The 57,280-nt window shown below is 49.2% G+C and carries 56 protein-coding genes, 3 tRNA genes and 1 pseudogene (1 of these 60 only partly in view); 39 read left to right on the top strand and 21 right to left on the bottom strand.

The features are described 5' to 3' along the window. Positions 1–860, top strand: partial view of a CgeB family protein gene (locus TX85_RS20925; RefSeq protein WP_233500816.1) — the 3' portion only. It extends 313 nt beyond the left edge of the window; 860 of the gene's 1,173 nt are visible here — the last part of the coding sequence; its start codon lies off the left edge, out of view; its stop codon occupies positions 858–860. Positions 861–989: 129 nt separating this feature from the next. Then, positions 990–1,760, top strand: coding sequence for a glucose-1-phosphate cytidylyltransferase (gene rfbF / locus TX85_RS20920; RefSeq protein ID WP_044481823.1), 771 nt, complete (start codon positions 990–992; stop codon positions 1,758–1,760). Between the two features lie 107 nt (positions 1,761–1,867). Here rfbF and TX85_RS20915 read toward each other — a convergent pair whose 3' ends face one another. From TX85_RS20915 to rfbG, 5 genes are read right to left on the bottom strand one after another with little or no spacing between them, the layout of a single operon-like run. Beyond that, positions 1,868–3,001 (bottom strand): DegT/DnrJ/EryC1/StrS family aminotransferase, encoded by a 1,134-nt coding sequence (locus TX85_RS20915; protein ID WP_044481822.1) that lies wholly within the window; start codon positions 2,999–3,001, stop codon positions 1,868–1,870. A 14-nt stretch (positions 3,002–3,015) separates the two neighbouring features. After that, a complete protein-coding gene (locus tag TX85_RS20910) occupies positions 3,016–3,690 on the bottom strand; it encodes a GNAT family N-acetyltransferase (RefSeq protein WP_044481821.1) in 675 nt (224 codons plus the stop codon). A 37-nt stretch (positions 3,691–3,727) separates the two neighbouring features. Beyond that, positions 3,728–4,495 (bottom strand): glycosyltransferase family 2 protein, encoded by a 768-nt coding sequence (locus TX85_RS20905; protein WP_049895145.1) that lies wholly within the window; start codon positions 4,493–4,495, stop codon positions 3,728–3,730. Between the two features lie 2 nt (positions 4,496–4,497). Beyond that, positions 4,498–5,064 carry a dTDP-4-dehydrorhamnose 3,5-epimerase gene (gene rfbC / locus TX85_RS20900; protein ID WP_044481820.1) on the bottom strand — a complete coding sequence of 189 codons (567 nt, stop codon included), beginning with the start codon at positions 5,062–5,064 and terminating at the stop codon, positions 4,498–4,500. After that, positions 5,061–6,176 carry a CDP-glucose 4,6-dehydratase gene (gene rfbG / locus TX85_RS20895; protein WP_044481819.1) on the bottom strand — a complete coding sequence of 372 codons (1,116 nt, stop codon included), beginning with the start codon at positions 6,174–6,176 and terminating at the stop codon, positions 5,061–5,063. The genes rfbC and rfbG overlap by 4 nt, the downstream gene beginning before the upstream one ends. Before the next feature lie 190 nt (positions 6,177–6,366). Here rfbG and TX85_RS20890 point away from each other — a divergent pair, with 190 nt between their 5' ends. From TX85_RS20890 to TX85_RS20860, 7 genes are all read left to right on the top strand, one after another. Continuing rightward, positions 6,367–6,876, top strand: a complete 510-nt coding sequence (locus tag TX85_RS20890; RefSeq protein ID WP_044481818.1) for a hypothetical protein — start codon at positions 6,367–6,369, stop codon at positions 6,874–6,876. 223 nt (positions 6,877–7,099) lie between these two features. Continuing rightward, positions 7,100–8,107, top strand: coding sequence for a CgeB family protein (locus tag TX85_RS20885; RefSeq protein ID WP_044481817.1), 1,008 nt, complete (start codon positions 7,100–7,102; stop codon positions 8,105–8,107). Then, entirely contained in the window at positions 8,100–9,212 is a 1,113-nt protein-coding gene (locus TX85_RS20880; protein WP_044481816.1) for a DegT/DnrJ/EryC1/StrS family aminotransferase, read from the top strand. The genes TX85_RS20885 and TX85_RS20880 overlap by 8 nt, the downstream gene beginning before the upstream one ends. Continuing rightward, entirely contained in the window at positions 9,209–10,276 is a 1,068-nt protein-coding gene (locus TX85_RS20875; protein WP_044481815.1) for a Gfo/Idh/MocA family protein, read from the top strand. Before TX85_RS20880 ends, TX85_RS20875 begins: the two co-directional genes overlap by 4 nt. Beyond that, complete coding sequence (locus TX85_RS20870; RefSeq protein ID WP_044481814.1) at positions 10,273–11,232, top strand: NAD-dependent epimerase/dehydratase family protein; 960 nt, start codon at positions 10,273–10,275, stop codon at positions 11,230–11,232. The genes TX85_RS20875 and TX85_RS20870 overlap by 4 nt, the downstream gene beginning before the upstream one ends. Continuing rightward, a complete protein-coding gene (locus tag TX85_RS20865; protein ID WP_044481813.1) occupies positions 11,229–12,218 on the top strand; it encodes a glycosyltransferase family 4 protein in 990 nt (329 codons plus the stop codon). Before TX85_RS20870 ends, TX85_RS20865 begins: the two co-directional genes overlap by 4 nt. Before the next feature lie 22 nt (positions 12,219–12,240). Next, entirely contained in the window at positions 12,241–12,651 is a 411-nt protein-coding gene (locus tag TX85_RS20860; protein WP_044481812.1) for a hypothetical protein, read from the top strand. Between the two features lie 131 nt (positions 12,652–12,782). Here the strand turns inward: TX85_RS20860 and TX85_RS20855 are convergent, their stop codons facing one another. Further along, entirely contained in the window at positions 12,783–13,805 is a 1,023-nt protein-coding gene (locus TX85_RS20855) for a DUF4855 domain-containing protein (RefSeq protein ID WP_044481811.1), read from the bottom strand. A 177-nt stretch (positions 13,806–13,982) separates the two neighbouring features. Here TX85_RS20855 and TX85_RS20850 point away from each other — a divergent pair, with 177 nt between their 5' ends. The 5 genes from TX85_RS20850 (at position 13,983) to TX85_RS20830 (ending at position 18,773) form a co-directional block, all read left to right on the top strand. Beyond that, entirely contained in the window at positions 13,983–14,978 is a 996-nt protein-coding gene (locus TX85_RS20850) for a glycosyltransferase family protein (RefSeq protein ID WP_044481810.1), read from the top strand. Beyond that, the gene (locus TX85_RS20845; RefSeq protein ID WP_044481809.1) at positions 14,979–16,013 is read left to right on the top strand and encodes a glycosyltransferase family protein; all 1,035 of its coding nucleotides are present in this window, start codon (positions 14,979–14,981) and stop codon (positions 16,011–16,013) included. It begins immediately after the preceding gene. Then, the gene (locus TX85_RS20840) at positions 16,014–16,721 is read left to right on the top strand and encodes an N-acetyltransferase (protein WP_044481808.1); all 708 of its coding nucleotides are present in this window, start codon (positions 16,014–16,016) and stop codon (positions 16,719–16,721) included. A 36-nt stretch (positions 16,722–16,757) separates the two neighbouring features. Then, positions 16,758–18,077 carry a nucleotide sugar dehydrogenase gene (locus TX85_RS20835; protein ID WP_044481807.1) on the top strand — a complete coding sequence of 440 codons (1,320 nt, stop codon included), beginning with the start codon at positions 16,758–16,760 and terminating at the stop codon, positions 18,075–18,077. Between the two features lie 141 nt (positions 18,078–18,218). Continuing rightward, the gene (locus TX85_RS20830) at positions 18,219–18,773 is read left to right on the top strand and encodes a hypothetical protein (RefSeq protein WP_044481806.1); all 555 of its coding nucleotides are present in this window, start codon (positions 18,219–18,221) and stop codon (positions 18,771–18,773) included. 62 nt (positions 18,774–18,835) lie between these two features. On the opposite strand, the gene TX85_RS20825 is transcribed toward TX85_RS20830, so the two are convergent. After that, positions 18,836–19,816, bottom strand: a complete 981-nt coding sequence (locus TX85_RS20825; RefSeq protein WP_044481805.1) for a DUF4855 domain-containing protein — start codon at positions 19,814–19,816, stop codon at positions 18,836–18,838. 68 nt (positions 19,817–19,884) lie between these two features. Between TX85_RS20825 and TX85_RS20820 the strand changes: the two genes are divergently transcribed. Then, the gene (locus TX85_RS20820) at positions 19,885–20,868 is read left to right on the top strand and encodes a glycosyltransferase (RefSeq protein ID WP_044481804.1); all 984 of its coding nucleotides are present in this window, start codon (positions 19,885–19,887) and stop codon (positions 20,866–20,868) included. 120 nt (positions 20,869–20,988) lie between these two features. Next, complete coding sequence (locus TX85_RS20815) at positions 20,989–21,903, top strand: YhcN/YlaJ family sporulation lipoprotein (protein WP_158297363.1); 915 nt, start codon at positions 20,989–20,991, stop codon at positions 21,901–21,903. 77 nt (positions 21,904–21,980) lie between these two features. Here TX85_RS20815 and nagA read toward each other — a convergent pair whose 3' ends face one another. The 3 genes from nagA to TX85_RS20800 are packed head-to-tail and all read right to left on the bottom strand — an operon-like array spanning position 21,981 to position 24,749. Then, positions 21,981–23,168 carry an N-acetylglucosamine-6-phosphate deacetylase gene (gene nagA, locus TX85_RS20810; RefSeq protein ID WP_044481802.1) on the bottom strand — a complete coding sequence of 396 codons (1,188 nt, stop codon included), beginning with the start codon at positions 23,166–23,168 and terminating at the stop codon, positions 21,981–21,983. Beyond that, the gene (nagB, locus tag TX85_RS20805) at positions 23,168–23,887 is read right to left on the bottom strand and encodes a glucosamine-6-phosphate deaminase (RefSeq protein ID WP_081671829.1); all 720 of its coding nucleotides are present in this window, start codon (positions 23,885–23,887) and stop codon (positions 23,168–23,170) included. Before nagB ends, nagA begins: the two co-directional genes overlap by 1 nt. Continuing rightward, the gene (locus TX85_RS20800; protein WP_044482139.1) at positions 23,880–24,749 is read right to left on the bottom strand and encodes a MurR/RpiR family transcriptional regulator; all 870 of its coding nucleotides are present in this window, start codon (positions 24,747–24,749) and stop codon (positions 23,880–23,882) included. The genes nagB and TX85_RS20800 overlap by 8 nt, the downstream gene beginning before the upstream one ends. 192 nt (positions 24,750–24,941) lie before the next feature. Here TX85_RS20800 and TX85_RS20795 point away from each other — a divergent pair, with 192 nt between their 5' ends. The 4 genes from TX85_RS20795 (at position 24,942) to TX85_RS20780 (ending at position 27,822) form a co-directional block, all read left to right on the top strand. Further along, complete coding sequence (locus tag TX85_RS20795; RefSeq protein ID WP_044481801.1) at positions 24,942–25,391, top strand: MarR family winged helix-turn-helix transcriptional regulator; 450 nt, start codon at positions 24,942–24,944, stop codon at positions 25,389–25,391. Between the two features lie 116 nt (positions 25,392–25,507). Continuing rightward, complete coding sequence (locus TX85_RS20790) at positions 25,508–25,933, top strand: DUF1801 domain-containing protein (RefSeq protein WP_044481800.1); 426 nt, start codon at positions 25,508–25,510, stop codon at positions 25,931–25,933. A 57-nt stretch (positions 25,934–25,990) separates the two neighbouring features. Then, positions 25,991–27,481 carry a glycerol kinase GlpK gene (glpK, locus tag TX85_RS20785; RefSeq protein WP_044481799.1) on the top strand — a complete coding sequence of 497 codons (1,491 nt, stop codon included), beginning with the start codon at positions 25,991–25,993 and terminating at the stop codon, positions 27,479–27,481. A gap of 116 nt (positions 27,482–27,597) precedes the next feature. Beyond that, positions 27,598–27,822 carry a helix-turn-helix domain-containing protein gene (locus tag TX85_RS20780; protein WP_044481798.1) on the top strand — a complete coding sequence of 75 codons (225 nt, stop codon included), beginning with the start codon at positions 27,598–27,600 and terminating at the stop codon, positions 27,820–27,822. A gap of 173 nt (positions 27,823–27,995) precedes the next feature. Here the strand turns inward: TX85_RS20780 and TX85_RS20775 are convergent, their stop codons facing one another. Together TX85_RS20775 and TX85_RS20770 are read right to left on the bottom strand one after the other, a co-directional pair. Further along, positions 27,996–28,385, bottom strand: a complete 390-nt coding sequence (locus TX85_RS20775; RefSeq protein ID WP_044481797.1) for a pepsin/retropepsin-like aspartic protease family protein — start codon at positions 28,383–28,385, stop codon at positions 27,996–27,998. Further along, positions 28,382–28,642 carry a hypothetical protein gene (locus TX85_RS20770; protein WP_044481796.1) on the bottom strand — a complete coding sequence of 87 codons (261 nt, stop codon included), beginning with the start codon at positions 28,640–28,642 and terminating at the stop codon, positions 28,382–28,384. The genes TX85_RS20775 and TX85_RS20770 overlap by 4 nt, the downstream gene beginning before the upstream one ends. A gap of 106 nt (positions 28,643–28,748) precedes the next feature. Here TX85_RS20770 and TX85_RS20765 point away from each other — a divergent pair, with 106 nt between their 5' ends. Together TX85_RS20765 and TX85_RS20760 are read left to right on the top strand one after the other, a co-directional pair. After that, the gene (locus TX85_RS20765; RefSeq protein WP_044481795.1) at positions 28,749–29,630 is read left to right on the top strand and encodes a hypothetical protein; all 882 of its coding nucleotides are present in this window, start codon (positions 28,749–28,751) and stop codon (positions 29,628–29,630) included. Positions 29,631–29,644: 14 nt separating this feature from the next. Next, positions 29,645–29,977, top strand: coding sequence for a hypothetical protein (locus TX85_RS20760; RefSeq protein WP_044481794.1), 333 nt, complete (start codon positions 29,645–29,647; stop codon positions 29,975–29,977). Here the strand turns inward: TX85_RS20760 and TX85_RS20755 are convergent. From TX85_RS20755 to TX85_RS20735, 4 genes and pseudogenes are all read right to left on the bottom strand, one after another. Next, positions 29,974–30,288: pseudogene (locus TX85_RS20755) on the bottom strand (transposase); the annotation flags it as partial. The gene TX85_RS20760 and the pseudogene TX85_RS20755 overlap by 4 nt on opposite strands. A 538-nt stretch (positions 30,289–30,826) precedes the next feature. Beyond that, positions 30,827–32,104 (bottom strand): MFS transporter, encoded by a 1,278-nt coding sequence (locus tag TX85_RS20745; RefSeq protein WP_044481791.1) that lies wholly within the window; start codon positions 32,102–32,104, stop codon positions 30,827–30,829. Positions 32,105–32,117: 13 nt separating this feature from the next. After that, on the bottom strand, positions 32,118–33,071 hold the full coding sequence (locus TX85_RS25525; RefSeq protein WP_158297361.1) for an ArsR/SmtB family transcription factor: 954 nt from the start codon (positions 33,069–33,071) through the stop codon (positions 32,118–32,120). A gap of 270 nt (positions 33,072–33,341) precedes the next feature. After that, positions 33,342–34,697, bottom strand: a complete 1,356-nt coding sequence (locus TX85_RS20735) for a dipeptidase (protein WP_187375184.1) — start codon at positions 34,695–34,697, stop codon at positions 33,342–33,344. Between the two features lie 213 nt (positions 34,698–34,910). On the opposite strand from TX85_RS20735, the gene TX85_RS20730 reads away from it, so the two are divergent. From TX85_RS20730 to TX85_RS20720, 3 genes are all read left to right on the top strand, one after another. Further along, on the top strand, positions 34,911–36,092 hold the full coding sequence (locus TX85_RS20730) for a foldase protein PrsA (protein WP_044481789.1): 1,182 nt from the start codon (positions 34,911–34,913) through the stop codon (positions 36,090–36,092). 131 nt (positions 36,093–36,223) lie between these two features. Next, positions 36,224–36,976, top strand: coding sequence for a class I SAM-dependent methyltransferase (locus TX85_RS20725; protein ID WP_044481788.1), 753 nt, complete (start codon positions 36,224–36,226; stop codon positions 36,974–36,976). Further along, a complete protein-coding gene (locus tag TX85_RS20720; protein ID WP_044481787.1) occupies positions 36,973–37,977 on the top strand; it encodes an MBL fold metallo-hydrolase in 1,005 nt (334 codons plus the stop codon). The genes TX85_RS20725 and TX85_RS20720 overlap by 4 nt, the downstream gene beginning before the upstream one ends. 40 nt (positions 37,978–38,017) lie before the next feature. Here the strand turns inward: TX85_RS20720 and TX85_RS20715 are convergent, their stop codons facing one another. Next, on the bottom strand, positions 38,018–38,596 hold the full coding sequence (locus TX85_RS20715) for a phosphatidylglycerophosphatase A family protein (protein ID WP_044481786.1): 579 nt from the start codon (positions 38,594–38,596) through the stop codon (positions 38,018–38,020). A gap of 189 nt (positions 38,597–38,785) precedes the next feature. Between TX85_RS20715 and TX85_RS20710 the strand changes: the two genes are divergently transcribed. From TX85_RS20710 to TX85_RS20700, 3 genes are all read left to right on the top strand, one after another. Beyond that, entirely contained in the window at positions 38,786–39,847 is a 1,062-nt protein-coding gene (locus tag TX85_RS20710; RefSeq protein ID WP_044481785.1) for a GerMN domain-containing protein, read from the top strand. 184 nt (positions 39,848–40,031) lie between these two features. Then, positions 40,032–40,793 (top strand): ribonuclease PH, encoded by a 762-nt coding sequence (gene rph / locus TX85_RS20705; RefSeq protein ID WP_044481784.1) that lies wholly within the window; start codon positions 40,032–40,034, stop codon positions 40,791–40,793. Beyond that, positions 40,793–41,416, top strand: coding sequence for an XTP/dITP diphosphatase (locus tag TX85_RS20700; protein WP_044481783.1), 624 nt, complete (start codon positions 40,793–40,795; stop codon positions 41,414–41,416). The genes rph and TX85_RS20700 overlap by 1 nt, the downstream gene beginning before the upstream one ends. A 92-nt stretch (positions 41,417–41,508) precedes the next feature. Here TX85_RS20700 and asnB read toward each other — a convergent pair whose 3' ends face one another. Then, on the bottom strand, positions 41,509–43,353 hold the full coding sequence (asnB, locus tag TX85_RS20695; protein ID WP_044481782.1) for an asparagine synthase (glutamine-hydrolyzing): 1,845 nt from the start codon (positions 43,351–43,353) through the stop codon (positions 41,509–41,511). 150 nt (positions 43,354–43,503) lie between these two features. On the opposite strand from asnB, the gene TX85_RS20690 reads away from it, so the two are divergent. Both TX85_RS20690 and TX85_RS20685 read left to right on the top strand, forming a co-directional pair. Further along, on the top strand, positions 43,504–43,830 hold the full coding sequence (locus TX85_RS20690) for a hypothetical protein (RefSeq protein ID WP_044481781.1): 327 nt from the start codon (positions 43,504–43,506) through the stop codon (positions 43,828–43,830). Between the two features lie 4 nt (positions 43,831–43,834). Further along, positions 43,835–44,188: a hypothetical protein gene (locus TX85_RS20685; protein ID WP_044481780.1), complete on the top strand. Its 354-nt coding sequence runs from the start codon at positions 43,835–43,837 to the stop codon at positions 44,186–44,188. Between the two features lie 140 nt (positions 44,189–44,328). Here the strand turns inward: TX85_RS20685 and TX85_RS25520 are convergent, their stop codons facing one another. Next, positions 44,329–45,942 (bottom strand): hypothetical protein, encoded by a 1,614-nt coding sequence (locus tag TX85_RS25520; protein ID WP_049895138.1) that lies wholly within the window; start codon positions 45,940–45,942, stop codon positions 44,329–44,331. A gap of 283 nt (positions 45,943–46,225) precedes the next feature. Here TX85_RS25520 and TX85_RS20675 point away from each other — a divergent pair. After that, a tRNA-Arg gene (locus TX85_RS20675) sits at positions 46,226–46,299 on the top strand. A gap of 733 nt (positions 46,300–47,032) precedes the next feature. On the opposite strand, the gene TX85_RS20665 is transcribed toward TX85_RS20675, so the two are convergent. Then, a complete protein-coding gene (locus TX85_RS20665; RefSeq protein ID WP_044481778.1) occupies positions 47,033–47,992 on the bottom strand; it encodes an L-lactate dehydrogenase in 960 nt (319 codons plus the stop codon). 506 nt (positions 47,993–48,498) lie between these two features. Between TX85_RS20665 and TX85_RS20660 the strand changes: the two genes are divergently transcribed. Continuing rightward, complete coding sequence (locus TX85_RS20660; RefSeq protein ID WP_044481777.1) at positions 48,499–48,876, top strand: PilZ domain-containing protein; 378 nt, start codon at positions 48,499–48,501, stop codon at positions 48,874–48,876. Positions 48,877–48,914: 38 nt separating this feature from the next. Further along, positions 48,915–48,988, top strand: a tRNA-Gly gene (locus TX85_RS20655). A 924-nt stretch (positions 48,989–49,912) separates the two neighbouring features. On the opposite strand, the gene TX85_RS20650 is transcribed toward TX85_RS20655, so the two are convergent. Then, positions 49,913–49,986, bottom strand: a tRNA-Arg gene (locus TX85_RS20650). 218 nt (positions 49,987–50,204) lie between these two features. Between TX85_RS20650 and TX85_RS20645 the strand changes: the two genes are divergently transcribed. From TX85_RS20645 to TX85_RS20620, 6 genes are all read left to right on the top strand, one after another. Then, positions 50,205–51,035, top strand: a complete 831-nt coding sequence (locus TX85_RS20645) for a hypothetical protein (RefSeq protein WP_233500835.1) — start codon at positions 50,205–50,207, stop codon at positions 51,033–51,035. Between the two features lie 207 nt (positions 51,036–51,242). Continuing rightward, the gene (gene tig / locus TX85_RS20640; RefSeq protein WP_044481775.1) at positions 51,243–52,646 is read left to right on the top strand and encodes a trigger factor; all 1,404 of its coding nucleotides are present in this window, start codon (positions 51,243–51,245) and stop codon (positions 52,644–52,646) included. Positions 52,647–52,892: 246 nt separating this feature from the next. After that, positions 52,893–53,477, top strand: coding sequence for an ATP-dependent Clp endopeptidase proteolytic subunit ClpP (gene clpP, locus TX85_RS20635; protein WP_044481774.1), 585 nt, complete (start codon positions 52,893–52,895; stop codon positions 53,475–53,477). A 19-nt stretch (positions 53,478–53,496) separates the two neighbouring features. Beyond that, a complete protein-coding gene (gene clpX, locus TX85_RS20630; protein WP_044481773.1) occupies positions 53,497–54,759 on the top strand; it encodes an ATP-dependent protease ATP-binding subunit ClpX in 1,263 nt (420 codons plus the stop codon). A gap of 121 nt (positions 54,760–54,880) precedes the next feature. Further along, a complete protein-coding gene (gene ispG / locus TX85_RS20625) occupies positions 54,881–56,005 on the top strand; it encodes a flavodoxin-dependent (E)-4-hydroxy-3-methylbut-2-enyl-diphosphate synthase (protein ID WP_044481772.1) in 1,125 nt (374 codons plus the stop codon). Between the two features lie 133 nt (positions 56,006–56,138). Further along, on the top strand, positions 56,139–57,280 hold a 1,142-nt coding region (locus TX85_RS20620; protein ID WP_044481770.1), incomplete at its 3' end, for an AAA family ATPase.

Below are 57,280 nucleotides of genomic sequence, written 5' to 3'. Positions count from 1 at the left end.
CAAGTCCGTCCCAGGCCGTTGCCCAGCTGGCAGCCGAAATCAGACCGGATCTTGTATTGGCGCTGGATGGGTGGAATTTGCCTCTTGAGCAAGTCGACGAAATCCGTGGAATGGGGATCCGGACTGCGCTCTGGCTGACGGATGACCCTTATTATACGGATGTTACCTCAGGGCTCGTGATGCACTATGATTATATTTTTACGCTGGAACTGAACTGTGTTGATTTTTACCGGCAAAATGGTTGCGCTAATGTGCATTACCTTCCTTTCGCGGCTTATACAGGTTATTATCGGCCGCTTCGCGATCGTGCGGCTAACCGACGCAATTTATCCTTTGTGGGCAGCGCCTTTTGGAATCGGGTCGACTTCTTCAGACCAATCCTTAATGAGTTGATGGACCGCGGACTTTACATTAACGGTTTTTGGTGGGAGCGGTTGTTCGAGCCCGGCGCATACCCCGGCAGAGTAGAGATGGACAAATGGATGGGTCCACAGGAGACGGCGGAAGTCTATAGCAGCAGCAAAATTGCGATCAACCTGCATCGGGCGTTCAACGACATCTCGGTAAATAACAATACCGCGATGATCGAGGCGCTATCCCCGAATCCCCGCACCTTCGAAATTGCGGCCAGCGGTACCCTGCAAATCGTGGATGCCCGCAGCGATATCGCAAGATTCTATACGCCTGGCATAGAGATAGAGACATTCAGTTCACAAGAGGAGCTGCTCGGGAAGATTGATTTCTATTTGAACCATGAGAAGGAGCGCCGTGAAATCGTGATCCGTGCGCTGGACCGGACATTAAAGGAGCATACCTATACCCACAGGTTAAACGAACTTTTGACGGTCATCTTCGGTTAGTCCCTCCTGCAATCTATAAAGAGGAATATATGATAATGCCCGTACTATAGCTGTACCTGTCAAAGCGCTAGAAGACACATATAATATCTTATACTTCTTCCAAACCTCTTTATAGAATGGAGAATGCTCATGAAAGTTGTAATACTTGCAGGAGGGTTGGGTACCAGGATCAGCGAAGAGACCCAAACGAAGCCGAAGCCGATGGTCCAGATCGGCGATAAACCGATACTTTGGCATATTATGAAAATTTATAGCTATTTCGGATACAACGAATTTATCATCTGTCTCGGATACAAGGGGGAAGTGATTAAGGAATATTTTGCTAACTATGTTCGTAATCATTCCAATGTGACTTTTGAATATCCCAGCGGGCGCTCTCAATTTCACAATATACAGGTCGAACCTTGGAAGGTGACGCTTATCGACACAGGCAGCGAAACGATGACTGGGGGGAGAATCAAACGGATTCAGCCGTATGTTGGCGATGAACCTTTTATGCTGACTTACGGTGACGGATTGTGCGATGTATCTCTTAAGGATCTGGAAGCGTATCACAAATCCCATGGGAGACTCGCTACGGTAACCGCCGTCCAGCCTGCAGGCCGATTCGGCGCGCTCTCGATCGAGGAGGATGGAACCGTAAACCGGTTTAACGAGAAAATGAAAGGGGACGGCAAGTGGGTAAACGGCGGCTTTTTTGTATTGCAGCCGGAGGTTTTTGACTATCTGACAGACGATACAACGGTCTTTGAACAGGAACCGCTCGTCAATCTTGCTGCGGGAGGACAGCTTCGTGCTTACAGGCATGATGGCTTCTGGTATGCGATGGACACATTGCGGGATAAAAACCACCTGCAATCCCTTTGGAGCTCCAGGCAAGCTCCCTGGAAAGTGTGGTAACCTTCATTTCAATAGCTCAACTATATAGTTTAGGAAAGTATGCATGCATAAGAAAAAGCGCGGGCTCCAAGGGATAATGCCCTTCAGGAATCCGCGCTTTGCTGTATTTATTCGCCGTCGTAGGATCGGATGCTTTCCTTCACGTGTTCGATTTCTTCTGCTGTCAAATCAGGGAATAACGGCAGGGTGACCAGTTGTTTCCAGATTGACTCCGCCACCGGCGTTGCTCCAGCAAACTTCATGAACAAAGGCTGCATCGGAAGCGGCATATAATGGACGCCTGTCGACACGCCCCGAGCCTGCATGTGGGCGATGAATCGTTCCCTGTCCTGTACCCTTACGATAAATGCCCAATAAGAGGAGTCCTGCAAATGGTAGGGAATGGCTGGATGAATATAATCGAGGTCCTTAATGGCGTTCAAGTACTGCCCGATAATGCGTTCTCTTCTCCGATTCATGGCGTCAAGCTTTTGCAATTGAACGAGACCGATCGAGGCCATCAGATCATTCATATTGTATTTATAGCCGATGTCAGAGATTTCGTAATACCAGCCGTTCGTATCCGAGCTTCCCATTTCAGACTGTTCATAACGCACCCATGTATCCTTGTTGATGCCGATCCAGCGGACATGTCTGAGCGGATTCAGGAGCTCGGGGTCATCAAAGGAGATCATGCCTCCGTCGCCGGTCGTCATGCATTTTTTCTCTTCGAAACTGTAACAGCCGATATCCCCCCAGGTTCCCAGCGACTTGCCTTTATATTTGCCGCCGGCGGTGTGGGCACAATCTTCGATGACCTTGAGACCACGCGATTTTGCCCATGCGACTAGTTCGTCCATTGGCACCGGGTGACCGCCGAAATGAACCGGCATCACGGCGACGCAATCTTTGTCGCATTTTCTATCGAGGTCCTCGAGGCTGATTCCAAGTGTTGTTTCATCTACATCGACAAAGACGGGGATGAGCCGGTTATACAGGACCGCCATTGCGGTTGAAGCAAACGTTAAGGCGGGAACCAGCACTTTTTTTCCTTCGGGGAACCGATAAGCGGCAAGAGCCAGATGGAGTGCTGCTGTGCAGGAATTCACCCCCACTGACTCCTTAGAGCCGATATATTGACTCCACCGCTGTTCGAATTCCGTCACTTTCGGCCCTAAGCCGAGCCATGCGCTTTTGAACGAGTCCTGTATGCTTTCAAGCTCCTCTTTGCCGACGGAAGGTTTAAATAATCTGACTTTCATATCCATCCCGCCTTTCAAGTCGGTAAGTTGCTTTGATGAAGCTTCAGAAATACTTCTCTTTTGATTCGCATCGTGGCCAGCTCACGTTCGGGAGGGGGGCTTGATCCGGGCTGTCCTGGAACCCAGCGGGTCACGCCATTCTCCTCCAGCCGGATAAGCGAAGTTCTTTCGATTTCTTCCGCTCCAAGACTTTCATACATACGAATAGCCCGATAATTGTCCGCGACAACGCGGATGAAGCCTTCCATAACGTCAAGCTCTTCGATGGTCCAAATGCCAAGCGTAATCAGAGCATAAATCATGATGTTTCCGAACTTTCCTTTCCGTCCCCGAAGCAGGTTATCGAATTCGCACTGTTTCTTGAGCGGATCATAATGCAGGATTCCTACCTGGCCCACGGGGGTACATTCCTCGTCTTCCACAAAGAACAAAATCCGGTCGTCGGCGCGCCACACTTGCTCCAGCCACCGTGAGGTTCCGGCTTCAGACAAAGGAAACCGTGTGGTAAACCAATCCGCGGAGGCCTCCCTCCACTCGGCAATCAGTTTGATTTCAGCCGGATTTTGGAGCGTATCGCCTGTGATCGGCCTTAATCTGCCTCGAACAACGCCCTTGGCGGTAATCGGGATGCAGCGGGCAGCGATAGAGCTTGCTGGTGTTTGTTTATAGCTTCGCAGTATCTCTTTCATGCAGAACGATCCCTTCTGTTCTCACGTAGCCTAGGTTTTAGATAAAGCCCCGAAGCTTTGCAAATCTTTCAAACACTTTATAGTCCAACTCGGCAATTTTTTGTGCGTATTTACTTTGGGAGAGTTGTTCGGGATGGAACCGCAGATAGCTTAACGGCTGAACGAGATAGATAGCATGGCCCCGGGTCATGAGACTGAACCAGGAGGCCATATCGACGGCAAAAAGCACTTGTTTCCCGGCGAGTACCCCGAATGGTTCGGTAAGGTCTCTTCTGCGGAATAATGCCGTAGTCGGTTCTCCGATGTAGTTGGTTTTGTCCTGAAGCATATCCCGCGTTAAAACCCCGCCGTCAATGACCGTATCCACGGGACGAAGCACCTTGAACGTTCCGATCGGGGGAACAAAGATACGTTTTCCTTTACTATCAATGACTCTTCTTTGAGATGTGACGAGCACGACGTTCGTATGGCTGAGAATATGACGCATCATAATTTCGATTTTGCGGGGATGAAACAAATCATCATCATTCAGATAATTAATATACTCGCCGTTGGCGAGATTGAGGAGCTGCTGCTGGTTGGCAATCGGGCCGATATTTCCGGAATGATGATAATAACGAATCACCGAGCCGCGAGGGTGTGACCGGTGTTTCGCAACGATTTGCTCTGTCAAATTGTTCGTGCTGTTATCGCCGACGACAATCTCGATATTGGGATAAGTCTGCATCAATGCGCTAGCCAAAGCCTGTTCAAAGTATTCCGGGCGATTATGAGTCGGGATCAATATACTTACCAAGGGGTTCATCATCATCTCTCCTTTGTTTTTTGCTGCTGAATCCGTTTGAATTCATCAAGCGAAGGAAGGGAAAGGTCCCTTTCCGAAATGACCGGTTTCAGAATGGGCCAGGTGATACGCAGGCTTTCGTCGTTCCAGATCACGCCGCCTTCATGCTGGGGAGCGTAAGGCTGGTCGGTCTTGTACACGATCTCGCAATCATCCGTAAGCGTACAGAAGCCATGGGCAAAGCCTTTTCCAATATAGACCATTCGATGGTTGTTCTCCGTCAGCAAAATGGAATCCCACTGACCGTAGGTGGGAGAGCCGGGCCGCAAATCGACGAATACATCGAAAATGCCTCCTCTGGCTGCCCGGACCAGCTTTGTCTCCGCATAGATTCCGTGCTGTAAATGCAGCCCGCGGAGTGTTCCCTTTTTCGCTGAGAACGACCGGTTCTCCTGGATCCATTCCCCTGTTAACCCGTGTTCCTGAAAGATCTTTTGGTCATAGATGCGGGTAAAATGTCCGCGATGATCTTGCTTAGGTTGGAGGATGATTTCGTAAACCCCTTGCAATTTGCAAGGCTGAATGATCATCCTGTCTGTACTCCCTTCATATATTCGTTGATTTGCCGCAGGCTTAATGCCCGCATGTCTTCCTGCCGATGCCAGGCTTTATACCATTCAACGGTATGAGTCACGGCGGAGCCGAGGCCCCAGCGCGGCTGCCAGCCGAGTTCCTGTCTGGCCATGGAGCTGTCCAGACTGAGGTAGCGGGCTTCATGGGGGTGGTCGGCGCTAAGCTCACTGGCAAAGGAGGCGCCTTCTCCCCACTCCTTGCATAGGAGACCCGCAAGCTGTTCGACGGAAGCCGAGCTGGCGTGGTCAGGGCCGAAGTTCCACCCTTGGGCAAATATCGCTTTGGATGTTGCTAGATGCTGTGCCAGTAGCAGATATCCGGATAAGGGCTCAAGTACATGCTGCCAAGGACGAATCGCCTTCGGGTTGCGCAGCAGGATTGGCCGTTGTTCCAGAATGGCCCGAATACCGTCCGGAACCAGGCGGTCTTTGCTCCAGTCTCCACCGCCTATTACATTGCCGGCCCTTGCAGTAGCGACAGGGACAATTGGATCAGCGGAACCCGGGGGATGAAAGAAAGCGCGGCGGTAGCTGTCGGTAATGATTTCAGACCCGGCCTTGCTGCCGGAATAAGGATCGGCTCCGCCCAGAGCGTCGGTTTCGCGGTATCCATAGGCCCATTCCCTGTTGTCGTAACATTTATCAGTCGTGACATTAATGACGGCCGAGATCCTTGAGCCGTGACTGACGGCCTGCCTGACCGCTTCTAATAAATGAACGGTTCCCATCATGTTGACTTCGAATGTGGTAACCGGGTCATGATACGACTCCCTGACAAGGGGCTGGGCGGCCATATGAATAACGATATCCGGGCTGGTCTCGCAGAGTGCTGCCGATAAGGAAGCAAGATAGCGGATATCATTATAATAAGAAGGTATAATCTCATCCATTCGGCAAATCTCGTAAATGCTGGGCTTGGTGGCAGGTTCAAGAGAATAGCCGGTGACCTGTGCGCCCATCGAATGCAGCCACAGGCTTAGCCATGTCCCCTTAAACCCTGTATGACCGGTCAAAAACACCTTTTTTCCTTTCCAGAAGCCGGGGCACGGCTCCGGCTTGTCGAGCGCCATTTCACCATCTCCTCCTTTCCATAATTTAAATGAATGAAGATAGCAGATCGTTCAGAGGCATCATATGGTTTGGATAAGGACTCTGAAACTGGCAAGAAACTACTGGACTATTAAATTTTTAAAAATATGTATTCATCCAAGCACGAGATTCTTTTTGGCATAGAATAGCACGAGAAGGGAGGGATATTGGATGAATGAATTGGAAACTAGACTGCAGCAGGTTGCCACCATGTTGCAAGGATATGTTGGTGACGAAAATCATCCGCTTGGTAAATTGTTTAGAGTGCTAGGAGAACTCCAAACAAATACAGATGCTGCCCAAGGCAGTGGAGCCACTGAGCCGTCAATAGCTCAATTCCAGCAGCAAATGGCCGCGCTAAATCTGGATGACGAGCAGAGAAGCGAACTTCAAACCGCGCTTGCGTCAGCGGCACGCGAAGAGGCAGCCGGCACGGTTCCGGCTGCAGCGGGATTCAGCCCGCAAATTTTGAATGATCTTGTGGCTCAACTGAACAGCATTGATAAGCTGATCAGAGATCCGCAGGTGAATCCGCAAACGGCTCTTTCCTCGATTCGTCCATTCTACGATCAGCTAAATTCGGTGCTTACGAATGTTGCAGGATCCTTCAACCTGAATGGGAATGCGCTTCTTGGCAATTTGCAGACTTTGCTGAGAAATCAGACGCAGATTCGCTTATGATCGTTTGACGAAGGAGGCTCTCTCGAAAGGCGCATATGCCTTTAGAGAGCCTTTTTTTAGATTGTGGAGCTTATAAGTTTCATGAACATGGTATGCGCCCGAATATTAAGGCTTGTACCTGTGCGTTTGCCGTGCCATTACGCGGCTATTGTGCCATAAGGTAAGGTAGCAATAAATAAAGAATTTCGCTGGGTAAAGGGCTTAGCGAGAGGAGAGAACTCGTTTGGAACCGCGAAAAATCTTTTTTCTGAATCATCTGTCCTGTTATATTAACAGCCTGGGCGATGCTCTAAGCCAGCTCGGCCACAAATTGTATTATCAGTCATCCTGGAACCAGCAAGAAATCGAAGCTGCAATTGCTTACTTTCGGCCTGAGGTTCTGATCACTGTCGGTTACGACAAACCTATGGCCGAGTTTCCGTTGGAAGTCATTCCGGACTGGTGCGAGAAATATGGATTGCTTCAAATTTACTGGGCTACAGAAGACAAAATTCATTTTGAAAGGCTGTCTCAAAAAGCAGTGCAGCGTCTTAACCCCGACCTCGTCTGGACGATTCATCCGGATTGTGTCTCCATGTATCGCGAAAAAGGGATCATGTCGGAGTTTCTGAACTTTGCTTTTAACCCGCGTCTTTTTCCGGAAAAACGGGACGTCGGTCCCGAACAGTACGACATTGCTTTTGTCGGGACGACGCATCTGGAGACAAGAACATATCGCTATGAAAGCCTGAAGGAGCTGCTGTTCCCGCTGGTTGCCTCGCCTGAGAGCGTCCATGTTTGGGGGGGGAACTGGAAGGAGAACGCGGCGCTGCTCAAGCATGAATTCGGCATGGCCTTGCCGCCTTCATGCATTCATGGTTTCCTGCCTTACAAGAGGACGGTGAGAGTGTACCATGACAGCAAGGTTATGCTCGGTGTGCAGAACGCCAGGGATCAGGTTACCCAGCGCACGTTTGAAATTCTTGGCTGCGGCGCCTTCATGATCGCCAGCCGGACGGAAGAGCTGGAAAGATTATTTAAACATGGGAAAGAGATTGTCTATTCGTCGGAACCGGATGAAACATTGGAGTTGGCCCGGTACTACTTGAAGCATCCGGAGCAGCGGACGGCCATCGGCCGTATGGCAAGAACAAAGGTGTTGTCCAGGCATACGTTTTCCCGTGAACTGGAACGCCTTTGGCCTAACGTGGAACAATTACTAAAGGAAAAGAGGGTATCGTTCTATGATTGAATTAGTACCGTTGGCCCGCCAGTTTCAATCGATTCTGCCTGAAATGTTGGAGGCCATAACCGAAACTATTGAATCCGGCAAGTACGTGCTGGGGCCAAATGTTAAAAAGCTGGAGAGCGAGATTTCGGCCTATCTGCAGGCAGCGCATGCGATCGGCGTCGGTAACGGCACGGACGCCTTGGTTCTGGCACTGGACGCTCTAGGCATTGGCCCCGGAGATGAGGTCATCACGACTCCGTTTACTTTTTTTGCTTCGGCGGAAGCGATATCCAGGGTCGGCGCTGTTCCGGTCTTTGCCGACATTGATCCGCAAACTTATTGCATTGACCCGGCCCGTATTGAAGAAAAAATAACCCCGGCCACGAAAGCGATCATCCCGGTTCATTTATTCGGTCAATCCGCCGATATGGACGAAATCATGGATATTGCAGACCGATATGATCTGAAGGTCATTGAGGATGCGTGTCAGGCATTTGGTGCGGAGTATAAGGGACGCCGTGTCGGAAGCATCGGCCATGCGGCATGTTTTTCGTTCTTTCCGACCAAAAATTTGGGCACCGTCGGGGACGGCGGCTTGATCGTCACCTCAGACGATGAGCTTGCCCGGAGGGTCCGGCTCCTTCGTCAGCACGGAAGCGAGAAGAAATATCATCATACCATCCTTGGGTATAATAGCCGCCTGGATGAATTGCATGCAGCCATCCTTCGCATCTCCTTGACAAAGATTGATAGCTGGAATAAGAACCGGATGATTTTGGCCGCGCGCTACCGCGAAGCGCTGAAAGATTTGCCCGATCTGACGATTTCACCGGAAAGAGAGGACCGAAGTCACATTTATCATTTATTTTGCGTAGAGTCTAAACAGAGAGGAAAATTGCTGGAGCAGCTCAAACTTCACAATATACAAACAAGTGTATATTATCCTTGTCCTCTGCATTTACAGGAAGCCTATGCTCATCTTCATTATAGCCAGGGCGATTTCCCGGTGTCGGAACGGCTATCGGCTCAGTTGTTTGCCCTGCCTATGGGCGCTTTCCTTTACGAAGAAGAGCAGGATCAAGTCATCTCCGCTTTGCGTACCACGAAAGGGGAAGGCCTGTCATGATCAAGTTTGGTTTGGTCGGCTGCGGAAGAATAGCCGATCGGCACATCCGGTCGCTGGCCGAGTGTGAAGGCGCGGAGCTTACCGCATTGTTTGACGTTCAGCCGGAGCGCATGGCTGCAGTGGAAGCGGATTATGTGAAACTTTCGGGTTGTCAGGGAGAACTGGCTAAATATACGGAAATGGAGCAACTCCTGAAGGATCCGCAGGTTCAGGCGGTCATTATCGCTACTCCCTCGGCCCTGCACGCCAAGCTCGCCAGTGAGGCTATTCGAAGCGGCAAGCATGTCATGCTCGAGAAGCCGATGGCCCTATCCCTCCAAGATGCGGAGAATATGATCTCCCTTGCCCGCAAGCATGAAGTCATTGTGCAAGTATGCCACCAGTTAAGATATAGAAAAGTAATGACCCAGGTGAAGGAGTTAATCGAGTCGGGTTCGATGGGCAAGTTGTACCTTGGTGTTGTTTCGATGAGATTGCAGCGATCCGCCGTATATTACGAAGCAGCCCCTTGGAGAGGGACGTGGGAACAGGATGGGGGGATGCTGCTGAACCAAGGCATTCATCTCGTCGATCTGCTTCAATGGTTTCTGGGCGACGGCACTCGGGTATTCGGAAGCTTGCAGCGCGGTCTGCTTATGAAGGAAACCGAGGATGTAGCTGCCGGTATCGTGAATTTTAAAGACGGTGCGATCGGGATGATTGAGGCCAATACGGTAACTTATCCCGGCAACTATGATAACTGTATCACCTTGTTCGGAGAAAAAGGAACGGTAAGCATCGGAGGCATTCGTCTGGACGAAGTCCGTAAATGGTCATTTTCAGATCCAAATGTCCCCGACCCGGTGATAGAGCCTGCCGGAGAGGAGCATGTCAGAATGTACGAACGCTTTATAGCGGCGGCCAAGGACCGGGAGAAAGCCGTACTGATTGATGGGGAGGAAGGGAAACGGGCGCTCGAGTTGATCTTCGCTTTATATGATTCTGCGCTGAAAGGCCAAAGCATGTCAATTCCATTAACCTCTTTTCATACGGAAATGATGGGCGATCTGGAGGTGGGAATATGAGCTCGGCTTTTGGACGGGTGCTGGTAACCGGAGGTGCGGGATTCATAGGCTCTCAGTTATTGCTTAGACTGCTTCCCGTTTCTGAGCATATTACGGTGATTGACGATTGCTCGACAAGCCGGCGAGAGAACGTTCCGGTCTCGGACCGGATTACCTTCCATGAGATGTCCTATGTGAATGAAGAGCTGTTGGAGCAGGTGCTTCCGGGAACGACCCATATTTTTCACTTGGCTTGTAGAAATCTAGTCATGTCCGCCGAAAATATGGACGATGACTTTCATGTTAACCTGTATGGAGGCTATTTGCTGCTTCAAAAGACTAAGCGTTTATGCCCTGATTTACAGCGGTTTGTGTATACGTCCACGGCCTCTGTTTACGGGAATGCGGAACAATTTCCGACTCCGGAGAGCTGGTATCAGACATCGGTTCCTTATGCAGCAAGTAAATTTTCCATGGAGCACTACTGCCAGGTTTATTTCGGGATGCATCAATTACCGATTTCGGTGCTCCGTTTGTCGAACGTTTACGGTCCGGGCCAGCTGACGACGAATCCCTACTGCGGGGTTGTAGCCAAGTTTTTCGAGGAGGCGGAGCTTGAGAAACCCTTCACGATCTTCGGGGACGGAACGAATACACGCGACTATACCTATATTGATGATGCGATCGACGCCTTGATGGCTGCGGGAGTCCATCCCGAAGCCATAGGAAAGGTGTTTAATGTCGGCACTGGGGTGGAGACTAGCGTCATGGAACTTGCGGAACATATTTCCCGAATTGCCGGACAGTCCGAGCCAGCCATCTCCTGGCACCCGAAGCGAAAAGTGGACATCGTTCGGCGCCGGTCTTTGGATGCCGGACTGCTGCGGAGCACGCTTGGATGGAAGCCTCAAGTGGATTTGGCCTCAGGACTTAGGAAGACGGATCAATGGAGAAGAGGAGGGAAGTCGCCGGGATGAGGATTTTTCACGGAAGGCTAGAAATCGCCGGGCAGATGGGGATCATGTGCGGAGAATTGAAGAAGCGGGGTCACCTTGCCACGGGCTATAATACATTTCATACCTATTTGGGATATAGGGATCACCTGATCAATACAACGATAGAAGAACTCGTGAATACGAGCCATCATCTGATCAATTTTTACGATGTGTTTCATTTCCATTATGCGACCAGTCTTCTCGACGGCTATAAGGATCTGGAGATCATCAAGAACAAAGGCAAAAAAATGGTCATGCATCACTGGGGCAACGATGTCCGTTTTCACGAGCAGGCTCGGGAAAACAATCCTTATGTATTTACCGGAGATTCACCGCCCAATGAAGTCATTGACAGCCGATTAACAGAGATTACCCGATATGTGGATGAAGCCATCGTTCAGGATTATGAAGTATACACCTATGTCGAGCCTTATTACAAAAAAGTGCATGTCATACCGATCTCGATCGACCTGGCTCCCTTTACCCCGGCATATCCGAGCGGAAAGGTCAGACGGCCGCTGATCGTGCATGCTCCGACACAACAGGATTTTAAAGGAACGGTGGCCATCGAAGCGGCCATTCAAGAGCTCCGAAAGTCTTATGACTTCGAATACATGCGAATTGAAAAGATGAACCACGAGCAGGCAGTAGAGATGTACCGGGCAGCTGATTTGGTTGTCGATCAAATCCGGTGCGGCTCCTATGGTCTGCTCAGCGTAGAAGCGATGGCCCTGGGCAAACCGGTTATCACCTATATTCGCAGCGATCTGATCGAGAGGTTTCCCTCCGAATTACCGATCATGAATGCCAATCCGGACAATATCATCACCGCCATCCAGGTGTTTCTGGAGAACCCGTCCCTTTATGAGGAGTTGGGAAGAAGAGGCAGATCGTATGCAGAGAAATATCATGCCAAAGAAGCCGTCGTGGATCAGTTGGAGCAGGTGTATGCCAATCTGCGGCCATAAGAAAGGAGGTCTGAGATAACCGATGAATATCCTGGAGAAGTCGATGCTCTTTATTCCAAATCGTTACTCTGCTCAGGGGAAGGAAATCTATGTGTCCTATAATATATCGGTCATTCCTGAAGACATGGAGGTTCTGTCCATGAAACTGGTCGTTACCGCCCATGTTCCAGCTACGGGAACGCTTGTATTGCGTGAGATTAAACATGGCTGGGATGAACAATACATCATGAAGGCTCGGCCAACGTGTACGGAGATTAGGGACACCGTTGCCATTTCAAGGGTCAAGGAAGCCGAGTTTGATTTGACTCGATTGTCCGGACCTTGGCGGTTTGATAGTCATAACAATCATGGGATTTATGTAGTCTTGGAATCTGAGGATGATGCCTCGTTCTTGCTGGAGGACCCTCCCTATTTGCTTGTCGGCACTATGTGACCGGTTTGAAGTTCTTGTCTTGAACGTGAATGGGCTGCTTGAGTGGAGGCGGAATTGCCGCTTGCGCTCAGGCTGTCTTTTTATTGCAGATAAAACGGCGGAACAGTAAGTCTGTCCGCCGTTTTCGCGTTCTAGTATGCGATGCCTGGATAATCGACTCTTTGATAGATGCCTTTAACGAATGTGTAAAGCCGGATATACTCCGCAATCCGCTCTTTGTATACCGTCTCCAGGGTTTGATTCGGCAATTGATATACAAGGAAGGAGTCTTTCATATAGTTCTGTTTATTCGGAAGTCCAAGGTTGAAATAATCGAGATGATGGTAATCGCTGTAGATCATTCCTTTGCCGAACGTAATTTGAGTACCCAAGTGATAGTATTTCGCGAAGCCGGATGAGTTTAGAATCCAGTTCGTCTGATAGCCGGTATTTCCCGTATAGTTCGAGTTCAAGGCTACGACATGAAAGCCAAGCTCGCGCCATTGGATCACCCCATTGGCTCCGTAATTGGGCAGCCACATGCTGAGCTGATTCCGAGAGGCAATCGCTCCGTTGACCCATTTTATAAGTCCATCGTCATTGCTTTGCGGAATGATGGATTCCCTTTGCCATAGAAATCCTTTGAAATCCAATTTGTTGTGCAAATCGGTTCGCTGGCTCCATCTGGCATTGAACTGGTCGATCCACCAGATGACTGCAGCAAAGCGGTCCAAATTAGACGAGAAGTCAAGGTTGCGCCCCTGAATTTCCCCGAATGCCTTTTGAAATTGATGAGGATACGGGATGGAGACCCAGACATCGAGTTTATCGCTCGTGGCAAGCCGGTGCAGGGCTGTCAGATTGACGCCGGGGGCGAACAGGTTGTCGATCCATTCCAGCCAGTCGGCTTTTCCCGAGGGCTCTCCGAAGCCGACGTAAAGCGGGTACATGAAATGACGATTACTCTTTGTACGGATCCCGTTAAAGATGAATCCCTTAAAAAAGCTGTCAATCGGTTGACCGTTCAGCATGTAATTCGTGTAATAGCGTAATTGGTTTTCATCCCAACTTAGAGGCATTTCATTCAATAAATCTCCGCACGGTATCATGCACACCTGGTTTTTCAATTGATAGGCCTGCGGTGATAAATATCCACTAGCCGACGCAGGAATCATCTTTTCACACTCCAGCCATTTTATTTTTTGTTCTTTTATCAATAAATAGTATGTTCTCAGAATTAGGGATGACCTAGACAACAATCCAATTTTGTCCAGAGCACTGGCAACCGTCTCTATAAATGAATAAATCATAATGTCAGAAGAATGCAGTCATTTATTGAGGGGAGGAGCATTATGAAGATCGTTCATGTGCCGACCGAAATTGCGGGTCAAATGCAGACCATGGTGAATGGGCTTCGGCTGGCGGGACATGAAAGCAACGGCTATAACTGGTTCCTCAGTTATTTGAACTACAGCGGAGACATCAATATAACGGATGCTTACGAGCTAATCAGAATCGTGGATCCGATTGCCAGATATGCAGACGTAATCCATTTCCACAACGGCAACTCATTTCTGGCCAATAATATCGATTTGCCTCTCCTGTATGCGAATGGAAAAGCAATGGTCATGCATCATTGGGGAAATGATGTGCGGACTAAAAAGATCACTGCCTTGCTCAACCCCTATCAGATTCCTGCTAGTTATTTTACAGATGAACGGATTCATCAAAATCTTATGTTTACGAGCAAGTATATCAAGCATGCCATTGTTCAGGACTACGAGTTGTACCCGCATGTGGCGGACTATTACGAGCATGTTCATATTCTGCCTCTGGCTTGCAAGCTTGAGGATATTCCTTTCGTTTATCCTTCCATAGACAACCGGAATCCGTTAATTATCCATGCCCCCACCAATCGGGAATTCAAAGGCTCGGAATATGTGGAGAAGGCTATTGCGGAGCTGAAGAGAACGAAGAGGTTTGAATACCGCGCCATCGAGAAAATGAGTCATCGGGAAGCGATGAAAACCTACCTGACCGCTGATATTATCGTCGATCAAATTCTCTGCGGAACCTATGGCATGCTGAGCGTGGAAGCTATGGCAATGGGAAAAGTAGTGGTTGCTTTTGTCAGGGACGATGTTAGAGCGAAGTTTCCGCCGGAGTTGCCGATTGTGGTGGCGAATCCGGATACGATATCCGCGGTGCTTGCCACGCTGATCGATCAACCAGAAGCGAGACATAACCTGGGCATAGCCGGTCGCTATTATGTAGAGAAATACCACAGCTTGAGTTACATCACTCCGAAACTGCTGGATATTTATAACAGCGCTAAAGGAGGAGGGTAAATGGAATCAGTAAAAGTCATGCACATTCCGGTGGAGATTGCCGGACAGGTCGGCCTGATCTGCGATACTTTGATGAACAAAGGGATCCATGCCATTGGTTTTAATTATTTTCTGACCTATTTGAATTACAACCGAGTGATCCCTATTGAATCCTATGAGCTCATTAAGCTGCTGGAATACAGCATCCTGAATTATGATTTGTTCCATTTTCATAATAGCTATACTTTCATTGAGGATAAGCGGGACATTCAAATGATACGCGAGGCTGGCAGAGGCGTTATCATGCATCATCGAGGCAATGACGTTAGGTCGCATAAGCGGGCGAAGGCATGGAACGGATACAAGAATCCCTATGTAAACACGGATTCCTCCTTTCCCGAAGAGGAAATCGAACAAAACCTGAAGTTTTTTGCCAAGCATGTATCCGCGGCTATTGTCCAGGACTATGAATTGTATCATTACGTGGCGGATTACTATGCGGCAGAAGGAAAAAAAGTATATGTGCTGCCCAGACTGTTCGTTCCGTCTTCCGTCACTCCCCCGAGTCCGAAGTCACAAAAGTCAGATCCGCCATTGATTGTTCACGCACCGACTCATCGTGAGTTCAAGGGAACCAAGTTTATTATCAATGCGGTTGAGAAACTGGCGAAAGAGGTTCCGCTTCGCTTCAAGCTTGTCGAAGGGATGAGCCATGACGAAGCGATGGCGCTTTACAAAGAGGCGGATATCGTGATCGATCAGGTGCTTTGCGGCGCTTACGGCAATCTGAGTGTGGAAGCGATGGCGCTCGGGAAGGCGGTTGTATGCTATATACGCCCGGATCTTAAAGACACGTTACCGGCTGACTTGCCGATTCTGTCCTGTAATCCGGATACGCTTTATGACGGTTTGAAAGAGCTGGTGCTTCACCCGGAACTCAGGGTGCAGCGGGGGCAACAGGGCATCGCCTATGTTAAGAAGCATCATGATGCAGATCAAATTATTTTACAGTTGATCTCAATATATGAAGAGGTTTTAGGAAGGAGCATTTTGTAGATGGGGGTAAGGAGCACAGAGATTTTGTATGGATCGAATGTTACGATCGGCGAACATGTCATTATTGAGCCTGGTGTGGTAATCGGTGATGATGTCGCCATTGGGAATTTTGTCGTGATCAAGCAGGGCACGAATATCGGCAACGGGGTGCACATCGGAGATCTGTGTGTTCTCGGTAAACGCCCTGCATCAAATCCCAAAATGTCACAAAAGCCGCCTGTGGACCTGCCGCCGCTAATGATCGGCGACCGGGTCAAAATCGGCTGCAGCGTTGTGATCTATTGCGGAGTGAATCTCAGCGAGGATGTGTTTGTAGGCGATATGGCCAGCATTCGTGAACGGGTAAGCATCGGAAACAGCAGCATTATCGGCCGTAATGTCATCGTGGAGCCGAAAACGGAGATCGGAAGCAGAGTTACGGTTCAAACATCTTCGTATATTACCAGCGACATGGTGATCGAAGACCATGTTTTTATTGGTCCATGCTGCTCTACCTCTAACGATAAATATATGGGGCTCGGCAACTACCCTCACCAAGGCCCTATTATTCGGCGTCACGCAAGAATAGGGAATAATGCAACCTTACTGCCTGGGATTACGATCGGTGAACAAGCGGTCGTCGGTGCGGGAACGGTCGTTACGAAAGATGTTCCTCCTGGCGAAACGGTAGCAGGCAACCCGGGAAAACCGATCAAATCAACTCAATAATTATTAGCTATATTTTGAACCAAGGAGGACGTATTTATGACCGGCAACAACACCAAGAATTTGATTAAAACGATTGCCGTGATCGGGCAAGGATACGTGGGCCTGCCACTGTCCCTGTTATTTCTCTCCAAGGGATTTACCGTGTACGGAGTAGATAAAGACCTTGGAAAAATCAGGGCGCTGCTTCAGGCCAAAAGCTATCTGCCCGACGTGACAGATGAAGAGCTGAGTCGAAGCCTGGAAACGAACCGTTATCACCCGACCGATGAAATGAGCTGTATCCCCTTAGTAGATGCGATCATTATTTGTGTACCCACCCCGCTCAATTTAGAGCATTCACCAGATTTGACCATTCTCGAAAGAGCAGTAGCTGACATCAGCCGATATTTGCAAAAGGGCCAATTGGTCATCCTAGAAAGTTCTACTTATCCGGGGACAACGAGGGAAGTTATCAAACCGGTCCTTGAACAAGGCAGCGGTTTGACTGCAGGCATCGATTTTCATATTGGCTATTCCCCAGAAAGAATCGATCCTGGGAATGAAAGCTTCAAGGTGGAGCAGATTACCAAGGTGATCAGCGGGTTGACTCCGGAGTGCCTGAAACTTGCGGAGGAGCTGTACGCAAACGTATTTGAAAGTGTAGTGAGCGTCTCGTCGCCGGAAGTAGCAGAGTTCACGAAGCTGCTGGAAAATGCCCATCGATTGGTTAATATCAGCTTCATTAATGAACTTGCAACTATTTGTGATGAAATGAACATTGATATTTGGGAAGTGATTGAAGCGGCCAAGACGAAGCCCTTTGGCTTTACCCCGTATTATCCGGGCCCCGGTATCGGCGGGCATTGTATTCCGGTCGATCCGCTATACCTGCAGTGGAAGGCGCAAAAAGCGGGCCTGACGAGCAAATTTATTGAAATTGCAGATGAGGTTAACCGGAAGGCGCCGCACTATGTCGCTGATCGAATCCAAGCCCTGCTTAAACGGCATAATGCTCCCGATCAGGCAAACTTGCTCATCTACGGGGTTGCTTACAAAAGGGATATCAATGATGTCCGTGAATCGCCGGCTCTGGATCTGATTTCCTTGCTGGCCCAATCCGGGCACCATGTCAGCTATCACGATCCCTATATTGAAGAGATTGAAGCGGGGGGGCAAACTTATAGGAGCGTTGAGCTTCAGGAAGAAATATTGAAGAATACCCATTGCGTTATCATTGTGACAGATCATTCTGTTATTCCTATTGATAACATTGTCACTCACGCTCAAATTGTTTTTGATACGCGCAATGTAACGGATGCGCTGGGAAATAAAGAGAACGTTTATCGCTTCGGAGCCGGACACGGAAACTTGACTTGATAAGCAAGGACAACTTGCCAGAGAGCTGAAAATTACACGGAAAGCTCAGATGATTTGACCAAGCAAGGGGGAGGTACCGCTGCATATCTTATACAGTCGGATGACAAGTCTGACAGAGTTATGAAGAAAGGAGGTGAATTCATGGCTCTAATCTTGGATGCTTTCACTACAACCGCTAATACAGTGGTTACGGCAGATACTGGAGCGCCTCCTGGGTCCCTTCCCACCCCCGCAATCGTCGTACCAAAAGATCCGGAAATGCCATTTATTAATGGGAACGGGACTTACATCTTTTCTCCGTTCGACGGACCAGGCTCAACAGTAACATTTGTGTCCACTTATTCGATTCCTGCCGCGTTGCTTCCAGTCTTTACGGTAGGCCTTCCGATTACGGCATTTTTTGCTTATGCTGCTGACGAAACGGCCACTTCGACAGTTACACTGGAAGCGATCAACTTGTTGGGAATCGTCGTTCTGACTGTGCCGCTGATTACAGGCCTTAGCAATGGCGGAAACAAGCAAAATGTAGCTATTGGTTCGGGTGATACACTCTTGCTCGCTACCCTTGGCCCATTAGGTTCCGTCCAATTCACAGTAACAACGACCGTAACAGCACCGACTGCAGCACCCTATCCGTTTGGTGCCGCCGGAGAGTATCTTGGCGAACTGCGTGTTCACTCGCTTGCCGTAGTGTAGCAACTATTCTCGGAAGAGGCCGGAAGAGAGCTTTGTCTCTCCGGCCTCCTTTCTCTTTCCATTCAATAGTCTATTCCAGGATATGATGTTTTGCAGTACGACCCTGAAATAAATGCATATAGTCGTTCATAGTCTTCGGGTTGTTTTTTCGATAAATCCCCCAGCCTTTGGTTCGGAAACTGGTATACGAGCAAATGGCTGGAGGCATAGCCGTTTTTCTCGGGAAGCCCCAGATTTAAATAATCGAGGAAATGAGTATCGTTATATAAAATGCCTTTTCCGCAAATGATTTGGAACCCGGCCCCGCAGGATCTAGCCATGATTGCTGCATGATTAATCCATTCTACGCCCATTCCGGCGTTTCCGTAATAGTTGGCATGGATCGCTGCGTCATCGAAACCGAGCATGCTGAACTTCACGGCTCCGTATGCCCCATACTGCGGCAGCCAAAGGGAATGATAGCCTTTAGAGGCTATAAACCGATTGGTCATTTTTACTAATGGTTCGTCATGCTTATCGATCGATTCCCTCTGCCATAGAAATCCTCGAAGCACCAGATTATCAAAATCATTGCCCACTTGATTCCATCGTTCTAGAAACTGGACGATCCACCATTCAACTGCTTCATAACGGTCTTTAGCGGACATAAAATGAAGCTCTCGGCCATTCATTTTTCCGAAATTTGTATACTGCATCTGCGGATAAGGGATGGACACCCATACATTAAGCGGCCGATCCGCAAGGGAGTTTAAAGCATCCAAATTGCAGCCAGGGGCGAAAAGGAAATCTATCCACAAAAGCCAATCACTTTGGTCAGCGGCCGCTCCAAATGCCGCGTACATCGGATACATGAAGCGCCCGGGACGAGAGCCGATTCCGTTAAATATAAAGCCATCGAACAGAGGCTTGAACGCATTAGAACCGGATAATTCCTCAGGTACATAATGAACGTAAGGGGCGAGGTCAGATGAGGTCCACGGTGCGAAATGCTCAGGCAGCAGTCCCCCGCAGGGCAAGACACAGAGATGCTTTGGTCTTGGCAATATTTTGTCACCTCATTTTTGTTTAGAGAGAATCGATCTATGTATATGTAGAAGGGGACGATACAGACTTGAAAATTGTTCATGCTCCAATGGAAATCGGCGGTCAGGTAGGGCTATTTTGCAAAGAACTGGGCAAATTCGGGCATCAAGCGGTTGGCTTTAATTATTTCAGAGCATTTCAGAATTATACGGAAAATATTATGCTTACGGACCAATATGAGTTAATGAAAAATTTTGGTGAAGCGCTGAATTACTTCGATTTGTTCCACTTCCACTTTAATATGACGATGATCCCCGGCATGGATGATTTGAAGCTGATCCAAAAGGCGGGAAAGCCTATAGTAATGCATCATTGGGGAAATGATGTCAGAATGCTAAGCATGGCTTCTCTCCATAATCCTTACGTTCGTATCGTAAATGCGCCTAAAGAGAGTGATATTAAGCGCAGATTATCCCATGTTGGAGAATATGTTCCAATCGGGATCGTGCAGGACCATGAGGTTTACGAGTACGTCAAACCCTATTATAAAGAGGTGTGTATTCTTCCTCTCGCTATAGATGTTGTCCATAGTTCTCCAGCTTACCCCGACGAACACGAATCTTGCCCGCTTATTATTCATGCGCCTACAGATCCGTTGTTTAAAGGAACGGAAAGGATAGAGGAAGCCATAAGCAAGCTGAAGTTGGAATATCCCCTGCGATACATCAGGGTTGAGAAGTTGGCGCGTGAGGAAGCGCTGGCATTGTACCGCCAGGCCGATCTTATCATAGACCAAATTTTATGCGGATCTTACGGGTTGGTTGCAGTTGAGGCGATGGCACTCGGAAAACCCGTGGTCGCCTTTATTAGAGAGGATCTCATAGGCACATTTCCCCCAGAGCTTCCTCTGTGTAATGCTAGTCCCGATACGTTGTACGATGTATTGAGAACATTGATAACCTCAGGCGCCTTGCGTAAGCGTAAAGGCATCGAGGGAAGGAAGTTTGCAGAACATTATCATGATATCCGGGTCGTAGGCTGTCAATTGCTTTCGATATACAATCGTTTATAAATTTCCCGGCGGCTTCCTTGTCAAAACTTTTCAGGATACTGTTTCGCGTAGAGAGCCATTCTATAGCTGTAATCATTATAGCTATGAAAGGGGAATGTACTTTCGATGCATATAAAGAAGATGGTCCATTTATCATTGTCCGCCGCTCTAATCGCCGGGATGGTCGGTTTGACGGCCTGTGGAACTCGTACGGATAACAATAATGTCAAAACACAAAGCCTGCGAAACAATAACGTACGAAATTATGACGTAAATTCGTTGCCGCAAGGAAATCGTTTGTTTTCGCGGAGCGCGGGTAACGGTCAATCGGAGCGAATTACTTCGCTGAAATACAGTCCTGCGCTGAGCAACAAAGTTGCCGGGCTGAGCGATATTCAAACGGCTCATGTCGTCGTGACTGACCGGGATGCTTATGTAGCGGTGACGCTTCATGGAACCAATAACAATCCCGGGACAGGATCGGGCATATCGGAGATGTCGACAGGGAGGTCAACAGGGATCAATAATCACCGGGGAATGACGAATTCCAGCGGTTCGTACGGAGCAAACTCCGAGACCCGAGGAAGCGGAGGGAACGGCGGGCTGGCTCGCGGATTAACAGGGCGTTCCGGAACGGCAGGCAGCTTATTAGATATAAATCGCGGCGATGGGGGCATGGGAACCGGCACGTTCAATGGCGTCGAGAACGGTACGGAAGCCGGCAGGGTGACTGACAATGTGACTCAACAGGTAAAAGATCAGGTTACCGATGTGATTAAAAAGACAGCCCCGAATATCCGCAATGTCTATGTATCCAATGATTCCGACTTTGTATCAAGGGTCGGCAGTTATGCTACAGAATCCCGCGGCGGATCAGCACTCCAGGATATGATTTCCGACTTTCAGACGATGATTGATCGGGTGTTTCCATCCCGCGCAGGAACCATGACTGGACCGAACGGTTATGCGCCGACACAGCCGAGCGGGATTAACAATAGAGGCATGACACCGGCCGGAATCAATAATAATGGCTATTCAGGCGGAGTGACTCGTTAGAGACAGGAGTCTGTAGCAAAAGAAGAACTGTCCCTTCCCTCGGGGGAATCACGGACAGTTCTTTTTTTTACATAGACCTATTGAAGTTCACTCTGGAAGGCACGGCCCTCGACCCAAATCTTTTCCAATTGCAGGTCCGTACTGACAAGCAGCAGGTCCGCCAGCTTTCCGGTCTCGATGGAGCCGGTGGAGTGATCGATTCTTAGCAGTCGCGCCGGGTTGCCGCTTGCTGCTTCTGATGCTTGCTCTATCGTCATGCCAATCTCCTGAACCAGGTGTCGGAAGCCGCGAATCATGGTCAAGGTGCTCCCGGCCAAGGTTCCTTCATCCTCTTTAAGCGTACATACATTATCCTTGACGACGACAGGCAAATCGCCAAGCATATAATCTCCGTTCCCTAACCCAGCTGCGGACATCGCATCCGTGATCAGAATCAGATTCCGGTTATTCTTGACTTGGGCAAGCAACTGGATGCCTGCTTTATGCACATGAATCCCATCGGCAATAATCTCTGCGCTGATAGCTGGGCTGCTTAGCACGGCCCCGGCAGTTCCCGGCTTGCGATGGTGGAACGGAGTCATCGCATTGAAGGTATGCACTGCATGATGGAGACCCACTTCAACAGCCGACATGATCTCCTCATAGGTTGCATCTGTATGGCCTGCAGCAGCAACGATCGCTTGACTGCGAAGGAATGCGATAAGCTCATGCGCTCCTTCTTGTTCAGGAGCAAGGGTCACCTGCTTGATTAGGCCGGGATATTTAGCATTCCATTGCTCGACCCAAGCCTTGTTGGGAGGAACGATGTGCGCTGGATTCTGGGCGCCGGGCCAATTCGGGTTGATGAAGGGACCCTCCAAATGGACACCTGCCAGCTTGGCATAAGGCATCCCGTCCTCTATATAGCGATGAACTTCTTCCAGAACCGCATCAATAACCTCTTTTGGCATAGTCATGGTGGTGGCTAGCATCGAGGTCGTGCCTTGACTCAGGTGCAGCTTGGTAATATCATCGAATGCTTGTTTGCTTGGCGCCGAAAAATCCTGGAGCATGCCGCCGTGAACATGTATATCGATAAATCCCGGCAGGACATAGGCCCCCTGCGCATCAATAGCTTCATGGGTCGACAAGCCTGCCGAGGCGAGGCCCGGGGTTGTACCCACATAACGGATCACTCCGTTTTCTACCGAAACTGCGCCGTCCTTAATGATGCCCCGTGGAGTAACAACCTGTGCGTGGATAATTTGCAGAGAAGAGGATTCCATTAGAGAAGTCCCCCTGCGGCTTGGTCCAACACAACGACAACATTAGCGTGAGTCTGGAGCAAGGATGCCGGGCATTGAGTCGTGATCGGTCCTTTTAACGCTTTGGCCACAATTTCGGCTTTGTCGGCGCCCTTTGCCATCAACAAAATCTGCTTGGCTTGCAGGATCGTGCCAATCCCCATCGTGACCGCATGGGTTGGAACTTCTTCAATTGAAGGGAAATAGCGCGCATTGGCCTGGCGTGTTAGTTCATCCAATTCCACGATATGGGTTGGTCCGTGCAGGTTCTCGCTCGGCTCGTTAAATCCAATATGTCCGTTATGTCCCACGCCAAGCAATTGCAGGTCAATCTGTCCCGCCTTCTCCAGCAGTCGGGTATATTCTTCTGCGGCTTTCTCTGAATTTCCGGAAGGAACATGTGTATTCTCAATCGGAATATCGATATGATTGAACAGCTTTTCATTCATGAACCGGCGGTAGCTCTCCGGATGATTCTCAGGCAGACCGACATACTCATCCAGATTGTAGCTGCTGGCTTGTTTGAAGCTGACCACACCTTCACGATATAGTTCTACCAGCTTCTGATATACGCCTACAGGCGTGCCGCCGGTAGCCAGACCCAAAATAGCCCGGGGATTGGATTGCAGCAAGCTGGCGATAATACCGGCACCGGTCTCATTAAATTGTTGTTCACTGTTCACTTTAATAATATTAATCATTTTTGTTACCCTCCTTGGATATTCTGTATGCTTGAACGTTCTGATAAGAACCTTCCAATCTCGGAATGAAATCCTCGAACTCTGTACTGACCATACCTGTAAATAGAATATCGATAACATGAAGCTGAGCGATTCTGGATGCCATATCTCCCCGGCGCATCCCCTCTTCAAGTGAGGATGAGAACAAAGAGATATCAGCCATAGAGGCGAGCGAGTTGCTGCCGTATTGCGTCAGCGAGATCGTTACGGCTCCGCTGTCTCTTGCGCACCTCAGGGCATCAATGGTCTCCGGGGTTTCCCCGCTGTAGGAAATGGCAAGCGCCGCATCCCCGGCCTGAAGTCCGGACGCCGAAGTAATCTGCATATGCGAATCGGAAAATGCAGTACTATTTTTGCCGATTCGAATCAGCTTTTGATAAAAGTCCTGCGCAATAATGGAAGATGTGGCCACCCCGTATAAATCGATCCTGCTGGCCCGGCACAAAGCATGAATAGCTCTCTGGAGTGTATTCATGTCCAATAGCCGGGTTGTGTCCGTAATGGATGCCACATGGTTTGCTTCCATAGCCTGCACGATTTTGTGCAAGTCATTTCCGGCAATAATATCCTGATACTGGGCTTCCGATGTCTGATGGGCCAGCTCTCCGGCCAGCTTCATTTTGAAATCAGGAAACCCCTTGAAGTGAAAGGTTTTGCAAAAGCGCGTCACTGTAGACGGGCTAATTCCGCATGTATTGGCTAACTCCGTAATCCCAAGGTGAATTACAGCGGAGGAATGCTCCAGAATATACTCCCCCAGACGTCTCTCTTGAGGCGGGAGTGTCTCCAGATGGCTGGATACTGCATGCAAAATCGGCGACAGCATATTCTATAATCACCCTCTTTCCGGAAGAAAATTATTTTTATGTTATCATTAATATACATGAAAATTATTTTGATTTCATCATAACCAATTCTCCCGGTGAAATCAAGCAGGCATGATTTACTGTTGTGATTTGTGCAATTGCATACTACACTAAAATGGTAGAATCAAGGATTGCCGAGGTGAAAAACATTGGATTTTGACCTGGATCATTATATTGAACGCCTACTGGCTGCATGGTCTAACAGTTTTCGTAAAATCCATAGTGAAATTATGCAGCACAGTGAGCTTGGCCTGACAGGTCCCCAGTTCCAGATGCTGAGCTTGATCTACCGCAGTAAGTCCTGCAACGTCAGTTACCTGTCAGAGAAATTGGACGTTAAGCCGAGTGCGATCACCGTAATGGCTGATCGTCTAGTTCAAAGCGGTTATATCGAGCGCAGGCATGATGAACAAGACCGCCGGGCGGTGCTTCTGTCGGTCACCGAGCATGGGGCAGACGTCTATAAGGAAGCGGGGAACCGGTCGCGCAAGGTTTTAAAAGCTCACCTTTCGGATTTAACCTCACATGAATTGGAGATTCTGATTGGGGTCATCGAAAAGCTTTCGCAGAATGATGTCCCGAAATCGGACCGTGATTAAAGTCTTGAGGGAGACGGAGAGGAGCTTGCCTGCGGGCAGGCTTCTTTTCAAAATCGTTCATATAGAGCAGCTTCAAAATTATAAACGGTCTGCCGTAGAAGAGAGGCGAATTAGCGATGTATCAGCAGAAAACAAAGGAAACTGAAAACAGCGTCATCGAATTTATCGAAAATGTGGATCAACCCCAAAAACGTGAAGATGCCTATCGGCTATTGGATATGTTCAGTGAAACGACAGGCTATCCGGCAAAAATGTGGGGATCCAGCATCATCGGGTTCGGATCCTATCATTACAAATACGCCTCCGGGCATGAAGGCGATGCGCCGCTCGTGGGTTTCTCCCCGAGAAAGGCGAAGATCAGCTTGTATTTCGCAACGGGGGATGAAGCGCGGGATAACCTGCTCGAACAGTTGGGCAAGCATACAGCGGGAAAAGGCTGCGTTTATATCAATAAATTGGCGGATATTAATGAAGATATTTTAATAGCATTGATCAATCAGTCGGTTCAATTTCTGAAAGAAACTTATCCGCCGGCGGAATAGAATAACTGAAGAACGCTCCGTAATAAGATGCTGGAAAAAGAAAGGGGAAGATTTTATTTGGAAACCTATATTCTTGCTCTGGACCAAGGAACAACAAGCTCGCGGGCCATTTTATTCAACCGGGAGGGCGCTGTCGTTCATTCCGCCCAGCGCGAGTTCCCCCAGTATTTTCCCAAGCCGGGGTGGGTGGAGCAGCAGCCAAATGAAATCTGGGGCTCGATTCTCGCGGTGATCGCTTCCTGTCTGTCCGAATCCGGGGTGAAGCCGAAGCAGATCGCCGGGATTGGCATTACGAATCAGCGGGAGACGACGATCATCTGGGATAAGGAGACAGGCATGCCCGTTTATCCGGCTATCGTCTGGCAGTCGAGACAAACGGCTTCCATTTGCGAGGAATTGAAGCAAGCAGGCCATGATGAGCTTTTTCGGGATAAGACAGGACTGCTTATTGATCCCTACTTTTCCGGTACAAAGGTAAAATGGATACTTGACCATGTCGCTGGTGCCAGAGAACGGGCGGCCAGAGGTGAGCTCCTGTTTGGCACAATCGATACCTGGCTGATCTGGAAGCTGTCCGGCGGTGCGCTGCATGTTACGGATTATTCCAATGCCTCCAGAACGCTGATGTATAATATTCACTCCCTGGAGTGGGATCAGGAGCTGCTAGCTATTCTGGATGTACCCGCGGCTATGCTGCCGGAAGTGCGGTCCTCCTCCGAGATCTATGGCAACACCGTACCCTATCATTTTTTTGGCGAGGAGGTTCCGATTGCAGGTGTCGCCGGGGATCAGCAAGCTGCTTTGTTCGGCCAAACCTGCTTCGAAGAGGGAATGGTGAAGACCACCTACGGAACAGGCTGCTTCATGTTAATGTATACGGGCGAGCGGCCCGTTGAGTCGGCGCATGGACTGATTACATCGATTGCTTGGGGGATTGACGGCAAGGTAGAGTATGCCTTGGAAGGGAGCATTTTCGTGTCTGGATCGGCCATTCAATGGCTTCGGGACGGTCTGCGCATGCTTCGCGATACCAAGGATAGTGAGGTTTATGCGAGCCGTGTGGATTCGACGGAGGGAGTTTATGTGGTTCCTGCTTTTGTAGGCTTAGGCAGTCCTTATTGGGACAGTGAAGTGAGGGGAGCTGTGTTCGGGTTGACTCGGGGCACGTCGAAGGAGCATTTTATTCGTGCAACACTGGAAGCGCTGGCTTATCAGACGAAGGATATACTCACGGCCATGGAACAGGACGCAGGTATGGCGGTCTCCAAGATGCGCGTTGACGGCGGAGCCGTATCGAATGAGTTCTTGATGGGATTTCAGAGCGATATTTTGGACCTGGCCGTGGAGCGGCCGGAAGTTCGCGAGACTACAGCGCTGGGAGCAGCCTTCCTGGCTGGGCTTGCCGTAGGCTATTGGCAGGACCGGGAAGAAATCCGCCAGATCTGGAGGCTTGATCGTCGCTTTGAGCCTTCTCTGGAGGAGTCGGTTCGTTTGTCCCTCTATGAGGGCTGGAAGCGCGCGGTAAATGCGGCTATGGCCTTCAAGTAGCTCAAGCCCAAATTGCCTGCATACCGCACCATTAACCCGGTTTCTTCATAAGATGTGTTGACTGTATCCCTGAACCTTGTTAAACCAAAAACCCAAGCAAGGAGGGGTGACGCATTTTGAAGACTAGCGATCGCAACAGCAAATTTCTGTTAACACATCGTGAACGGGAAGTTTTTGAGCTCCTCGTGCAGGATAAAACGACACGGGATATTGCAGGACAGCTGTTTATCAGTGAGAAGACAGTCCGGAACCACATTTCCAATGTCATGCAAAAACTGAACGTAAAGGGCCGGGCACAGGCGGTTGTCGAGCTGATCAAGCTTGGGGAGTTGAAAATCTGACGATGTGCGGTAAGTTCCGCTCACTGTCGTCATTTGCAGTGTGAATGCAAAACTGAGAGCTTACGAGCTTCCGCATAGGAGCGAGGAGGCTCTTTTTTTTGAATTTAATAGGACTAGTTTGTATAAAAATAGACCAAGTGATCGCTGTCCATGGATGGACGGTATCGCTTGGTCTATTTTTCAAGCTCAATAGTCATAGTTTCGAAATTCACTTTGCATTTGGCTCTTATCATAAAATCAATGCCTACAATTCCATCAAATCCATAGGGTTCTTGAATCGAACCAAGCTGAATCGAAAAGTCATCTAAAATGACCTCTTCAATACGAAACTCAGAAATCTGCTGTTCATAGCAAACCTCACTCGTTCCTCCTACCCCATACATTCGCTTGGCACGTCCATTGATAAAATCAATGTAGATACCTATTGCCGCTAATGCATCGGTATCGAATACTGTTGCCGCGCAGCCTGTGTCAAATAATACATTGTTCAGCACGATAGATTGGTCATTTCGAGTTAAAGTCAAGGATACAATAGGTAAACCATTCTGTAGTCTTATCTTCATAGTTGCTGCCGCACTCCTGAGAAAAACTCTTCAACAACTTCTACATCTTTTCTACTCGTATGGAATACATACAACTCACGAGACGGATGTAACTTATGCAGCTCTTTATAGCCGCTCCACGCTTCCTGCGGATTATCGTAATCCTGAATGACTGCCATTTCCTCTAACTGACGTACGCGATTGCTGGAGCTTGCTTTGATTGCTTCGACAAGTACAAAGCGACTTGGATGCAATTCGGTAATTTCTCCCCATTTCATCGACTTCACCTCACTTGGAACTGTAGTATTCATATTATACCATAGTTACCTTAATTTTATGGTACGATTTAGTTACTAAGACCTAGCTTTGAATGGAGGGAGAGAAATGCCACCCCCTTTAACTGAAAAGGAAGTTAATCGATTATTTCAATTGTTGGATGACAATCAATTAATCTTTTTGCAGAGCTATTTGAAGCAAAGTAAAAAAAGTAAATGGTTAGAGAAACTCGCTCATAAAAAGGGAATTGTGCTGCATTCCAACGTATCAATAGATGAGGTTTGGGAAAAATTAAACGACTGGGAACTGAAAGAGATACTAGATGGTGGTTATGGTAACCGTCCGTATAAATGCGAATGTGGAATAACGCTTAGATACTGCTATATCGTTCATCATCGCAAGGAGAATAAGACATATCAGCTTGGTGAAACTTGCTTGGGGAACTATACGATGATCTCTGCTGAACTGATTAAAGATATTACGAATGGTTTTCATAAAATTGATCTTGAACGTGACGAGATACTCATTCGATATGAGCAGGGCTGGGATTTGCCGACTGATTATAACGAACTGCCTTTGACGGAAGATTTGAGAACACAAATTGATATGGGTATTCCTTTCTCATCTATTCAAGTTAATAAGATTGAGAAAATGTTTCAGCATGAATTATTGCAAGTAAGACGACAAGGAGAACTGGACAGAATAGCACAATTACGCATGCGCCAATCAGCTTTCGTTAGTTCTTCTGACGTTTCTTTATACTCCCCTTCGAGAATTCAATCCGTGACTTATGAAGATGTAATATCTCAACACTTAGCTAACTTAAAGCTAATGAGGGAGCATGAGCATAGAATTACGTATCCAATTATGCTTGAAAAGTGGAACAATGTGCAGGACATGATAAAAGGTTTAAAGCGAGGAGAGAATTTTGACTATTCAAAGTTTTTATCTCGGATGTTTGAACTATTGTATTATCTGAACTTGTATTAAAAGGGGCATAAAACATGTTAATGTACGAATTGGAAGAGATTAAAACTGCAGAAATTCTCAATGAATTGATTCGTGAGACTTATCGAAATCACAACTTGTATGAAGTGCTGAAGTTGATAAAAATGACGGGGATTTGTGTAGATTTTTTTGGTTCAGGCAAACCAAAAAATGAAAAATTGTATAATAGAGCAATGGAAACAGTACACAGCTTAATATCCAATAATGATGAGACCAAAAAACTTAAAGAGTTTCAGTCAGAAGTTTCAATACTGAATAGTTTATATAAAAAGTTGACTGATGGGTCAAGTCCATTATTGTGTGTAAAATCCTCGTCAGAGATTGTCTAGCCGATCCGAACTACTTTTGAATCTCCTTTTTTCCTGTTCTTGCGCCATTCTAGAAACTCAGTCATTTCGAGATACTTTTTGCCCATGGACCACTTTTCATCTTGTTCCATTAGCAACGCCCCAAGAAGACGGAGCACCGACTCACGGTTTGGAAATATGCGAATAACACGCTCTCTGCGCCGAATTTCGGCGTTTAAACGTTCTACCGCATTGGTTGTACGAGTACGCTTTCTATACTCAGGAGGAAGCACTAAAACGGCTGTAGCATCGTCAAATCCAGCCTCCAAGATCTCCATGGCTTTGGAGGCTTTTTATCTGAAAAAGGCTCGTGAATTATCGCAGCTTTTGGATATCGAAAAAAAACAAATTGAAACAGATTAACCATCAAGATTTAGTTTTAAAGTTACAACAAGCGTGTGACTTAATCGAGCAGTCCATTATTGAGTTGGATAATTATGAAGGTATGTTATCTGGGGAAAGAAAAAGAAGGCTAGACCAAAAGCTGATATTGATTTCCGAGAAATTGACTCGATAACAGTTGATAATTTCTTAATTAAGGATAGCTATTCAGTATACAAATATTTCGAAGAGGTATTGTTCACTGAATATGTATTAAATCCAGACGATATACTCAAAGTCTCATTATCTGATCTTAAGTATATGTATTATTTACTAACGAGTATTCAGATTAAGGGCAAAACCACTAAAAATGAAGTTTTCGGTAGTATTAAGTCATATTTGGACAATCAAAAGAGAACTAAAACAATGCTGTAGCTAAATTTTTTCGGCGTGTTTCAAACCACATCAAGCCTCCGCCCTGCTTGTTATGCGGGAGCGGAGGCTTTTGCGTTAAACGTCCAAGGGCGTGACGCTATGCCCTGCCGTCATGGCGGGGGTGTCGGGCTGGAACGGAGTCCGGATTTCGGACAACTCTCCATTGAGCGTTCGAAGTCCGGGAAGGAGCAGCATGACGCAGGAGCTGAAGATCGGGAGCAGCCCGGCGGCCAAAAACATCGTCTGCACGCCGTAATGCTCGGCGACGATACTCCCGGCAAACGTCCCCACCGGATACAGGGCACCGCCGATCAAGAAACGGTTCGCATTTACGCGGCCCTGTAAACGGTCGGGAACGAGTTTGCCATGCAGGGAAGAACTCAGGGAGCCGAAGAAGGGCCCGCAGGCGCCCGTAGCAAACAGTGCCGCCAGAGCAACCGGATAGCTCCGAGTTAGACCGAGGATGGCGTTGAAGCATCCGATTGCCGCCAGACTAAAGACCATAACCAACCGCCGCTGCTTGATATCGCCCAGCCAGGAGATCAATCCAAGCCCCGTCAGGGAGCCCAAAGCGGTAGCGGTCGTGAAGGTCCCCATCGCTGCGGCGTCCAGCTGCAGGACTTCGCTGACGAACGGAACCATCATCGTCCAGATGGCGCCTTGGCACATATTGCTGATCGAAACCATGACCATGACGGCGAACATGGCCGGAACCTGCCTGTAAAACGAAAAGCCTTCGATGATCTCCCGCAGATAAGCGGCGATGGAAGCGGAAGGAGTCTCGTTCCGGCGCGTACTCTTCGGCAAAAACAGCAGCATGGCGATAGCCGCCAGGTAACAGGCCGCATTGATTCCCAATGCGGGCAGCGACCCGAATCCGGCCACTACACCGCCTGCGATCGCCGGACCGACCAAGGCTGCCGCATTCCGGGATCCGTCGATCATGGCGAAAGCCCGGGTCAGTTTGCGGGAACCGGCTGCTTCCGGCACGAGGGCCATGGCTGTCGGCATAAACAGGGCCGAGCAAGAGCCGCTAAGTCCGGCCGCCAGGAACAAGTGCCATAACTGCAGATGCCCGGCCAAGCCGGCGATCCAGGGCAGAAGAATGGCAGTCAGCCGCACGGCGGCCAGTCCTGCCATGAGGCGGTGCCGGGGCAATCGGTCGGAGAGCGGCGAACCGAGCAGGCGAATCATCAGCTCCGGAATGCCGGAAGAGAGAGCGAGTGCTCCCATCGCCAGTTTTGAGCCGGTGATTTCATAAACCAGCCACTCCATGGCAAGCAAGCCAAACGCATCTCCGAATCCGCTTAAGGCGGTCGTTGACAGCAGCCCGTAATAAGCCCGATGCTTCAAGGCAATCATCTCCTTATTTCACCACGACCGGATCGGCAAGTTCGCCGCTCGCGAAATAGTCGTCGATTTGACCGGACAACCCGTTTAACGCTTCGCGGCGCAGGCTGTATTCGACCGACTTGAACTCAGAGCTTTTGGCCTGGTAATGCACGATCACCAATCCGGCCGCCCGAAGGGCGATCAAGTGGTAATGGATCGTGCTCTTGGAGATGGCGATATCGCGGGCAATTTCGGTAAATGTCATCTGTTTTCGGGCCAGCAGCCGGAGAATGCGAAGCCGGGTTTCATCCGACAACGCCCGGGTCAAGCGAAGCAGAGCAGGAGCGGGGTAGCCCGGGGCCGGAGGAAACAGGTCGCATGAATATTGGGTGAAAATCATCGTCTCGAAGATGCTGGAAGTCACCAGCGGGCGAGAATGGTATTGGGGGATGAGCACGACCCGGGCTAGAGCATCGCCTGGATATAAACGCATCCCGTTCGTCGCCATCTCGTAGATGTCCATACCGCTTGTTTCGCCGCCCAATCGGGACTTCAAGGCGGACGCTTCCTGCTCCAGACCTTCGATGATCCGGGGGTCGATCGTGGAAAAATAATGCAAATGCCATTCCTGCAACACCTCGCAGGCCGCATCCCGAAGCTCCGCAAGATTGGCGGGGACGGATTGGCTGCAAGCCGCTGAAATTTCGTACAGTTCACCCAACGACAATCCGGAGAACCATTCCAAAAATCGGGTAACTGTACGCGGACCCGGGCATTTCCAAATAAACGGAGACAGGCTGAAGTCATCCAGCAGTTTGACCGACACTCGCATTTTCTGCAGCTTCGCAGGCGCAAACCGCTCCTGAATATCCTTCACCCATGGTTTTCCGGCATCCAGGGCACCGTGGTTTTGTTTGGCGAAAAAGGCCGTCAGGCTTGCCGCGCATTCATAAATTGGAGCAAAATCCGCTTCGATTTGATAGTCCATCACGCTTCTCTTCCCTTCTCTTTCCTGCCCTTTTCCTTCCTTGAACAAAGCAGGCATTACAATATTCTTTAGTTCTATAAATATAGAACAACATTATTGTTCTATAATAATAGAATCTATTGAGTTATGCAAGCTTATCGAACCGATAACGGACCTTTGGCCCTTACCAGGGTAACAGGTATAAGGAAGGTCTGTTTGTATCGGAGTTCATTCGGACGGTCTGATATCAAAAAAAACCGCCCCATGGGGACGGCTTTTCGAAATTGAGGTTTACAGCGACTTCAAATATTCAACAATCGTCAGTAGACCTTTGTCAAAGTTTTCTAAATGGAAATGCTCATTCGGAGCGTGCAGGTTTTCATTCGGCAAGCCGAAGCCCATCATGACGGCAGGAGCCTTCAGAACACGGGACAAGGTCTCAACGATTGGAATAGAGCCGCCATCCTTCGTGAACAATGCACGGGTTCCATAGACTTTTTCATAAGCATCTGCAGCCTTTTGCAGCATCGGGTCGGACGGATCGATAGAGAATGCGCGGGCCCGCTCCAGCTGCTTCACTTCAAGCTTGGCGCCAGGAAGCAGCTGGGCTTGAAGATGGGCTTCAATCTTATCAAGCACATCCTGCGGATCCTGATCTCCTACGAGCCGGCAGGTGATCTTGGCATGGGCTTCCTTCGGGATGACCGTCTTGGTTCCCTCCCCTTGGAATCCGCCGTACACACCGTTTAATTCCAGTGTCGGACGAACACCGGTGCGGGCGATGAATCCGAAGCCTTCCTCACCGTACAGCGTGTCCAGGGCAAGGGTTTGTTTCAGCCCTTCCTCGCTGAATTGAAGCTTCTCGATTTCTTCGCGAATCAGATCGGTCATCTCAGGCACACCTTCATAGAAGCCCTCGACGGCAACCCGGCCTTGCTTATCATGCAGCGAAGCCAACAGATCGACCAGCACATGAAGTGAATTCGGCACTCCGCCACCATATGTCCCGGAATGCAAATCCGTATTTGCCGTTCTTACGCTAACCTCAAGAGAACACAATCCGCGCAGACCGGTACAAATGGCCGGCTTGCCTGGTTCCAGCAAGGCGGTATCAGAGATCAGAACGACATCGGCGGCCAGCTTGTCCTGATGTTCGGTCAGGAAGGACGGGAGATTCGGACTTGTTACCTCTTCTTCACCTTCAATACAGAACTTGAGGTTGACCGGCAGTTCTTTATCCAATTGAAGAAGGGCTTCGGCGGCCTTTACATGAAGAAATATTTGCCCTTTATCATCGGTAGCTCCCCGGGCAAACAATTTGTTATCGCGAATGGTGGGCTCGAATGGTGGGCTTTCCCATAACTCCAGCGGGTCTACAGGTTGTACATCGTAATGTCCATAGACCAAGACCGTAGGCTTGCCAGGAGCATGTACATGCTCACCGTAAACAATCGGATGACCGTCTGTCGGATAAATTTCTACTTGCTCCATGCCGGCACGGCGAAGGGAGTCGGCAACCCATTCAGCGGCTCGGTTCATATCGGATTTATGTTCGGATAGAGCGGAAATACTCGGTATCGAGATCAGTTCGCCCAGTTCCTGTAAATGCTTGTCTTTGTTGCTCTGAAAATAGCTTTGGTAATCCATCGTTATCATTTCCTCCCGGACGTTAGTTTCCCTCCCATTTTACACCTTTTTGCACGATAACAGAAATAACCGGCGGTAAATTCTGCGACTCAGATTAAAATTGCCTTAAAAAATGTGCATCTTTTTTAGGATTCCTTAAGGTATAACCTGCATTAATCTGATAAAGTCATAAGAGTATAAGTTTGTACAAGAATGAAGGGAGTCAGCGATCGAATGGAAGATAAGGACAAGGAGTTAGAAATCGTCCCGGGCGGACAAGCAGAAGAGGATGCGCTTACAGAGGGAAGTGTTGACACACCTGCAGAAGAGAAGCCTTTAGAGACAGGCGGCACCGCGGCTGAAGACACAGAGACCCAGCCTTTGGAAGAGATTGCGAATGAAGAGGAAACTGAAAGCGACGAGTCTTTGACAGTAATGGCTCCGGTTCATGATGAATCAACCAAGGAGAACGGCTCGTTATCGAATAACGGGAATGGCGGCAGCAACAAGGTCTGGTTATTTACTTCACTGGCACTTGTGGTTGTGCTGATTATTGTGCTGGTCAAGCCGCCATTTGCAACGAACAAGGCAGAAGCGGTAGCTACGGTAAATGGAGTGGAAATTTCCAAGGACCGTCTATATGAAGAATTAAGCTCCGCCACCAAGCAATCCGCACTTGATCAATTGATTATGGAGGAGCTTGTCAATCAAGAGGCAGTGAAGCAGAGCGTTGAGGTTACGGAGAGCGACATTGACGCGGAAGTTGCAGATCTGGAAAAGTCCTTCGGCTCAAAGGAAGCACTTGAAAGCGCACTGGTATCTAACGGTATGAGCATGGAAGTGCTTCGTGAAAATATTCAGTTGAAATTGTTAATGACGAAGCTGCTTGAGCCGCAAATCACGGTCACGGATGATGAAGTCAAGCAAACGTTTGAAGATTACAAATCGTCATTCGATACACCGGAGCAAGTTCGGGCCTCGTTGATTGTTGTCGCTACGGAAGAAGAAGCGAATGATGTAATCAAGCAATTGAAGGAAGGCAAGGACTTTGCAGAGCTGGCTGCTAGTGTGTCATTGGATGAATACACCAAGGCTAACGGCGGCGATACAGATTTCTTTGCCCGCGGAGAGCAGGAGGAAGCGATTGAAGAGGCGGCTTTCGCGCTTGCCAAGGATGAAGTCAGCGAAGCTGTCAAGACAAGCGGCGGTTATACTGTAATCAAGGTTACGGACCGTATTGAAGCACGCTCGGCGACCTATGAGGAAGAGAAGGATTATATCCGTAAAACGCTGGTATCCAACCAAGTATCGGAGCTGAGCAACAGCTGGATTGAGGGCCTGCGCAGCAACGCAACAATCACGAATACCTTCACAGATTCATCGGATGACGAAGCAAACACAGAAGCAGCAGAATAACTGGAATGATAGAGGGGCCTGAACAGGCACCCTCTTTTTTTAATGAGTGTTTGTACAGGATGATTCATTGGAGGTACAATTAAGGCTATATACATATGGAACAGAACAGAGCTCAAACTGGAGGAGAGATCATGGCGGAATGGTATGAGCACAGCTTTGGTGAAGACTACTTGCTTGTATATAAGCATCGTGATACTCAGGGGGCTAGACGAGAAGTCGAGCGCATGGTTGAGTGGCTGAAGCTGCCGCAGGAAGCGAAGGTTCTTGATCTGTGCTGTGGAATGGGACGCCACTCCATGGCGTTGGTGGAAGCTGGCTTTGTAGTAACTGGCGTTGATTTATCGGAGGTCCTGTTGCGTGAAGCCCGAAGAAATGACCCGGAGCACCGGGTGACATGGCTTCAAGCGGATATGCGGAGGCTGCCGTTAGCGGGCGGATTTGATGCGGTTGTGAACCTGTTCAGCTCCTTCGGCTACTTCAAGGAGGACCATGAGCATATTCAAGTGCTGCGCGAGATTAAGCGGGTATTAAAACCGGAGGGAAGGTTCATCATTGACTACCTGAATCCGAGGTATACTGCAGATCACTTGGTTCCAGAGTCTGAACGGATGGATGACGGCCAGCGAATTGTGGAGCGTAGAGTGATTCAGAATGGGTATGTCATGAAGCGGATCTGGATTTCTCAAGTAGATAAGAGCGAAGGAGACGATCAGGTGGAACCCCGTGAATACCTGGAGCGGATCAAGCTGTATACTGCTGAACAATTTACCGCTATGCTTGGAGAGGCCGGACTTACATTGGAGCGAATTTACGGAAGCCATGCAGGCGAGAGCTACGATCCGATAATGTCTCCACGTATGATCCTGTTGGGTGGATGCCAATGAACCGGCAGATGATACAGGACTGGGACGAATATGGGATTCACGCCGTGCATATTCCGATGGCTCCCCCGCTCCGATGGGTAAACAGCTATGTTTTGCAAGGAAATGGAGAGATAACACTGGTTGATCCCGGGCCCCGTACCGATGAATCCATAGCAACATGGGAGCAGGCGCTGGGAGAATTGGGGATTCAGGCTCCGGAGATTACCTCCATCGTAGTGACTCACCATCACCCGGATCACTACGGTCTGGCGGGATACATGCAGTCCCTTAGTGGAGCCAAGGTTTATATGTCCCGCCGTGCCTATGAAGAAGCCCAACTGATGTGGGGGAAGGGGCAGCGAATCAACGAAGAGCTGAGCGCCTTATTTGCTCAGCATGGAATGCCGGACTCCTGGCTCGCCCAGCTTCCTGGACATCTGGACAGCTTTCTTTCTCAAGTGGAGCCGCAGCCTGAGCTCACATTTATTGCGGACGGAGAGGTCCTTCGATTAGGAGATCGCAGCTGGACGGCTATCGAAACGGCAGGCCATGCCCCTGGACACCTATCGCTCTACGAGGATGGACAAGGAATCATCTTATGCGGAGATGCGGTCCTTCCGCAAATATCGCCGAATATCAGTCTGCTTCCCGGAAGTGACCCGAACCCGCTGTATTCCTTCCTGCAATCTTTGGACAAGCTGAAGGGCTTCCGGGTAAGTGTGGCGTTCCCGGGACACCGAAATCCCTTCTCCGGCTTTACTGAGCGAATTGACCGACTGCTGCTGCATCATGAGGAACGCTTGGAAAAGATTGAGGCTTTGCTGGACGACGGGGAGCGAAGCGGCTTTGATATTTGCGAGGCTCTGTTTGGCACCGAATTGGGCATTCATCAGATGCGATTTGCCATGGCGGAGACATTAGCGCACCTGTTTGAATTAGTACGGCGGGGAAGGCTCGAGATTAGTAATTCAAATTCACATATCCGGTTTGGCTCAACAAGAATGAAAAACCGCTTGGAGTGAAAGAGTAAATCTCTTTTCTCCAAACGGTTTTTTAATGGAGCTAACGGACGATATCTTTGCCGAGCGTATCCTCGCCCTGCTCCTGTTCCCGCTCCGCCTGCTTGCGATGAGCAATCCGGCTGCTGGCCGACGCTGCGACCGCACCGACGATATCGTCGAGGAACGTATTGCATGGCCCTAGTGTCTTATCGTTAAGACGCTCCAGAATGCCGGGCTTCAATTTGTCCACGTATCCATAGTTCGTAAATCCGATGCTTCCGTACACATTGACGATGGAAAAGGCCAGAATCTCATCCACGCCGTACAGTCCCTCGTCATTAGCGACCATATCCTGCAATTCAGGGATCAAAAGTCCCTGCTCCGCCAGTAAATCAAGCTGAATACCGGTTAGCACAGCATTCTGAACCTCTCGCTTACTCAGCACCTGCTCCACATTATGAATGCATTCCTCTATGGCCAGGTCAGGATAATATTTCTTCTGCAGCAGCATCACTAATTCTGCGATTTCCTCGATCTTTACCCCGCGCTTCTCGAGCCATAACATCGTGGCATCTGCCACCTTCTTGCTGTTCAGGCTATAAGGAGCCTTCGTCTTCCGTTCTTCTGTTTCGATCTTCATCACCTACTCCTAACTGTATTCAAGCTATAGCTATGATGCAGTGTGTCCATCTTGGTGCAAAAAGATAGTTATTTTTCAAAAAGGGGCTCGTATACATAGTAATAGAGGTTGTCTGAAAAGTCATCTTTTAGAGGTTGTTCAAACGCGCACTTTTAGACAGTCAAGATCAGATTAGGAGGAGTCCCTGTCATGAGAATAAGCCGATTGCTTCGAATTACAGCAATGTGCAGCATACTTGCCGTTCCGCTCGTGTTATCGGGATGCGGACTGTTTGGCGCGGGTCCTGCTGCGCAGATCGATCCGCCACCCAGCGATATTGAGACCCAGATGCTTCAATCTCTCGAATCCTCGGACCAGACAAGCCTGGAACTGGAGGAATCGCTGTCGACGGTCTATTTGCAGGACGAACAGGGATGGCTGGCTCCCGTGTCGCTTCATTTACCTTCGGGTGAAGCGCAATCCAGGGTTGGACGCCAATTGGAAATGCTGGTCAAGGACAGCCCGTATCAGGCGCTGATTCCATCCGGGTTCAGCGGCGTGCTTCCTGCAGGAACTCAGGTGGAGGCTGTTACCATTAAAGAGGATGAGAAGCTGGCGATGGTGGAATTCAACCAGGCCTTTGGCGGTTATGATGCTGCTGACGAGCGGAAGATTATGGAGGCGGTAACCTGGACGCTCTTGGGGAATGAAGGCGTGGAAAAGGTACAGATCTGGATGGCTGGAGCCAAGCTGAACGAAATGCCGGTTGGCAAAACACCAATGGATCGTCCTTTGACACGTGCACTAGGCATCAATCTGGAGCTTGGCGAGGGCATGAGCTTCTCCCAGACTCGCCCGGTTACGCTTTATTTTGCGGCTACAAATCCCGATGGAGCGCCATACTATGTTCCTGTGACGAGGTTTGTCTCCACAGGCAAAAATGCGGTTACAGCTGCGCTAAGTGAACTGATCGAAGGCCCGGTTAAAGGTAATGGCCTGGAAAGCGTTCTGACTGGCGGGACGGTTCTCAAGGCGGTTGAACTATCGGAGGACGGGGTTATCACCGTTTCCCTCGAGGACGATATGTTCGAAGCGGGAGATAAGCCGCCGGCTCAGATGCTGCAGTCCCTCGTTCTGACCGTGACGGAGAATGCACAGAACTATAAGGTCAGAGTATGGCTAAATGGACAGAAGGATGTGGTCGGGATGGATAATCAGCAATATGGCGAACCTGTACTTCGTCCGGCCAATATTAATGAAATCAAGCTGTAGACAGGTAAAGTGAAATTAAAAATGGAGCAGAAGACCGGGCCTGCGGAAGCAGGCCCTTTTCACCGCATTTCCCCAACCGCTGTCAACAGAGGGGAATGGAAGGGTGCTTTTATGACCACACTTTGATAGAATAAGGACAGCATTTAGGCATCTCGAAGACAGCAAGAACATGTAGGAGGCAATGATGATGAGAATAAATGGCCGGGAAGCCAACGAGCGGCGATCGATGAAGATGACCGTGGATTATAACAAATATGCGGAGGGATCGGTCTACATAGAAGTTGGTGACACAAAAGTGCTTTGCACGGCTACCGTGGAAGAGAAGGTCCCTATGTTCATGAAAGGGCAGGGGAAGGGCTGGGTTACAGCTGAATACGCCATGCTGCCGCGGGCAACTCACAGCCGCAATCAGCGCGAATCGGCCAAAGGAAAGCAGAGCGGACGAACGATGGAAATCCAGCGTCTGATCGGCCGGGCTCTGCGTTCTGTCGTAGACCTGTCCGCCCTGGGCGAACGTTCAATCACGGTGGACTGCGATGTGCTTCAAGCAGATGGCGGAACCCGGACGACCTCGATTACGGGAGCGTTTGTAGCGCTGGCAATTGCAGTGAATAAACTGGCGGTTAAGCATTCGTTGCCGGTGTTTCCCATCACCGATTTTCTAGCGGCAGTCAGCGTAGGCGTCGTAGGTGACCGGCAATTGCTTGATTTGAACTATGAGGAAGACTCCAAGGCCAAGGTGGATATGAATGTAGTCATGACTGGGCAAGGCCAATTCGTGGAGCTTCAGGGCACAGGTGAAGAAAGACCCTTTACAAGGCAGGAGCTGGATGGCTTGCTGGAGCTGGCCGGGCAGGGGATTTATGAAATGATTGAGCAGCAGCGCGAGGCCCTGGGGCCGATTGCGTTGAAAATTACTGAAGGAAAAGCGGGGGCGAATGTGTAATGGAACGCAGTGAGTCCGTCATTGTAGTAGCTACCCGAAATCAGGGCAAGGTGAGAGAGTTCGCTCATGCCCTTGCTTTTCTCGGTAAACCGGTCAAAAGCATGTATGATTATCCGGAGGTTCCGGACATCGTTGAGGATGGAGAGACCTTTGCTGATAATGCCAGAAAGAAGGCCAAGACTGCCGGCGATATCCTCGGACAACCGGTGCTTGCAGATGACTCCGGTCTCTGTGTGGATTTACTTGGCGGTGCTCCGGGCGTCTATTCGGCTCGTTATGCAGGAGAGGGCGCTACAGATGAAGACAACAATAACAAGCTGCTCCGTGAGCTGGAGAAGCAGAAGCAAGGCGAAGATACGGAGCAGCCACTGCTGGGCACGGCTCGCTTCATTTGCCACCTTGCTTTGTATGATCCGGCTACCGGTGATTTTACGGAAGCATCAGGCTCTGTTGAAGGGTGGATCACCTCGACACCGGCAGGAGACGGCGGCTTCGGCTATGATCCGCTGTTTTACCTTCCGGATTATGAGAAGACGATGTCTGAGCTGACGCTCGAGGAGAAGCAGGCCATAAGTCACCGCGGTGCGGCGCTCCGCGAGCTGGCTGCGAAGCTGAAGGCGTAAGCGGCGGAGTCAGACAGCCTTATATAACGGGTAAGAGCCTTGAGCTTCCTAGCGCGGAAGTTCAGGGCTCTTTTTGCTCCGAATTACTCTAATTAACCAACCGATACCTGGTACTTGCTCAGCCAATGATTAACCTGGGCAAGGTACGCAAACAGCTGCGGACCGGACATGAGTTGTCCGAACCAGGGCAGATTGGTGGAAGACTCCGGTGAGGAGGCAATCTCCAGGATGCGCGCCTTGTTGATTAACGGAAGGATAGGCGAGGACGGATCATTCAGAATGTTTAGAACCTCCGCTTTCACAGCAGAGAGGTACTCCGGATTATGGGTTTTCGGGTAAGGACTCTTTTTTCGATACAATACATCTTCCGGCAATACCCCCTCAAGCGCTTTGCGAAGAATTCCTTTTTCGCGGCCTCCTAACGCTTTGATCTCCCATGGGATATTCCAGACATAATCCACTAATCGGTGGTCACAGAAAGGAACACGAACCTCCAACCCGGCACCCATACTCATTCGGTCCTTTCGGTCCAGTAAAGTTGGCATGAAACGGGTGATATTGAGATAAGACATCGTTCTCATTCGTGATTGTTCAGGAGATTCTCCTTGCAAGTGCGGCACTTCGTCCAACGCTTCCTGATACCGCTCAGCCACATATTGCTCCGGCTTGATCCAGTCCCGAACCTCTGACGAGAGCAGATCTGCTCTTAAATCAGTTGCAATTGACCAAGGGAAGGTGCCCGCTCCAAGCAGCTCTTCGCGGTGAAACCATGGATATCCCCCAAACACCTCATCAGCCGCTTCTCCAGAAATTGCAACAGTAGCCCCTTTTTTAATCTCACGGCAAAATAATAATAAAGATGCATCCACATCCGCCATGCCAGGGAGATCCCGCGCTTCGGTCGAATCGGGCAATGATTTCAGGAGCTCGGGTGTATCAAACGCAATCCAATGATGCTCTGTTCCAAGCTCCTCCACCATCCGTTTAATCCAAGGAGCATCAGCCCCAGGCTGATAGCTGTGAGCCTGAAAATACTTGTCATTATCGACATAATCTACAGAGTAAGTGTGCACCTGACCTTGCCCGGTTCTTCGGTAGTAATCAACCGCAAGTGCAGTTAGCGCGCTGGAATCGAGTCCCCCGGAGAGAAGAGTGCATACCGGAACATCCGACAGCAGCTGCCGTTCCACGGTATCCTGCAGGAGACTGCGGATCGTAGCGGCTGTATCCTCTACAGAATCATGATGCGTTGCCGCTCGCAGCTTCCAATAGGTAAAGACCTGCAAGCCGGAGCGGTTGAAGATCATAGCATGGCCTGGGCGGAGCTCCTTCATGTTTTTGTAGATTCCGTGTCCCGGAGTTCGAGCTGGCCCAATAACGAAAATCTCGGCAAGGCCGTCCGCTCCGACCGCCGCTTGCATTTTCGGATGCTTAAGAAGAGACTTGGGCTCGGAGGCAAAAATCAGCGTACCGTCCAGATTGCAATAGAATAAGGGCTTAACGCCCAGGCGATCCCGGGCAAAAAAGACATGCTGTCTTCCGCTGTCCCAGACTGCAAAAGCAAAAATGCCATTTAATCGCTCCAAGCAATCCGGTCCCCATTCCATATAGGCCTGGAGCAAAACCTCAGTGTCGCAATGGGTGTTGAAACGGTGTCCCCGTTGTTCCAGTTCCTTGCGAAGCTCTGGCGCATTATAAATTTCGCCATTATATACAATGGCATAGGTGGCATCCTCCTCCGTAAAGACCATGGGCTGCGCTCCATTCTCAGGGTCCATGACGCTCAGACGCCGATGACCAAAGGCACAAGGTCCGGAAATCCAGGTTCCCTGGGCATCCGGACCTCGCTTTTCCAGACATGATGTCATGTCAAGCACTAAATCCAGTTCTCTCGTTAAATCTCGATTCCACTCGATAAATCCGGCAATTCCGCACATGATGCTGTCTCCTCTCTCTGCCTGGCTTTCACCAATAAACCTTACCCGGATGAAAAGTAATAACAAAATATGCCTGGAGCAAGCATAAAATGTCTGTCCAGCATGGAAAACTATGCAGAATAGAGATGAACCGTATGGAGGGTGACTACGATGAACCGTACTGATAAGAAGATCTACTATGTGTCTTTGCAAGGCAGATCATTGCTGGAGGACCAGCAGGCCACGGCATATGAATGGAGGATTGAAGCGACTCCCGAGGAGGCGGATCAGGTTAGTCATTTGCTGGAGCAGCTTGGCGAACAGGAGACCCGCTCGTTTCTGGCGTTTACGTATCCCTGGCCTGATTCGCCGGAACAGGATGTGAATGCAGGGTATCAAAGTGTTGTAGATGCTTTGTACAAGCTAATTTATCGTTTTGGAACGCCGGAGACTCGTGAGCAATTGTCGCGGTCGATGGGATATACAGAGGAGGAATAAGTAAATGTACTATATTAAAGAGGCTACCTTCAGAAATGTGACGATGCTGGACGGACAGCCTTGCGCGATGGTTCAGGTATTGCCAGGAGAGGCAGACGGGCCGCAATTGTATGTCTATATTGCCCGATCGGAGTCGGCGGATGACGGCTATGAAATCATCCGTATGATCCGCAGCAATGCGGATGAGGAAATTGACTGGTTTAATAATGATATGCATCAAGCAACAGCTGTTGTGAGCGAAGAGGAGTTCGGCGATCAGGGGTGGCCTTCTCCCGAGCGGCAGCGCAAAGAATTCAAGGCAAGGCTTCTGGCCTACCCGGGAATCGCAGATCGTCTGCAGAAAGAGCTGTCCGTATGAGAAGGAGGGAGCGTAATCGGCATATATCATATTTATGGGTATTATGCCATCCGCTAGAGACTGCTGCAGGGTAACACCACAATGAAGTAGTCTCCTGTTTGTACAGTTTACTGCAACAAAAAAGCCGCCCGCAGGGCGACTTATTTGGCCGGGAACCGAATCTCGCCGTCGACGACGACGGCTGCTTCCTCCGGCAGCACAACCTTGTCCCGGGGGTCCGTTACCGGTGCGGCTTCCAGGGGCATGGCGGTAAGGGGATCCCCCGATTGCTTCGAGCTCACGTTGTAGAGATAGTAAGCTTCATCCCGGACCCTTGATTCCGGACTTTCGTCTGATCTGCCTTGGATTGTATATGATTTAATGACGGCCACATTTTCATCCATCCAGCCTGCAACCTCCAAGGCGGCATTTTCATCGTCTGGGGCCGCCAGGCTTCCCAGGGATTGTCCGTCCGGATCATAGAAATGAAGCTCGCGGGGCGCGATGCGCAAGTAATCGATATCTATGTCCAGAATTCGTCCCTGGCTGTCCTCGGATTGCTCCATCCAGGCGACGGTGCCCGCAGGGTTCCACTTGATTTTTTGGGAGGGGACGTAATCTTCCTCCGGCAGCGCTATGGAACGGAGCTTTTTTCCGCTGCTGGTGTAGAAGGTCAGATCCCCGCTTTCGTCGTCGTGCACGAACCTTTTGAAGGACGGCGACAAGAACAGGGATGGCGCGCCAGTTGTCGAGTGGGGGATGACGCGGTATTTCAGCAGATGGACCTCGTCGTCTCCCGTTTTCAGGTCAAACAACCATACATTCCCCAAATAACTCTGCATAAACAATTTCTGCTCGTCAGCTTTCCAATTGAATTTGTAGATATAATCATAATCATCTGTAAGCGGCCAGAAGGCCTCTCGCAGCCGCTTGATTTCACCTGTGCGTATATCGTAAGCGGAGAGGTGGTATTCCCCTGCGTCCTCCGTCAATTCCGGTTCCAGAAATACCAGTTGGTGCTCGCCCAGCGGAAACAGCGGCGTATAGCTGCTCATAAACGCGTTGTTCCAGCGGTTGTTGGAATCGGTGAGCTTCTCGCTCCACACAACCTCTGCCCCATCCGTAGAGGGATCAAGGGCAACGATAGCATTAATAGCGTTATGATCGCCGTAAAAGAGGTGCGTGCTTACATAGGTTTTGCCTTGCAGCTTCAAAGACGGCCCACCGGACAGCATGTATTGGTCCTTTCTTAAGCCTTCGGGCACGGCAAGCAGTTCTTCGCCGGGGCCTCGTTCCGTACGGAAGGTTAATTGCGTTATCTCAGGCTCCGCGAACATAATCTGCTTCAATTGCTCGGTAAGCTGCTTTGAAACGGTGTAGCCGGTCCGGGTATCCTGCATATCCATCAGCATGGCCTGCTCGCTGTTATCCCTTAGCCACAAAGTATAAGTGTATTTCTTGCCATCTGTATCTTCGATATGAAGACGATAATCCTGTTCTCCTACATTCAAGATGCCGGTGATCCGCTCGGCAGTATGGATGGCCTGCATAAATAGCCCAATCTCGTTCTGATCGGTATAAGGCGTATGATATCCGCTCCCTAAAGATTCAATGGTAAGCGATTTTGCTACTATTAGCGGCTTGGCAACCTCATCGGCTTCGGTGTCCCGGGTTACGGTACTTGGAGAAGGCGGCTCGGCAGCCTTGTCAGCAGCGCAGCCGGCCAGCGTAGCCGAAAGGGCAACGGCAAGAACACTCATGTTCAACTTTTTCATGAAATAGACGCACTCCTTCTTTTAATAACTAATATGACGGATAAGAAAAGGATAAAGTTGCTAATATGGAAGTAAATTAGGGCATTATTCATATGATTCTTCGCGGTCGGGCGGATAAGGAGCTGGACTTGCTTAATAACGATATGTATCTAACTTCAGCTGTGGTGAGCGGGGAAAAGCTCGGTGATAGGGGGTTACTAAGGTTATCTAATCAAGATATTGTTCATTTGGGACTTGAAAAAACGAAGCGATGCGGTATAATATTACTGTTGTCTCAAAACGTGTCCCAGTAGCTCAGCTGGATAGAGCAACGGCCTTCTAAGCCGTCGGTCAGGGGTTCGAATCCCTTCTGGGACGTATAACAAAAAGGCTCCTTTCGAGGAGCCTTTTGTCGTTCTATTGGGATGAGAACCCCCTGGGGGTTCGTCGAAGTGAGACAGTCGGTGCCCAGCGGACTGTCGAACGGAGTCTCGCGCCGAAGCGCGAGTATCCTTCTGGGACGAATAGGATACAGCCTCAATAACAAATAGAGTGATATTCATATAGAAACAAGGAGCTAAGCGGTTTTCTCTCGCTTGATTCCTTGGTTTCTTGCGTCCACTGCGGCTTTCTTAATCGGATGAGGAGCGAGGGGAATTCACCCGACCTCAAAGCTTACTTTTAGCAAGCCTCGAGGCTTTAGTGACATTCTGCAATATAATGGCCGTACGAAATAATGGCCGCACGAGCTAGCACCCACCCAGCAATTATAATGACTTTCGGCACTTATTTCACCGCATGAAGCACCACGCCAGCAATTTTAATGCCTTTTGGCACTTATTTCGCCGCATAAAGCACCCACGCCAGCAATTTTAATGCTTTTCGGCACTTGTTTCGCCTCATGAAGCACCCACGCCAGCAATTTTAATGCTTTTCGACACTTATTTCGCCGCATGAGCCGCCCGCCAATAATTTTAGTGCTTATCGACACTTGTTTCGCAACGCACGGCGTAACCTCACTTTGAAAAAAAAGGTGTCCCCAATCATCTATGATGACTGGGACTCCCTCATTGTCGTCCCATCGGGATGAGAACCCCCGAAAATACACTGCTTACGTCTGCCCATCGGCAAGCTTCTCCAGCGCTTTCCGTAATATCCCGCAGGATTGCTCAAACTTTTGCCGCTCCTCTAGGCTAAGATTTAATTCGATAACCTCTTGAATACCGCCTTCGCCAATGATGGCCGGTACCCCGGTGCACACATTGCTTTGCTGATATTCTCCCTCCAGAATGGCAGAGATGGCGATGATTTTATGGTCATCGTTCAAAATGGAACGCACGATATAGGCAATGGCATTCCCTATACCAAATTGGGTATTGCCTTTGCGGGTAAAGATTTCCCATCCGGCGTCCTTGGTCTTCTGTTCGATTTCCTGAAGATCCACATGCTGGAATCTTTCCTTGTGCTGGTCCAAAATTTGTAGCAGAGGCTTGCCTCCGATAGTGACATGGGACCAAGCGACGAATTGTGACTCGCCATGCTCACCTAGAGCATAACCGTTCACACTTCGCGGATCGATGGAAAATACGTCAGACAATAGTGTTTTAAGTCGTGCCGAGTCCAACGAGGTTCCCGTCCCAATCACTCGCTCGCGAGGAAGGTCGGACTCTTCTCGGACGATATAAGTTACCGCATCGACAGGATTCGCCGCTACGACAAACACCCCGTCAAAACCGCTGTCCATGATTTGACGGACGATACCTCGGGTGATTTTATCCGCTTCTTCAAGGAGATCAAGCCGAGTTTGGCCCGGCTTCGGATTAGCTCCGGCAGTCAATATAACAACATCCACATCCCGACAATCCTCTAACCGGCCTGCATACACCTTCGTGCGGCTTGATGTGAAGTCCATGCAGTGAGATAGATCAAGAGCCTGGGCTACAGCTCTGTCGTAAGTCCGGTCCACCATCATAATCTCATCGCAAATCGATTGATTAATCATAGAGTAAGCGCAGGCCGCTCCTACAAGCCCCGATCCAACCACGGTCACCTTTTTTGTTTTTCTGGCCATCTATCCGCCTCCAATCTCCTTGTCTTTTTAAATACATATTCCTGTACGATATCTTCGATTATAACTGTAACGGAATGGCACAATCCAACGGATACCTGACACCAATTTCTACACTTTTATGTCACTATAACTGAAATCGAAGTGTCGTTGTTCTGACAGCTTTCTCTACGATATTCAGCCTGCTGAATGGAATCGCACTAAGAAAACATCGGACGACTTAACTTTTTTCAGGGAAAATGTGCTAAAATATCGAATACAGTATTCGGGAGTAAAATGAATCATGTTTATCGAGATTATTTGAGCATTATAAGTCTAAGGGAGAGGTCATGGACCTCCCCTCGTTTTCAATTTTTCGATTTATCGGCTCCTCACTGATTGGGTTGTTTGTTACGCGCTTTCTGTTCTCAGAAGGGCAGTCATGGGATGAGGAGAAGGAGATTCGCGACGTTGTACAACTCATTCTGAACGGCATTAAGACATAATAAGTTGGAGGCTGTATTTCATCCATGGAGAATCGCAGAAAAGAGCCCTTTAGGTATTCCTTAACTCCGCCTACAGGCTGTTTCATTCAGATTACTACAATTAATCAATCTGCTGTGGCCAGCAAACTTGCTGAGGCTGTACTGATTGATATCAGCAAGGCAGGCTGCAGAATTCAAACCTCGCTGAATTTGCATGTTGTACAGAATTTGATTGGAGCCTCCATTCATCTTCATCTCGGCGAGAACTCCCAGGTGTATGCGGGGTACGTTCGTTGGCAACGGCAAGTCGCAGACGGGTTATTCCATTATGGAATGAAATTGGAATTAGATGCAGCTCAAAAGGAGCAATTGAATATCGATCTGCGCACCCTTGCTGCAGAGCGAAAGATTATGGTTATTTGAAATCAATCCGCTTTATTGCTATAATAGTGTAGTTAAATGCGGGTGTAGTTCAATGGTAGAATGCCAGCTTCCCAAGCTTGAGGCGAGGGTTCGATTCCCTTCACCCGCTCCAAAAGTTTTTTAACTGATTTTGGTTTAGGTTCACGACAAAACCTGATTTAATTAACGATGCACACTAACTGACTGTTCACAACTTTCAGGAGGTGTGTTTTTTATATGCTGATTAAATTTATGATTCAGGATTTTGTGCAGGACTAAAAGTATAAAATTTGCCCCCTAATACATTGGATGGTTACAAACGTAAGCGACTCTCTAATTAGCCCTCTGCTGCTCGCTAGCGGACATTTTAGACTCTTAGCAGACTTGTTTTGATGATTCGAAGGGTTAACGGACATTTCGGGCGCTTAGGACGCTCAAACGACTCTGGTTCACTCCATTCTACTCTCTAAGCAGCCAAAATGTCCGTTACAATTTTGGCTCATCCAAAGGCGGACCGTAAGGAGACATAATGTCCGTACTTCCCTTAGATCAAATGTACGCATTGCTTATATTCGTCAACAGAGTTGATCCATGCCGTATTAAATGTACAAAGAAACCGCCTCCTTTGGTTTTGTGACACCTCCATTTTCCCAGAGAGCTTTTTGTTTTGACGAAATGATAGAGGATGCCCCTCGACGAACCCTCAGGGGTTCTCATCCCGTTTGGACGCAAAAGAACCGGTTCAATACGAACCGGTTCTTTATCTACGTCCCAGAAGGATACTCGCGCTTCGGCGCGAGACTCCGTTCGACAGTCCGCTGGGCACTGACCGACTCACTCCGACGAACCCCCAGGGGTTATCATCCCGATGGAACGACAAAAGGCTCCTCGAGAGGAGCCTTTATCCTATACGTCCCAGAAGGGATACTCGCGCTTCGGCGCGAGACTCCGTCCGACAGTCCGCTGGGCACCGACTGTCTCACTCCGATGAACCCCCCAGGGGTTATCATCCCGATGGGACAAGAAAAGGCTCCTCGAGAGGAGCCTTTATCCTATACGTCCCAGAAGGGATTCGAACCCCTGACCGACGGCTTAGAAGGCCGTTGCTCTATCCAGCTGAGCTACTGGGACATAAAAAACAGAAGCAAAAAATATTTTATCACGTTAATCCGGGTTTCGCAATAGCTTGCTTGTTCGACCCATTTTTGCCTTCTTGCATCTCTATGCTATAATCTCACTGATTAGAACGGACGTCAGGGGGTGGTATCATTAGCGAGAATCACAATAGCGAAAACAACCTGGTGTTATTTCCGAAGACACTGGATTTTTATCAGATTGAGCTGACTCGTATGCTGGAGACGGAGCGATATGGCGAGGCGGCTGATCTGTTGCGGTTTTTGTTGCAATGCCAAGGACAAGAGGAACGTCTGTATGACGAGTGGCGCGCCTTGTTGAATTGGTTAATCGATGCATTTCCCAATCTTCAGGGAGAATCGGCGGAGCAATCCCGCACAGAAGACGAGGGAGAAGAAGAAATGGCGAGGCGACATCTGGAGGCGAAGATGGCGGAGGATGGGCAATATGCCGAAAAGCTGCTAAACACTGTTATCAAAAAGCCGCTGTCCGAACAGACCTTGCTGGCGCTGGACCAACTGGCCTATCTCGATAAGCCGGAAGTTGATAAGGCATTGATCGACTGGCTGGAACAGCAGCAACTACATCCATTATTGCAGTTTCGGGCCTTGCAGATTTTGCGAAGAAGGGGAACTTCAGGGATCGTTACGTTATCGCGCTCTGGCGAGAGAGTAGAGATCGAGTTGGACTTTGTTCCGCTGAATCCGGAGGATTTCCCTGGGCCGATACATGCTGTCTTGGATCGGATTGCGGATCATGCACAGGTGCAGAATCCAACCTTGTTTTATTTTTCGCAAGAGCTTTGGAGCCAGTTTATCATGGCTATGTATGGAACGAAGGACTATATTTCATTGCTCAACGAAGAGGATGATTTCATTGATATCTGGGCGGCGGCATTGCATAAGACGGTGTCAGAGAGTGTCCCGGCAAACCTGGATGAACAGGAGATTCGCTCCATGTACAGTATCACAGATAGTCTGAGACTCCGTTATGAGCAGGCTTATCGCTCCATCCGGCAATTTGTCGCCGGCGGGCTGAAAGGTTAGTCTTTGAATCGTAGCGGTATGCTCTTTAAAAGTCCGGAAAATTCGCGGCTTGGATGAGCCCTTGTAAAATGCTGTATTGTTGTTTATAATGTAATGGTTATTCTGATCGTGGAACAATGACAGCTATACTGGAACCAAGATAGCTGTTTGATCGCGATTGAGGTTTCAGTATTTAAGTATATGGAAATTTGGAGGGGAAGGCATAAAATGAAAGCAACTTGGGAAAAAATAGAGAAGAACCTCGGCGTTCTCGAGGTCGAAGTGGATGCGGAACGTGTCGCCGCAGCACTGGATAAAGCTTTTCAAAAGGTAGTCAAAAAAGCAAATGTACCTGGATTCCGTAAAGGTAAAGTGCCGCGGCCGATCTTTGAAGCCCGCTTTGGCGTTGAAAGCCTGTACCAAGACGCAATCGATATCTTGCTTCCTGAAGTATACTCTGAAGCGGTAGAGCAAACCGACATTTTCCCGGTTGACCGTCCAGAAGTAGACATTGAGCAATTTGAAAAAGGACAAGCCTTCAAGTTCAAGGCTAAAGTGATTGTGAAGCCTGAAGTGAAGCTTGGCGATTATAAAGGCGTAGAAGTTCCAGCTGCAAACGTTGAAGTAAGCGAAGACGAGCTGAATGAAGAGCTTACTCGCCTGCAAGAGCGTCATGCCGAACTGGTTGTTATCGACGAAGAAGCAGCTAAGCAAGGTGATACGGTAGTAATCGACTTTGACGGATCCGTGGACGGCGTACCGTTTGAAGGCGGCAAAGCCGAGCGCTATTCCCTGGAGCTTGGAAGCAACACCTTCATTCCTGGCTTTGAAGACCAAGTGATCGGATTAGCTACGGGAGATTTCAAGGATGTTATTGTAACCTTCCCTGAAAACTACCAAGCAGAAGAGCTTGCTAACAAGGAAGCTGTATTTAAGGTGAAGGTTCATGAGATCAAGCGTAAGGAACTGCCAGCGCTTGATGATGAGTTTGCAAAGGATGTCAGCGAATTCGATACATTGGACGAATTCAAGTCCGATTTGAAGAAACAGCTTGCTGACCGTAAGAGCAAAGAAGCAGAAGCTGAACGTGAAAAGGTACTTGTAGATAAAGTTGGCGAAAATGCGGAAGTAGAGATTCCAGAAGCCATGGTTCAAAGTGAAGTACAAAACATGGTTCGCGACTTCGACAACCGCTTGCGTGCGCAAGGCATGAACCTGGATATGTTCCTTGGATTCTCCGGTCAAACGGTAGAAGACTTGAAGGAGCAAATGAAGGTCGATGCCGAGAAGCGTGTTCGCAACAACCTGGTGCTTGAGCAAATCGCCAAGGCTGAGAATATCGATGCTTCGGAAGAAGAAATTAACAAAGAGCTTCAGGACATGGCTGATGCTTACAAGCGTTCCCCTGAAGAAATCCGCAATATTCTTGCTGCTAACGGCTCGCTCGGCAGCTTGAGGGAAGATGTCCTTCTGCGCAAAACGATCCAATTCCTGATTGCAAACGCAAAGGAAGTTGCGGCTGAAAAGTCTGAAGAAGCTGCAAAGCCTGCGCCAAAGAAGACAACGAAGAAAGCAGCAAAGTCCGAGCCGAAAGCGGAAGAAGCCGCTGAAGCGAAGGCAGACGAAGAATAAGAACTGCGCTTGGCAATCATTTGCTGAATTGCATGACATTCATTAAGGCACGTATACTTAAATGCGTGCCTTAATTTTTCACTTTTTGCTATACAGTTATTTCCAGAATAGTTCTGCAAATACAACTGTTACATAAGGTAATCTCAAAGAGACGCGGGTTATTGCGTGAGAAATGACATAGCCCTATGAACGTGATAAAATATGTGGTAAGCAATTTATCTGAACATGAAGAGAGGTTGGTCGCTAATGAGTCTGGTACCTATGGTCGTAGAGCAAACAAACCGTGGAGAACGGTCTTATGATATTTATTCGAGACTCCTCAAGGATCGAATTATTTTCCTGAGCAATGCGATTGATGATGATGTTGCCAATCTCGTAATTGCCCAATTGCTGTTCCTTGCTGCAGAGGATCCTGAAAAGGATATTCATCTCTACATCAATTCTCCGGGTGGTTCCGTTACAGCCGGTATGGGTATATATGATACGATGCAGATTATCAAGCCGGATGTGTCCACGATTTGTGTGGGCATGGCTGCTAGCATGGGCTCATTGCTGCTGACAGCGGGAGCACCGGGCAAGCGCTTTGCGCTTCCGAATAGTGAAGTGATGATTCACCAGCCGCTTGGCGGAGTCCGGGGACAGGCAGCCGATATCAAGATCCACGCGGAGTGGATTATTAAGACACGCGAGAAGTTAAACCAAATTTATGTGGATCGAACGGGTCAACCCCTTGAAAAAATCGAGCGTGACACTGATCGCGACTTTTTTATGAGCGCGGAAGAGGCTAAGGCCTACGGGATTATCGACCAGGTCATCACCAAGCCTATCTAATATTTGAAGGGGTGTTTACATGTTTAAATTTAACGACGAAAAGGGACAGCTGAAATGTTCCTTCTGCGGTAAATCGCAGGAGCAGGTTCGCAAGCTTGTTGCCGGACCGGGCGTATATATATGTGATGAATGTATCGAATTGTGCACGGAAATTGTAGAAGAGGAGCTCGGCCATGAGGAAGAGCTGGACCTGAAGGAAATTCCGAAGCCAAGAGAAATTCGCGATATTCTGGATCAATATGTTATTGGTCAAGAGTATGCGAAAAAATCGTTATCCGTTGCGGTGTACAATCACTACAAACGGGTAAATACGCATAGCAAGATCGATGATGTTGAATTGCAGAAGAGTAACATCTTGCTGCTTGGCCCTACAGGGTCAGGGAAGACGCTCTTGGCTCAGACCATGGCGAAAATCCTGAATGTTCCGTTTGCAATTGCGGACGCTACATCCTTAACCGAAGCGGGCTATGTGGGTGAGGATGTCGAGAATATTCTATTGAAGCTCATTCAGGCCGCAGATTATGATGTGGAGAAGGCAGAGCGCGGCATCATTTATATTGATGAGATCGATAAGGTTGCCCGTAAATCGGAAAACCCGTCCATTACCCGTGACGTATCCGGCGAAGGTGTCCAGCAGGCATTGCTCAAAATATTGGAAGGTACAGTAGCTTCCGTTCCGCCGCAAGGAGGACGCAAGCATCCGCATCAGGAATTTATCCAGATCGATACGACCAATATTTTGTTCATCTGCGGTGGTGCCTTTGATGGGCTTGAGCAGATGATCAAGCGTCGGATCGGCAAGAAGGTCATCGGGTTTAACGCAGGCAGTGAAGGTCAAAAGGACCTCAAGCCAGGTGAATACTTGTCTATGGTATTGCCTGAAGACCTGCTTAAATTTGGTCTGATTCCGGAGTTTGTCGGCCGTCTTCCAGTCATTTCGACTTTGGAGCCGTTGGATGAGAAGACATTGGTCCGGATTTTGGCCGAACCCAAAAATGCCTTGGTGAAGCAATACCAGAAGCTGCTGGAGCTTGATAATGTGAACTTGCAGTTCGAGCCCAAGGCGCTGGAGGCCATTGCCCAGGAAGCAATCAAGCGGAATACCGGTGCCCGTGGACTTCGCGCAATCATTGAAGGTATCATGCTGGATGTGATGTACGAAGTGCCTTCCCGGGATGATGTTACAGATTGCGTGATCACCGAGAAGGTAGTCGTTGAGAAGACGTCTCCTGAGCTTGGAGGCAAGAAGAACAAGAACAAAAAGCAAGAGGAAAGCGCGTAAGTTCTAACTGCGCGGCTTTCACAGCATAGATGACCCAATCTCCACTTCTGGGGAGGAGGCGGTTTTATTCCGCTTGCTCTGCCAGGGGTGGAGCTTTGGCGTTATTGGGGGGAGATATGTAATGACTTTCTTGAGACAGAATACGCGCCCGGTCAAGGTCGGGAATTTGACGATTGGCGGCAGCAATGAAGTACTTATTCAAAGCATGTGCACAACGAAGACTGCAGATGTTGACGCTACGGTAGCGGAAATTCTGCGGTTGGAGGAAGCAGGCTGCCAGCTTGTCCGGGTAACGGTCAACAATGATGAGGCTGCAGAAGCCATCAAGGAGATCAAGAAGCAGATTCATATTCCGCTCGTCGCGGATATTCATTTTAATTATAAGCTGGCCTTGAAAGCTATCGAGAACGGGATCGACAAGGTGCGGATTAACCCGGGGAACATTGGCCGTCGCGAAAAGGTGGAGGCTGTGGTAAAGGCTTGTAAAGAACGGGGTATTCCGATCCGTATCGGGGTTAACGCCGGTTCGCTGGAAAGCCATTTACTGGAGAAATACGGCTATCCGACTCCTGAGGCTATGGTGGAAAGCGCCTTGTACCATATCGGCATTCTAGAAGAACTGGATTTTCATGATATTATCGTATCTTTAAAAGCCTCTGATGTGCCGATGGCGATTGCAGCCTATAGTAAGGCGGCGGAGGTTATCCCTTACCCGCTTCATCTTGGAATTACGGAGGCGGGAACGCTGTTCTCGGGAACCGTAAAGAGTGCGGCAGGAATCGGCGCTTTGCTGTCTATGGGAATTGGCTCGACGGTACGCATTTCACTGAGTGCGGACCCGGTGGAAGAAGTGAAGGTAGCAAGGGAGCTACTCAAGACATTTGGCCTGATCTCCAACGCAGCTACCCTTGTATCCTGTCCGACATGCGGGCGTCTGGATATCGATCTGTTCTCGCTCGCCAATGAAGTCGAGGACTATATCGCTAATTTGAAGGTTCCTATTAAGGTGTCCGTACTTGGCTGTGCAGTTAATGGGCCAGGAGAGGCGAGAGAAGCGGATATCGGCATTGCAGGTGCGCGCGGCGAAGGCTTGCTGTTCCGGTATGGAGAGATGATCCGTAAGGTGCCTGAAGCTGATTTGCTGGCGGAGCTGAAAAAGGAAATTGATCATATTGTGGAAGTGTACGAGGCAACCGGAGAAATTCCAGGCCGGAAAGAGCATCGATTATCGACGGAAATCAAATAAATTTATATACCAGGCCGTGAAGCGGGGTTGACGCTTTGCGGCTTTTTTTCTATTTCGTAGGCTCTGTCGTTTTACGATGGTGGGAAAGGGCAATACTATCATGTATCAGTTAAAAGTGGGGAGGCTCTATGAAATGGATTTAAGTATCATTCTGATGGCAGTTCAAATGTTCTTTGCGGTGGTGATTGGCCTCTACTTCTGGAATCAGCTCCGCAGCCAAAAGGGCAATCGGAGTGCGGTGGATCGCGAATCCCGCAAGGAAATGGAGAAGCTTCGCAAGTTGAGAGCTATATCTTTAACCAAGCCGCTCGCCGAGCGCACAAGACCGGCTGCGCTTAGCGATATTGTCGGTCAGAAGGACGGACTACGCGGGCTGAAGGCTGCGCTGTGCAGCGCCAATCCGCAGCATGTGATTATTTATGGTCCGCCGGGAGTTGGCAAGACCGCGGCGGCTCGCGTTGTGATGGAGGAAGCGAAGAAGAACCCGGCCTCTCCGTTCAAGGCGGAGGCGAAATTTCTGGAGATTGATGCCACCATCGCCCGCTTTGACGAGCGAGGCATTGCTGACCCCTTAATCGGTTCGGTGCATGATCCGATCTATCAGGGAGCCGGGGCTATGGGCGTGGCGGGTATTCCTCAGCCGAAGCCGGGGGCAGTAACCAAAGCCCATGGAGGGATTCTCTTCATTGATGAGATCGGGGAACTTCACTCGATTCAGATGAACAAGCTGTTGAAGGTGCTGGAGGATAGAAAGGTTTATCTGGAAAGTGCTTATTACAATTCAGAGGATCATGGGACTCCGGCTTATATCCATGATATTTTTCAAAATGGCCTGCCTGCCGATTTCAGGCTTGTCGGGGCAACGACCCGTTCCCCTCAGGAGATTCCTCCTGCGCTGCGTTCGCGCTGCATGGAAATCTACTTCAGGCCCCTGCTTCCTGAGGAGATCGCACAGATCGCTGAGGACGCCGTAAAGAGGATCGGTTTCCAGCCTTGTCCGGAGGCGGTTGAGGTGATTAAAAAGTATGCGACCAATGGCCGTGAAGCTGTAGATATGGTGCAGCTGGCTGCCGGACTGGCTTTGACCGAGAAGCGGGAACATTTGGATGCCAAGGATTTGGAATGGGTGGCGACCAGCAGTCAGCTTGCTCCGCGTCCTGAACGCAAAATCCCGGAGCAGTCGCAAATCGGTGTAGTCAATGGTCTAGCCGTATATGGAGCGAACATGGGCACCTTGCTTGAAATCGAGGCAACGGCTGTCAAGGTGGAGAACGG

It is taken from the genome of Paenibacillus antibioticophila (assembly GCF_000455265.1).
In the GTDB taxonomy this organism is placed as follows: Bacteria; Bacillota; Bacilli; order Paenibacillales; family Paenibacillaceae; genus Fontibacillus; species Fontibacillus antibioticophila.
The sequence above is the reverse complement of the archived record's forward strand: the minus strand, read 5'-3'. Positions and strand labels throughout refer to the sequence as shown.

What these genes read in the sequence shown, in the direction of transcription:
- TX85_RS20770 (WP_044481796.1), bottom strand. Translation starts at nt 28,642, where the DNA reads ATGAAATGGGGAGAAATTACCGAATTGCATCCAAGTCGCTTTGTACTT.
- rph (WP_044481784.1), top strand. Translation starts at nt 40,032, where the DNA reads ATGATGAGAATAAATGGCCGGGAAGCCAACGAGCGGCGATCGATGAAG.
- TX85_RS20725 (WP_044481788.1), top strand. Translation starts at nt 36,224, where the DNA reads ATGGCGGAATGGTATGAGCACAGCTTTGGTGAAGACTACTTGCTTGTA.
- rfbC (WP_044481820.1), bottom strand. Translation starts at nt 5,064, where the DNA reads ATGATCATTCAGCCTTGCAAATTGCAAGGGGTTTACGAAATCATCCTC.
- TX85_RS20870 (WP_044481814.1), top strand. Translation starts at nt 10,273, where the DNA reads ATGAGCTCGGCTTTTGGACGGGTGCTGGTAACCGGAGGTGCGGGATTC.
- TX85_RS20855 (WP_044481811.1), bottom strand. Translation starts at nt 13,805, where the DNA reads ATGATTCCTGCGTCGGCTAGTGGATATTTATCACCGCAGGCCTATCAA.
- TX85_RS20730 (WP_044481789.1), top strand. Translation starts at nt 34,911, where the DNA reads ATGGAAGATAAGGACAAGGAGTTAGAAATCGTCCCGGGCGGACAAGCA.
- asnB (WP_044481782.1), bottom strand. Translation starts at nt 43,353, where the DNA reads ATGTGCGGAATTGCCGGATTTATCGAGTGGAATCGAGATTTAACGAGA.
- TX85_RS20835 (WP_044481807.1), top strand. Translation starts at nt 16,758, where the DNA reads ATGACCGGCAACAACACCAAGAATTTGATTAAAACGATTGCCGTGATC.
- TX85_RS20905 (WP_049895145.1), bottom strand. Translation starts at nt 4,495, where the DNA reads ATGAACCCCTTGGTAAGTATATTGATCCCGACTCATAATCGCCCGGAA.
- TX85_RS20710 (WP_044481785.1), top strand. Translation starts at nt 38,786, where the DNA reads ATGAGAATAAGCCGATTGCTTCGAATTACAGCAATGTGCAGCATACTT.
- clpX (WP_044481773.1), top strand. Translation starts at nt 53,497, where the DNA reads ATGTTTAAATTTAACGACGAAAAGGGACAGCTGAAATGTTCCTTCTGC.
- TX85_RS25525 (WP_158297361.1), bottom strand. Translation starts at nt 33,071, where the DNA reads ATGGACTATCAAATCGAAGCGGATTTTGCTCCAATTTATGAATGCGCG.
- TX85_RS20720 (WP_044481787.1), top strand. Translation starts at nt 36,973, where the DNA reads ATGAACCGGCAGATGATACAGGACTGGGACGAATATGGGATTCACGCC.
- ispG (WP_044481772.1), top strand. Translation starts at nt 54,881, where the DNA reads ATGACTTTCTTGAGACAGAATACGCGCCCGGTCAAGGTCGGGAATTTG.
- TX85_RS20685 (WP_044481780.1), top strand. Translation starts at nt 43,835, where the DNA reads ATGTACTATATTAAAGAGGCTACCTTCAGAAATGTGACGATGCTGGAC.
- TX85_RS20815 (WP_158297363.1), top strand. Translation starts at nt 20,989, where the DNA reads ATGGTCCATTTATCATTGTCCGCCGCTCTAATCGCCGGGATGGTCGGT.
- TX85_RS20860 (WP_044481812.1), top strand. Translation starts at nt 12,241, where the DNA reads ATGAATATCCTGGAGAAGTCGATGCTCTTTATTCCAAATCGTTACTCT.
- TX85_RS20700 (WP_044481783.1), top strand. Translation starts at nt 40,793, where the DNA reads ATGGAACGCAGTGAGTCCGTCATTGTAGTAGCTACCCGAAATCAGGGC.
- TX85_RS20735 (WP_187375184.1), bottom strand. Translation starts at nt 34,697, where the DNA reads ATGGATTACCAAAGCTATTTTCAGAGCAACAAAGACAAGCATTTACAG.
- TX85_RS20910 (WP_044481821.1), bottom strand. Translation starts at nt 3,690, where the DNA reads ATGAAAGAGATACTGCGAAGCTATAAACAAACACCAGCAAGCTCTATC.
- TX85_RS25520 (WP_049895138.1), bottom strand. Translation starts at nt 45,942, where the DNA reads ATGAAAAAGTTGAACATGAGTGTTCTTGCCGTTGCCCTTTCGGCTACG.
- TX85_RS20830 (WP_044481806.1), top strand. Translation starts at nt 18,219, where the DNA reads ATGGCTCTAATCTTGGATGCTTTCACTACAACCGCTAATACAGTGGTT.
- TX85_RS20715 (WP_044481786.1), bottom strand. Translation starts at nt 38,596, where the DNA reads ATGAAGATCGAAACAGAAGAACGGAAGACGAAGGCTCCTTATAGCCTG.
- clpP (WP_044481774.1), top strand. Translation starts at nt 52,893, where the DNA reads ATGAGTCTGGTACCTATGGTCGTAGAGCAAACAAACCGTGGAGAACGG.
- TX85_RS20775 (WP_044481797.1), bottom strand. Translation starts at nt 28,385, where the DNA reads ATGAAGATAAGACTACAGAATGGTTTACCTATTGTATCCTTGACTTTA.
- TX85_RS20850 (WP_044481810.1), top strand. Translation starts at nt 13,983, where the DNA reads ATGAAGATCGTTCATGTGCCGACCGAAATTGCGGGTCAAATGCAGACC.
- TX85_RS20915 (WP_044481822.1), bottom strand. Translation starts at nt 3,001, where the DNA reads ATGAAAGTCAGATTATTTAAACCTTCCGTCGGCAAAGAGGAGCTTGAA.
- TX85_RS20875 (WP_044481815.1), top strand. Translation starts at nt 9,209, where the DNA reads ATGATCAAGTTTGGTTTGGTCGGCTGCGGAAGAATAGCCGATCGGCAC.
- TX85_RS20645 (WP_233500835.1), top strand. Translation starts at nt 50,205, where the DNA reads ATGCTGGAGACGGAGCGATATGGCGAGGCGGCTGATCTGTTGCGGTTT.
- TX85_RS20660 (WP_044481777.1), top strand. Translation starts at nt 48,499, where the DNA reads ATGGAGAATCGCAGAAAAGAGCCCTTTAGGTATTCCTTAACTCCGCCT.
- TX85_RS20790 (WP_044481800.1), top strand. Translation starts at nt 25,508, where the DNA reads ATGTATCAGCAGAAAACAAAGGAAACTGAAAACAGCGTCATCGAATTT.
- TX85_RS20665 (WP_044481778.1), bottom strand. Translation starts at nt 47,992, where the DNA reads ATGGCCAGAAAAACAAAAAAGGTGACCGTGGTTGGATCGGGGCTTGTA.
- TX85_RS20760 (WP_044481794.1), top strand. Translation starts at nt 29,645, where the DNA reads ATGTTAATGTACGAATTGGAAGAGATTAAAACTGCAGAAATTCTCAAT.
- TX85_RS20765 (WP_044481795.1), top strand. Translation starts at nt 28,749, where the DNA reads ATGCCACCCCCTTTAACTGAAAAGGAAGTTAATCGATTATTTCAATTG.
- TX85_RS20865 (WP_044481813.1), top strand. Translation starts at nt 11,229, where the DNA reads ATGAGGATTTTTCACGGAAGGCTAGAAATCGCCGGGCAGATGGGGATC.
- TX85_RS20880 (WP_044481816.1), top strand. Translation starts at nt 8,100, where the DNA reads ATGATTGAATTAGTACCGTTGGCCCGCCAGTTTCAATCGATTCTGCCT.
- tig (WP_044481775.1), top strand. Translation starts at nt 51,243, where the DNA reads ATGAAAGCAACTTGGGAAAAAATAGAGAAGAACCTCGGCGTTCTCGAG.
- TX85_RS20840 (WP_044481808.1), top strand. Translation starts at nt 16,014, where the DNA reads ATGGGGGTAAGGAGCACAGAGATTTTGTATGGATCGAATGTTACGATC.
- TX85_RS20845 (WP_044481809.1), top strand. Translation starts at nt 14,979, where the DNA reads ATGGAATCAGTAAAAGTCATGCACATTCCGGTGGAGATTGCCGGACAG.
- rfbG (WP_044481819.1), bottom strand. Translation starts at nt 6,176, where the DNA reads ATGGCGCTCGACAAGCCGGAGCCGTGCCCCGGCTTCTGGAAAGGAAAA.
- TX85_RS20690 (WP_044481781.1), top strand. Translation starts at nt 43,504, where the DNA reads ATGAACCGTACTGATAAGAAGATCTACTATGTGTCTTTGCAAGGCAGA.
- nagB (WP_081671829.1), bottom strand. Translation starts at nt 23,887, where the DNA reads ATGATTAATATTATTAAAGTGAACAGTGAACAACAATTTAATGAGACC.
- nagA (WP_044481802.1), bottom strand. Translation starts at nt 23,168, where the DNA reads ATGGAATCCTCTTCTCTGCAAATTATCCACGCACAGGTTGTTACTCCA.
- rfbF (WP_044481823.1), top strand. Translation starts at nt 990, where the DNA reads ATGAAAGTTGTAATACTTGCAGGAGGGTTGGGTACCAGGATCAGCGAA.
- TX85_RS20890 (WP_044481818.1), top strand. Translation starts at nt 6,367, where the DNA reads ATGAATGAATTGGAAACTAGACTGCAGCAGGTTGCCACCATGTTGCAA.